This is a genomic window from Halopseudomonas pelagia CL-AP6 (assembly GCF_000410875.1).
Lineage (GTDB): Bacteria > Pseudomonadota > Gammaproteobacteria > Pseudomonadales > Pseudomonadaceae > Halopseudomonas > Halopseudomonas pelagia.
This window is the reverse complement of the sequence record NZ_AROI01000027.1, coordinates 1-57,671: the sequence shown is the minus strand read 5'-3', so window position 1 is coordinate 57,671 and position 57,671 is coordinate 1. Positions and strand designations below refer to the sequence as shown.

The following is a 57,671-nucleotide window of genomic DNA, read 5'->3' as shown; positions in this document are numbered from 1 at the left end:
GCATTGAAGAAGACCCAAAGCTCAACGCGGTAATTCATTACCTCGAAAAAGAGAAGTGGTTGAAATTTGGCGTCATTATTTTTAGCCAGTACTACGACACAGCGAAGTGGGTGGCAGATTCTCTCGCGGAACGCTATCCGGACCAGGCGGTAGGCCTCTATGCCGGTGCAGGCCGCAGTCGACTGTATCAAAAAGGTGACAGCGTCAATATTGAACGGGAAACGCTGAAACGCATGGTAGCTGAGCATCAGCTTGAAATCATGGTGGCTACCGATGCAGCCTGCGAAGGATTAAATCTTCAGACGCTGGGCACCCTGATCAATATCGACCTGCCATGGAACCCTACTCGTTTAGAACAACGAATCGGACGTATCAAACGCTTTGGCCAGGTACGCGAAAAAGTCGACATGCTGAACCTCGTCAACGAACAAACCGTCGACGAAAAGGTTTATGAAAAGCTATCCGAGCGGATGCAGGATCGCTACAACCTGTTTGGCTCACTGCCCGATACCATTCGCGATGAATGGATTGAGGACATCGAAACCATGGGCGAAAAAATGGATGAGTACATCAACGCTCAGAAACAAGCCAATGGATTTGACCTGCGCTACACCGAGACCATGTCTCCATCCGAGAAAGATTGGCGAGATTGCTCCAACGTACTCTCGCGCCGTGATTTTACTGAACTGATGACAGCAGGCTGGAGTGATAACTAACGCACAGCTAAAACCTGTTTATAGAACACTGGCTACTCAAAATCTGCGGCGACCTTAATTACAGGCCACGATCATAAAAAATTTATAAATCAATAACTTGTGTCCGACACTTTTCGATTGGACACAAAGTTCCCGGTTTCCAAGCGAGCCCTGATAATCACTGAATCCCGGTAAATCTGATCACGCAGCTGGCGAGTATCACTACCTCTGCACTCGACGACCTGGGCAGTGTACCCATTGCCGTATCGCTTGTTCAGCTTGGGCGTGCACCCCGCCAGAAAGGCCTCAGCCATTTCTTCGCTTTCGATATGTGCCACTTTGTTTAAACCTGCAAGGCGAACGTTCGCGCTCAGGAAGAGCTCATCCCTTTCCTGCTGAACGAAAAGACTGTCTTTGCCCTCATTTAGCTGAACACTGATGATCCAGTAATTGATCACGGCAAACTCCCCCCTTTGAACCCGTCAATGCTTCCGGCTTTTGCCAAGCTCGAAAGCACCACCATACACAATGCGCCCGCGCTCAAAAGCGTCATGGCTTTCCTCCTCGAGCTGCGGTCCCAACCTGGCTCTGAAGAATGCTTCTCTTTCACGAGCGCTCCGAAATCTGCTGGTCGGTTCAGGCTCACCTTTTGCCTGTGCGGACGTCAGCATGAGGCCATGCTTGATACGAGCATGTTTTGCCAGGTTCTTTTTTTTCACACTGGTCTTACAGATAAGGCAAGACAGTAGCAACTCAGCCTCTCGCTTGGCACGAAGCTCAGCTGCTTCGGCAACAGCTAGATCAGCCTTTTTCTTGACGCGCTCACGTTCCGCTTCTGGACTATGAACACGTCTCAGATGCCTTTTGAGGTTATGTTCGGCCACATTTTCAGAGCACTTTGGGCACTGGATCAATTCCGGCTTGTCTTCCATGAGCTCAAGCTCCTTCTAGAGCAGTTGCACCCGACTCGACCAGCCGCAGACCGAAAGCATCAGCTAATACTGTCAGCATCTGTTCCTGATACTGAGTTTTTGGCCCCAGCCTGACAAGCAGCTCATCAAGCTGTAGCAACAGCTCTGCAGGCGGGATCTGATGGTGCGATCTCCTGAACAATGTTCCTAACTCAGCCACAATAGCCAGTTGGGCCAAAGGCTGCTTTTTGTCATCAACACAGGCATTGACACTATCGAGCGCCTTCTCAACCTGGGCGAGCTGATTCCTTGTAGCCAGTATGAGTAGCTCAGCGTCTTGACTTGTTAACTGCGCCTGCAGCTCATCCCGTGCCTTACTCAGCAGTTGGCCACGACCCCAGCCATGCGTTGCAAGTGCTAATGCAGCGACCAGGCGCGTGGCATCCCAAGAGCCCAAGGTATCAAGCAAATCACCAGGCAGCTGGTTACGCATACGCTGGATACGCCAGCTGGTGATAATGCGCTTGAGCTGCTCCCAGCCATAAGGGATCAGCATGAGCAACTGCCAGCCCATAACCAATAAGCGCCAAGCCCAGACCAACAAAAACACCACTAAACGGAAAGCCACGCTGGCTGCGACGGCTACCAGGCTCAGGAACATAAATGCCATCTGTGCATTCGCTGCCTTGCGGCCACGCATCTGCACACCAAATACCTTGGCTGAAGATCGATTGGGCTTTACCCAGTTGAACGTACCCAGCTCATTGCGACTGGAGACGGTGAATCCGCTTTTGGACATATTCAGCTTGGTAGGGCCGCTGCCATAGCGACCACGCAAAACAAACCGACCGTTCTGCATGGCCATCTGTGTACCCTTGGCCACTCTGCCTGACACACGTAGGCCATGCTTGCTGTTGGCTGTGACATTCATGCCTGCAGCCTTGGCTTGCGCTCGCAACGATACCCCACCGGTACGACCGACCCGCAGATGCTTGCCGCGATGCTCGATACGGGCTTGATTACCGTATTGATCTTTTTTGCCGAGATTAAAGAAACCCACCCTGGCCTACCTCTTCCTGTCGATCCTGCCGTGCCTGCTTTGATCTTATCAGGCCAGACGTCAACCTGCGTCGCTAGAAACATTTCAGCCATTGCGTGATCGACCCAAGCCAATTACTGTATATATACACAGCTTTTGAGGTTCCCATGTCAAACGCAGTCTTTATCGGCACGGTGATGCCTTCCGGTCAGCTCATCAGCTGCTTCGATGCCCTTGTTTCAGCCGGCTTTCCCAGCCCAGCCCTTTTCCCATGTCTTATGTCTTATCAATACGCAATGTTTAGTCAAAAATTTATTTTAGAACATGAGGTTACCCTTCTATATTTTGATGCCCTCTTTTGGAATGGCATTGACAACTGTCAATAGGCATTCAGCATCGGCGAGAATCAATCAGTTCGGCCAAGCTACTGACCATTTGAAGCAATGCAGAGCCATTACAAGTCCGCTTTCTAGCCAGGTTGCCAGCTGCATGGGATAAACGGGTACCCGGATTTTTTGGTTGATTGGTTCGTAACACAAGGCCGCAACCAACCCCTCACTACAGCGGATTATCTGGTTGATGTCAGGTCTATATGGAGGAGCAACCTCACTGGCCTAATGATTACTCCTTGGGTAGGGAAATAGCATAGAGCTAACTAACTAATAGGACGGCGAGCCCCTGACACTGGCTGATTTTCAGGGCAGGGCGATTTTGCTCAATATCTGAGCGACCTGGTGCCTGCCCTGGCGTGAGGAAATGCCGACGCTGGACTCACTTCAGGCTCAACTGGGCGGCGAGCAATTTGAAGTGGTCGCGCTGTCTGTTGACCACGCAGGCATCAGCGTTGTCGAAAAATTCTACCTGGAAACAGGCATCCAGCACCTTCGCAAGTATATTGATCCGTCCACACTGGCGACCTCAACACTGGGCATAGAAGGTGTTCCTACAACGCTGCTGATTGACCATGACGGTCGTGAAATTGGCCGCCTGGTTGGTACTGCGGAATGGGACAGTCCAGCCATGGTGGACTTGATGACCCGGGCCATTGCCGGGGTTCCGGACTGACTGGGTTCACGCAAGGGAAAAAGCGGGTGGTTAATGCTTCAGGCTACTACTGCACGCTCCCTTCGCTGAGTCCTTCGAGAACCCCACAGGCCTCAATTTCCCGATCATCGTTACAACTCGCTCGCAGCGACACGAGTTGTTTCTCCAATACCTGCAGATCGGTTATCTGAGACCGTACATGAGCGATGTGATCATCAAGTAAGGCGTTGATGGCCCTGCAAGGCTGATGGGGCGCGCCCTGATAGTGCTGTAATTCTTGAATTTCAGCCAGTGACAAGTTGAGGATCCTGCAGCGACGGATGAAAGCCAGTCGCTCACCATGCTTCTCGGTATAGACACGGTAACCGTTTTCCTGCCGATCTGGCGGTGGCAACAAGCCCTCCCGTTCGTAGAATCGGACAGTCTGAGTATCGACCCCTACTGACCGTGCCAACTGTCCAATGCGCATCATGCTTCTCCTCAACGTATTCTCTACCCTGTTGACCTTATAGCTACTATATGGTTTTGAATGGTAACACCATATTGTTCAAGTGGAGCCGTGTCATGAGTAAATCTTGTGATGGCCCCTGTGGCTGCGGACTGAATTGAGCGGAGCAAAAAAGCATGAGCCACAGGGTTGATACTGGCTTCGGAGGCGAGAGCATTGGGTGATAAGTACGCGCTACCCTCCACGGGCATGCGCCACAAGGCGCTTCTAACAAGGGGGATATCTCTACTTGCCGGAGGCGCCATGCCGCTTGCCTTTGCCCCTGTGGGCTGGGCATGGCTTGCGGTGATCGCTCTGGCAACATTTTTTGTCCTGACCGCGCAGTCTTCAAGGCGTCAGGCGCTGTGGTCGGCCTACCTCTTTGGCCTTGGCTACTTCGGCGTGGGTGTCTCCTGGGTCTTTATCAGCATTAGCCAGTACGGCAATGGCCCCGTGGTGGCGGTGTTAGTCACGGCGGCCTTTGTCTCGCTGCTCGCCCTCTTTCCATGGGGCGTCGCGTACCTCGTGCGCTGCCTGCGCCCTGAGATGGATGCAATGGCACTCTGGCTAGGGCTACCTGCGGCATGGGTGCTGAGTGAATGGATGCGCACCTGGTTCTTGACCGGCTTTCCCTGGCTCTTTATCGGCTACAGCCAGACCGACACCACACTCGCCACTATCGCTCCTGTCTTTGGTGTGCTTGGCGTGAGTTTTCTGGTGGCACTGTTCGCCGGCGGTCTTGCGTGGGTTATCTTAGGCCCAAGCCTGCGCCGTGCTGCGGTAGTCGGTGCCGTGTTAGTCGCTACCCTCGCCGGCTTGCAACTGCTGGATCGTGAATGGACGCAGCCAGCCGCTGACCCGATCGATGTCGTCCTCTTGCAAGGAAACATCGCGCAAGACAAGAAATGGGACCCGAGATACCGGGACATCACACTTGAGCGCTATCAGGCGCTTACCGCGCAGCATCTCGGAGCCGATATCGTGATCTGGCCAGAAGCGGCAATCCCGATGTGGCATGACCAGGCCAAAGCATATCTTGCTGAGCTTGAGGCGTTAGCCGATCAGGCAGGCACATCGTTAATGATTGGCGTCCCGGTACGCGAGGCGGATGGCCGCGTCTATAATGCAGTGGTAAGCCTCTCCGATCCCTCAGGCTTCTACTACAAACGCCACCTGGTGCCCTTCGGTGAATATGTTCCGTTTCGGGAGTTTTTGGGTTCGGCCCTCGACGTGCTCGGGGCGCCCATGTCCGATTTTACACCGGGACGGGACGCGCACGTCCTGAATGCAGCCGGGGTGCCCGTAGGGGCACTCATCTGCTACGAGGCGGTCTTTGGTGCTGAAGTCACGGAACTTCTGCCCGAAGCGCAGGTGCTGGTGAATGTCAGTAATGATGCCTGGTTCGGCAGCTCGCTCGGCCCTCTCCAGCATTTCCAGATGGCCCGCATGCGTGCCATCGAAACCGGACGTGACCTACTGCGAGCCACGAACACGGGTATCACAGCAGCTGTCAGCTACGAGGGAAAGATCCTCAAGCGCGCTCCTCAGTTCCGCGTAGCCAGCCTCAGCGTCGAGGTGACACCGCGAACTGGTGCGACCCCTTATGTGCGCTGGAGGGATTGGCCTGTCCTTGGTGTGATCGCACTCGGACTCGGCTTGCTCCTGCTTCTTCGAATTCGCCAGTATCATCGGCTGGGTACATGACGCCCGCCACTCTATAGCGAGCAGATTTTCAATTGGGTGAGGAGGAAGGAATTTGTCTACTTATGGCAATTGGCTCGCAGAGAAAGCCCACGAGCCGAGAAAAACGATGCGCTGGCTGTGGCTCTCGCTCCTGTTACTGCTGGCGGATCAGGCGAGCAAGTACCTTGCCAGTACCATGCTTATGTATGGAGAAAGTGTATCGGTCACGCCCTTCTTCAATTGGGTCCACCGCCACAATACGGGGGCGGCGTTCAGCTTTCTAGCGGATGCCGGCGGTTGGCAGCAGCCGCTTTTCATCGGGCTGGCCTTGGTTATCTCGACGTTACTGGTGTACTGGCTTTGGCGTTCACCGAGCGTACTGAGTTATCGGCTCGCACTCAGCGCTATCCTCGGCGGTGCGTTGGGCAATGTCGCAGATCGCTTACGCTTGGGCTACGTCGAGGATCTTCTCGATTTTCATTATGCCCAGTGGCACTGGCCATCGTTCAACCTGGCGGACGTATGGATCGTCCTCGGTGCTGCCCTCTTTATCTGGGCCGAAATACGACATCAGCCAGGCAGCCGTCGCCGCGGAATCGGCTAGAGTCTTCGCTGTCGCACGCTTGATCCTATCCCAGATATACGTAGCTTCTTTCTCATAAAGCACACAGCAAGCCGGTTGCCCATGCAGGTTGATGGTAGCATTTGCGGATGGAAGCGCCGACGCAGACAGGGGACATCACATGATCTTTCGACAACTGTATGAACCCGTATCCAGCACTTACACCTATCTTCTGGGCTGCGAGGAAACCGGACGAGCGGTCCTGATTGATCCGGTTATCAACTCGGTCGAGCGCGACCTGGCAGAGGTATCAAAGCTGGGGCTCAAGCTGGAATACACTCTGGATACCCATATCCACGCCGATCACATCACTTCCGCCCGCGAGCTAAAGCAGAAAGCGGGCAGTAAAATCGCGGCGCCTGCCATGGATTGCCTGCCCTGCACGGACGTAGGAGTTGAGGAGGGGAGGCCCTTTCAGGTCGGTCGGCTCAGCTTCCAGCCGATTCACACGCCGGGCCATACCGATGGCCATTTCGCATACCGTCTGGACGACCGTATTTTCACCGGCGACGCTCTTCTGATCGAAGGTTGTGGCAGAACGGATTTTCAAAACGGGAATACCGATACCCTTTACCGGTCCGTGACTGAAAAACTTTTCACCCTGCCAGAGGACTATCTGGTCTATCCCGCCCATGATTACAAGCAGCGGCGGATTTCGACAATTGGACAGGAAAAAGATCGCAACGTCCGGCTGGGTCAGGGTAAAAGCCTGGAGGAGTTTCGGGAGATCATGGACAAGCTCAATCTCGCTTATCCCAAGTTCATCGACTATGCCGTCCCGGGAAACAAGGAGTGTGGCGTATGCCCGACGGATCTACCTGAACGATTACAGCAGTATTGCGAGCAGATGGCGCATACCCCTCAGGGGTAACCATCCTCCGAGGTCGATTCGGCGCCCGACTCAAGGGCCAGCTTAACTGCAAAGGGTTCCGTTTCAAGGCGTAGGCCTGAGGGCGAAGTCTACTACAGCCATGCCCTCAGATTCCTACCTGCCCACTCAGGTGTAGAGTTTCCTTCAGCATGGCCGCATCAATGCGATTATCATCCTGGTCAGCCATCCAATGTCGAGCCTCCTAACATTGGCCTCTTCATTTTTTGAACAGATACTTCACCAGTGCCGCGATTCCGAAGCCAAGAAGTACAATGACTAGAAGCCCTATCAGCCCCATGCCCCACATCATTGCCCCGCCGTTCATCATTCCGTCCATCATAGTCTTCGCTCCTGTTGAGATAGACTTGGCCATCAGCCTCGGTGAAAGGCACCCGGCCGGCATTCATGTTGACCTGGACCGAGGGCAGGAGCAGCCGAGGCATTGCCAGTGTGGCGTCACGCTCGGTGCGCATCTTCACGAATTCATCTTCACTGATCCCTTCGTGTATGTGGATGTTGTGAGCGGCCTGCTCGGGAACTTATGTGCGCCGGCATCATCTGACCTTGGTAGCAGCATTGGCGGATACGGTGATGGAGCGTGTCTGTTTGCACTTCCGCCAATGTAGGTTAAAGTGGGCGACTATCTTCCCACGCGGAAGATGTTTTAGCTGTTCTGTAATCAGGATATCAATGCGATGACCACACGGCTTATGGGACTGGCAGTACTACTGCTCGTGGCTCTTCTCCCCGTTGCACAGGGAGTTGCCGCGACCTCTTTTGAGGCGGAACCCATGGCCGAAGCTTGTGTCATGTTGCCAGACACCCAGGTGATGCATGACTGCGCCGGGCTCAATGCCGAGGGCAGCTGCAGTAGCCCGTGTTCAACGTCCCATGTCGGGAAATCTGCAATTAGAGACTCGGTAGTGCTGTTATCTTCCCCCTGCCCGAAAGGCTATTCTTCTCATTCCGGCCGTGTACTTTCTGGCCCAGACCCTTTTCCTCCCAAGTATTCAACAGTCTCCTGAACCTTTGATTACCAGAGGCTTTCGCTTCGAGTGCCTGTCGTTTGGCCTTGCGCGGTAGACCACCACGTAGGCAGCTTTGCTGGTGATTTTATCGACTGATGAATACATGAAAACGGGAACGTATCTGTGATGTCATTCTATCTGGAATACCCGGTGCGCGGCATGACCGTGCTCTGCCATAAGCTTTCGATGGCACTTTTTTTGAGTTTATTCGCTGCCTTGGCCTCGGCGTCACCACCAATGGACCCGGGAATCAAGGCACTGCAGGAGAGAATCGGTTTTACGGTGACTGAACGCTTCTCCACGCCAGCCGAGGGCGTGACCGGCTATGTTGTAAAGACCGGCGACGGGAAAACCGGAATCCTCTATGGTCTCGGTGACCTCACTTTTTCCGGCGCACTTCTGGAGAGTGATGGCAACGATCTGACCAGCGAATATTCCGCTCGTTATATACCGAAGCCGACGTATGCGTCGGTTGCCGAGCAGCTCTCCCGGGACCCCCATCTGGTGAGCGAGGGCGGTAAAGATGCCCCTGAGGTCTATATCTTCGCGGATCCCAACTGCATTTTTTGCCACAAATTCTGGCAGCAAACCAGGGATTGGGTTGCGGAGGGGAAAGTCAGGTTGCACTGGGTCATGGTCGGGTTTCTCAAACCGTCCAGCCTGGGGCTTTCTGCAGCAATCATGAACGCAGAGGATCGAGCCGCGGCGCTCCAGGTGTTTGAGGAAAACTTCGGAAAAAGCGGTGACGGCCGCGGCATTTCTGAACTCACTCCGATCCCGGCCGACCTTCAACAGGCCCTCGAACAACACGGTCAGTGGATGGCCGAGGCGGGTTTCAGCGGGACGCCAGGGCTGCTGTTCAAGGACACGAGCGGACAATGGCGGGGCCAGACTGGTGTGCCCAGCCAGGAAGCGCTCGGCAGGATGCTGGGAGTCACTGAGTAATGGATCAGCTGCCCTCATTACTCATTGCCGGCCAGATCATGATGGCGGTTATGGCAGGTCTACTGCTGAACCTGACGCCCTGCGTGCTGCCCGCGATCCCCATCAAGGTCCGGACCATCCTGCGGGAGGCGGGCGGCCAGAGGTCCCATCGCGTGCTGGCCGCATTGGCGTTCACCGCAGGAACACTCGCGTTTTTCTTGACGCTGGGCGGATTGACCGCATTTCTTCAGTGGAGCTGGGGCACTTTGTTTCAGTCCGCGGTGTTCGTTGGTATCCTTGTTGCCTTGCTGGTCGGGTTTGCGGTGGTCACGTGGCTGGATTTGCCCATTCCGATCCCGTCGTTCGCCGCCTCGGCCCATGGCCGGCGTTACTCTGAAGCATTCTTATCGGGGTTATTGAGTGCGGTTTTGGCTGCACCTTGTGCTGGTCCTTTCCTGGGTGGAGTCCTAGCCTTTGCCGTTACCCAGCCGGCGCCGGTAACTATGGGGATATTCGGCAGTATCGGGCTGGGGTTGTCGCTGCCCTACGCGGCACTGATCCTCAAACCCAAGTGGCTGAGCCGGTTGCCCAAGGCGGGGCCCTGGACTCTGGCCATTCGAGAAGTGCTCGCGCTGATATTGCTGGCCGCCGCCGTCTTTTTCAGCGCGAGCCTGGTGCCCAAAGCGGTATACCCCTGGCTGTGGTGGGCCTGGCTGGCGCTGGTGCTGGTCTGGGGTCTCCGTCGTTTCGTTCAGGGGAGCGGTGCCGTTCGCGTGATCACTGCAACGGCGACAGGCCTTGCCCTTGCGGTGACAGTGGTATTCGCATCTCCGTTGGGCAGCGGCGAAGACGAACTTGTCTGGCAGCCCTACTCCGCAGAACTCCTGGCGGACACAAAAGCCCGGGACACACCGTATTTGCTGGAGTTCACTGCCGATTGGTGCATCAACTGCAAGGTCCTGGAGCGCACCGTGTATAAAGAGCCCGCTGTGGCTGAAGCCGTAGCGCGGGCCGGCATGGTGCCGATTCAGGTTGATGTGACAGCAAGCGATCCCGAAAAAGACGCATTGTTAACCGCAACGGGAGGGCAGGCTTTACCTTTTGCGGCGATTTTTGACGCTGACGGCACCGTTGTCGCCCGTTTCACTGGGCTATTTGGTACCGACAGCCTGGTCGAGGCGATCAACCGCACCGAGAACTCACAACGCTAGCTACTGGAGATGAACCATGACAACCCGAACCAAAGTATTGCTGACCGGCGTAGCGGTTTTTCTGATCGCGATCGCGGCGTTCACGTTGATCGGTACCAATTCCGGAAACGCTCCTGGCTCGGCCCAGACCGAACGAGCCAATTCCGACCCCCAGGCACCAGTTGCCCGCACGGGGTTGGCAGATTCTTCCGATAAGGTCCGCCTCAATCTTGCGGAAGGCGGCAAAGCCCTGATAGGGGAGACCGGTGAAATTATTCTGACACTGGACATTGAATCGGGCTGGCACGTGAACGCCAACCCGGCCTCCATGGAGTTACTGATTCCCACCGTCGCCAGTTCTTCGGTCAACGGTCAGTCGCTTGACATCCCGACCCAGTACCCCCGCAGCAGGGTCAGTGACATCACACTGGGTGACACCGCCCTGGAGGTGTACGACGACGGTGCGAGTATCCGGCTGCTGCCAGACGAAAAACAGACCGCCGCGCTGAAAGAGGCAGGCAAGCTAGACATGACGGTACGGGTACAGGCCTGCAGTGACGAGGGCGTTTGCCTGGCACCAGCTGACCTGCCCGTTGCGCTGAATCTGGACGATATCAAGCCACAATAAACCGGGACTCCCTTCGGAAAACAACTCAAATGGAGAATGACTGTGAACAGTGTATTCAGAATTGCTGATTGCCATGGTTGCCCAGGTCAGCACCAATGCCATGGCCCATTCCATGGAAGATGTGGAGGCCTCGTTGAACGAGAAAGAGCGGTATGCCCAGTTTGTGGATCAGCCGGCCCCTGAATTTGATCTTACAGGCGTTGATGGCAATACCCTTGCCCTTGCCGACTTAAACGGCAAAACCGTTGTGCTTAACTTTCTCTACACGCGCTGTACCGAGGCCTGCCCTTTGCATATGAACCTGATCCGGCAGTTGCAAACCGGGGTTGAAGAAGAAGGGCTGAGTGAAGAGGTGGTGTTCATCACCATTGCCACGGACCGGGAAGATGTTGCAGGCACCCGGAGAAACATGCGTGCCTACGGCGAGAATTTCGATCTGAATCCCCGCAACTGGCAATTCCTCTACCGAGCCAGGATGGAACCACCTGAACTGACACCAGAACTTGCTAAAGCCTACGGCGTTCAGTTCAGGGATACGGGTGAGGGTGTACAGGTCCATGGTGTGGTAACCCACGTGATTGACCCGGAAGGGCAGATGCGGGCCCGGTTCCATGGATTGAAATTCAAGCCTGAACACCTGGTGACCTACCTGACGGCCATTGCCAAAGGCCCCAACGCGGCAGCCGATGATGGGTTCTGGGGCCGACTGCACGGGCGAATTGAAGAGCTGTTACAGAGTGAGTAACGCGTGGGGCACCATGCCGGCAACAAACCGACCACTGTAATCAGGAGTAATGTCCAATGAGTCACCAGCGCATATCTGCCGCCCGGGGAATCGCCGTAGTCCTTTTCGCGCTTGCTATTTCCATAGCCGCTCCAGTTATGGCTGCAGGGAAGGTTCCGAAGTCCGTGGGGCCCCAGGGGTTCCTGATCTGGGAGTCTCCTCGCACTCTGCCCGAGCTGGCTTTTCAAGACGAAGTCGGCAGGCCGCTGACACTGGCTGACTTTAAGGGTAAGGCGATATTGCTCAATATCTGGGCGACCTGGTGCCTGCCTTGCCGTGAGGAAATGCCGACGCTGGACTCACTTCAGGCTCAACTGGGCGGCGAGCAATTTGAAGTGGTCGCGCTGTCCGTTGACCACGCAGGCATCAGTGTTGTTGAGAAATTCTACCTGGAAACAGGCATCCAACATCTTCGCCATTATATTGATCCGTCGACACTGGCGACCTAAACACTGGGTATAGCAGGTGTTCCTACAACGCTGCTGATTGATCACGACGGTCGCGAAATTGGCCGTCTGGGCGGTGCCGCGGAATGGGACAGCCCGGCCATGGTGGATTTGATGATCCGTGCGATCTCCGAGGTTCCGGACTGACCGCGGGCCACGCCGACTGGACCAGGGGACACCTAATATTTCAATATAGCAATAGGTATTGAGATATTGAAATGAAGCAGAAGCTGTAAGGGCGTTTGGGGCGATTTCTCAAGAAACACGACTTCGCATCGTTAGACTACTGGTGGTGAAAGGAGCCAATGGATTACCGGCTGGTGAGATAGGAGACGCGCTAGGTGGTGTCTCATCATCGCGACTCTCTTTTCATCTCAACCATCTAGAACACGCAGGCCTTTTAGAAAAACGACGCCAGGGGCGTTCAATAATTTACAGTGCTATTTTTCCTGTACTTGCTGATCTCATAGCGTTTCTGATGCACGACTGCTGCGATGGGCACTGTGCTTATTGCGACAAAGCCATCGAGTTGTTCGCGCAGTGTGAAGGTCGCCCAACCTCACCGGGCACGGTGGACTCCAAGATATGATCAGATTCATCTATTTTGTGGAGTCTAATCTTGTTTGGTTCGTTATCACTTTAGCTGGTTTGGTCTTAGTATTCCCAGGGTTAGGAACGCACCTAGAGCCCTTTATCGGTCCACTGCTCGCGCTGCAGCCAGCAAGGCAGGTGAATTTGGCGCAATTCATGGACATTTCAGGGTTTCGAGGGGTCTTTGGCGGAGAAATAGGCTCCGTAACGAGCAAGCATTTCAGGCTCGACGACAATGGAATACCTGTTTATATTCCCTATCCTTGGCGATTTTGTTATGTTGTTATTACCGGCAGTTGATTATGATGCTACGGGAATTGTAGCAGAAAGAAATAGGGCAGTTTGTCGCACCTTTGATATAAAGCAATGACGGTGAACCTATGAGCTTCTATGAAGACCGGATTCTTCCCCACATCATCGACAAGGCCTGCTCCATGGGGCAGGTGATGAAACTGCGCAGCCAACTTGTGCCAAGGGCTCGCGGCCGTGTGCTGGAAGTGGGAATGGGCTCGGGTATTAACCTGGAATTCTATAATCAGGACCTCGTAGAGATGGTGTACGGGCTGGAGCCATCGGAAGGCATGCGGCGCAAAGCCTTGCCGAACCTGGGCCGGTCACCGGTGCGGGTTGAATGGCTGGACCTGCCGGGTGAGAAGATTCCGCTGCAGGACAATTCGGTTGATACCGTTCTGCTTACCTTTACCCTGTGCACCATTCCGGACTGGCACACGGCCTTGCTGCAGATGAAGCGGGTACTCAAGCCCGGTGGCGACCTGCTGTTCCTGGAACACGGAGAAGCCCCACACGACACCACGCGCAAATGGCAGCACCGGATAACACCGGGATGGCGAAAGCTGGCCGGCGGCTGCCACCTGAACCGGCACATCGCGGAATTGATTGAACATGCCGGCTTTGAGATTCAGGAGCTGGAGAATCTGTATATGCCCAATGCACCGAAAATTGCCGGTTATATCTACAAAGGCAGGGCAACCAAGCCCGAATAATCAGGGTCCCCTATGTTTTGCTGCTGCCTTTTCAGGCGTTTGGTATTGCCCTCGACACAGTCAAAACCCTGGCCTTTGAAACCGGCAGCGATGTCACCACTCAGCTCGATTTTGCCCCCTGGCAAATGAATGCCATTGCCCTGGGCTATCAGTTCGGGTATCTGATGTTGCCGTTTATTGCCGCTGCCGGCATATGGATATTGATGAACAGGGAGCTGCTGGACACTTTGCGCTCGCAATAAAACGGCATTACCCAAACAGTGCATCAATATCAAAATCGACGCTGGCGTTGCCTTCCATATTGTCTCGCCTAGCTATCTGCCCGGTTTCCACCAGACTTTCGTAGTGGCAGGTCCGGTTGCGACCATTGCCCTTGGCGTAATACAGGGCCTGGTCGGCGTTGTCGAGGATATTGGCCGGTGGCTGGGCAGGGTCCACAGCCGCAAAACCGATACTACAGGTGACCTGACCCACCTGGGGAAACTCCTTCTGTTCCAGCTCTGCCAGTGCCTTTTTGCTGTCACCCACAGCATCAATCTCCGCACATTTCCCCAAGCTGCACTACCCTGAAGGCATCCACACACCAGTACCGATGGAACGGATGCCGTCATGTCTCTTACCGCCCAAGCGCCTCGGCCGGCCACCCATGTCCGCCACCGGCCCGAGCAGACCCTGCTGTACCAACTGGTTGAGCGTCATTACCCCGAGTTTGCCCGGCTCATGGCCGCCCAAGGCTCACCCCTGCCAGGCTATGTCGCCCGCGAGTTCGAGGACTACCTCAAGTGCGGCCGCCTGGAACACGGCTTTCTGCGCGTACGCTGCCAATCCTGCCACCACGAGAAGCTGGTGGCCTTCTCCTGTAAACGCCGAGGGTTCTGTCCCAGCTGTGGCGTCCGGCGCATGGTCGACAGCGCCGCGCTGCTGGTCGATGAGGTCTTGCCCAAGGTACCACTCAGACAGTGGGTGCTCAGTGTCCCCTTCCAGCTACGCTTCCTGTTTGCCAGCTACCCGTTCCCACTGTTGTTGGAGTGAGCTTACGCACAGGATTTCCAGATTTTTTTGCACGCCATGATTCAACGTACGCGGGAATTGGATCAATCATATATCTTCTGATACTACTGGCTGTAGTAGGCCCAAACGCAGAAACTATCATTGGTTATGGCTGGTACGCTTTTTTGATTGCTGGAGCAGCCCTGAGTCTTAATCTGATTGGCTACCTGATAGGAATGTCCTCACGGTTGCTAACCTCTGACCGGAAAGAAGTGATTACCTATCTCTTCACCGTGAGCAAAAAAGAATTTAGCATTGCTGCTGCTTTTGTCGCCGCATCTGGCTTACCTTCAGAAATTGCGATTCCTGCCGCATTCTTTGCAGTGATACAAATGATCACTTCACCCATTGCCGCTAAGATCCTTGCACGGCACGGCTTACTACGATTCCGAGCGAGCGATCAGCACTAAGGATCTTGGTATTGTTTCAGCGCCGAATTACCAATGAACTACTGGCAACAGTTGATGCAGCCTTTTCAACGAAACAAGACATGATGAAGTGCTTGCTCTATCTGCCGACTACTCAGGCTCCGTGTTGTCGAAAAACTCCGCCAGGGAGCGGATGTTCAGCACCTACGCAAGTATATTGGTCTTTCCACGCTGGCTACCCTAATACTGAGCATACCTGCTTCAGGCTACTACTGCATGCTTCCTTCGCTGAGCCCTTCGAGAACCCCACAGGCCTCAATTTCCCGATCATCGTTACAACTTGCTCGCAGCGACACAAGTTGTTTCTCCAGTACCTGCAGATCGGTTATCTGAGACCGTACCTGAGCGATGTGATCATCAAGCAAGGTGTTGATGGCCCTGCAAGGCTGATGGGGCGCGCCCTGATAACGCTGTAACTCGTGAATTTCAGCGAGTGACAGCTCAAGTATTCTGCAGCGCCGGATGAAGGCCAGTCGCTCAACATGCCGTTCAGTGTAAATACGGTAGCCGTTGTCCTGACGATCCGGCGGTGGTAACAAGCCCTCTCGCTCATAGAAACGGATGGTCTGGGTGTCAACCCCTACGGACCGCGCCAACTGACCAATGCGCATCGGGTGTCTCCTCAACAAATGGTATCTGCTCTATTGACCTTATAGTGGCTATATGGTTTTAAATCATAATCCGACAATACGCAAGTGGAGCCGTATCATGAGTAAATCCTGTGAAGACGCCTGTGGCTGCGACACAACACCCGCAGAGGGTAACACCGGGTCGAAGGCCTCTGAAGCGTCCGGCAACTGGATCAGTGTGTATACCGTACCGAAGATGGATTGTCCTTCGGAGGAACGGATGATTCGCCTGGCCCTGAACGGTTTTGAAGACATTCGCGGGCTGTCCTTTGAGCTGTCTGATCGGCAGTTGAAGGTTGTGCACGATGGCGAGGCTGAGCCTATCACCGCGAAGCTGGCGACCCTCGGGCTGGGAGCTTCGCTTCAGGAAACGGCCGCTGCCGACCCTGAGTCAATTAAGGCGCTCGGGGGTACGGCTATCTCTGCCGAGCAGGAGTCCGGCACCCTGCGTTGGTTGCTCGGTATCAATGCCGTCCTGTTTGTGGTGGAAATGACGGCCGGCCTGATCGCGCACTCCACCGGCCTGATTGCAGAATCCCTGGACAATTTTGCCGACGCGGCCGTGTATGGGCTCGCGCTGTATGCGGTTGGGCATAGCGTGAAAATGCAGGTGCGTGCCGCACACATTGCAGGCGTACTCCAACTGATACTGGCTGTAGGCGTACTTGCAGAGGTGGTGAGGCGCTTTGTCTTCGGCAGTGAGCCGGAGTCGCTGGTAATGATGGGGATTGCGTTCATTGCATTGATCGCCAATACCACCTGTCTGCTGCTGATATCCAAACATCGGGAGGGCGGTGCCCACATGAAGGCGAGCTGGATATTCTCAGCCAACGATGTGGTGATCAATCTGGGGGTCATTACCGCTGGCGCCCTGGTCGCGTGGACTGGCTCCAACTACCCGGACCTGATCATCGGCAGCATTGCGGGGGTTATCGTACTCAACGGGGCCAGGCGCATCCTCGCGCTTAAGGGTTAAACAATGTCCATCGTTGCCAAAAAACACTTGCCGTATGGCCTGCTGGCTATTTCGGGCCTGATTGCGGCGTCTGACCAGGTTGTAAAATGGCTGGTCCAGCAGTCAATGGCGTATGGCGAGTCGATTCCGGTGACCCCGTTCTTTAACTGGGTTCATGTCTGGAACACCGGCGCCGCATTCAGTCTGTTTGCCGATGGTGGAGGCTGGCAGCGCTACTTTCTTATCGCAATCGCGGTAGTGGTCTCGATCGTACTGATCAGGTTGATTCTTCAGTGCCGCCGCAGGGGAGAAGCCATCGCGTACAGCCTTATTCTTGGCGGTGCCGTGGGCAACCTGATTGACCGGATATTTCGTGGTTATGTTGTGGATTCCTTTGATGTCTATTGGCAATCCTGGCACTGGCCAGCCTTTAACCTTGCCGATATCGCCATTGTGCTGGGCACCGTGCTTTTCCTCTATGTCAGTTTCATACCCGAAAAATCGGGCACGAACGTAGAGCTCGATGGATCAGGCTAAAAAACATCTGACAAACGTCTTGACCTTAAAGTTGACTTTAAGGATATCGTCTGTGCTGACAAACCAAGAACGACAGCCAAAGCAAAGGAGAATGAAACGATGACATTGCAACTTGGAGAAACCGCTCCCGATTTCACCGTGGAATCCACTGAGGGGAACATTCAGTTCCATGAGTGGCTTGGAGATGACTGGGCCGTGCTGTTTTCACACCCCGCAGACTACACTCCCGTCTGTACCACAGAGCTCGGCGCCTTCGCCAAGCGCAAGGACGAGTTCGCCAGTCGCGGCGTGAAGCTGATCGGGGTGTCTGTCGACCCGCTCGATTCCCATAACGACTGGGCGAAGGATATCGAGAAAACCCAGGGCACAGGGCTTAACTTTCCTCTCCTGGCAGACAAGGATCAGGTGGTTGCAGACCTTTACGGAATGATCCATCCAAAAGCCGATCCCAAGGTGACTGTTCGAACGGTATTCATTATTGATTCCGCGAAAAAAATCCGTCTGATGCTAACGTATCCGCCCAGCACCGGGCGCAATCTGGACGAGATCCTGCGCGTCATTGATTCGCTCCAACTGACCGACAACCACAAAGTGGCCACGCCGGTGGACTGGAAGAATGGCGAGGATGTGATCATCGTTCCGTCGCTCTCCAACGAAGAGGCCAAAGAGCGCTTCCCCGACGGATGGGATGAGCAGACACCGTATCTGCGCGTTACCCGCCAACCTGGTCGGAAGTAATAGAGAATTCGTCAGCTGGCCTTGTGGCTGGCTGACGAAGCAATACCTGAGAAACCTTCACCGATAGGTTCGGTCATCGCCGAACCCGCAACCGAACACGGCCCCGAAATGCTTACCCTGACAATCCCTGAAGTTGGTCTCTTCGCGTTATTGATTGCACTTTGCCTGTCGCTGCTTCAGGCGACCGTGCCCTTGCTGGGAGCCGCCACCCGGCGCCCGTTGTGGATGGCATTTGCAGAGCCCATGGCATGGGGGCAATTTGTTTTTCTACTGGTTTCTTATGCCAGCCTGACCGCCAGTTTTCTTCTGGATGATTTCAGCGTGGATTATGTGGCCCGTAATTCCAACTCGATGCTGCCCTGGTACTACAAGTTCACCGCCGTCTGGGGCTCTCATGAAGGCTCGGTGCTGTTATGGAGTCTGATTCTCAGTGGCTGGGGCTTTGCCGTCAGTCTGTTTTCCCGCCAGTTGCCACGGGATATGCTGGCACGGGTTCTGGGAGTTCTGGGTGTCGTCAGCGCAGGGTTCCTGCTTTTCATCGTCGTTACGTCCAGTCCCTTTGATCGCCTGTTGCCGGGCATGCCAGCCGACGGTGCCGATCTGAATCCGTTGTTGCAGGATGTTGGCCTGATCATCCATCCGCCGATGCTTTACATGGGCTATGTGGGTTTTTCAGTGGTCTTTGCTTTTGCCATCGCTGCGCTGATCGAAGGGCGTCTCGATGCGGCCTGGACGCGCTGGGTTCGGCCGTGGACCAACATTGCCTAGGCCTTTCTGACCCTCGGCATCGCTCTGGGTAGCTGGTGGGCCTACTATGAGCTGGGTTGGGGCGGCTGGTGGTTCTGGGATCCGGTGGAAAATGCATCGCTCCTGCCCTGGCTGAGCGGGACAGCGCTGATACATTCACTGGCGGTCACGGAAAAACGCGGCACGTTCAAGAGCTGGACGGCACTGCTGGCGATTTTCACGTTCTCACTCTCGTTACTGGGCACCTTCCTGGTGCGCTCAGGGGTACTGACCTCGGTTCATGCCTTTGCCAATGATCCATCTCGGGGGCTCTTCATTCTGGCGTTGCTGGGAATAACGGTCGGCGTCTCGCTTTTGATCTTTGCGCTACGGGCGCCGCGAATGAGCGCCAATGCGGGCTTTAGCTGGCTTTCCCGGGATGCTCTGTTGCTGATCAACAATATTTTGCTGGTCATCATGACGATCACGGTCCTGATGGGCACCCTGTACCCCTTGATCCTGGATGCACTCGGGCTGGGCAAGGTCAGTATCGGCGCGCCTTACTTTAATAGCCTGTTCGTGCCACTGACCGTCATGCTGTGTGCCTTTATGGGGCTGGGGCCGGTCTCACGCTGGAAGCAGATGCCCGGTCGGGAGCTGTTCCGGCGACTACTGGGGGCGGGCTTGGCCGCACTGGCGATTGCGATATCGATACCGTTTCTTTACAACGGCCAGTGGAATGTCGCCGTGGCGCTGGGGATGGTGGCGGCCCTGTGGGTAGTACTGGCGTTGGTGCGCGACCTGTTTGATAAAGTCCGCAATGCGTCCTCTGCGCTGTCCGGATTGCGTAAGTTGACCCCTTCATACTGGGGCATGGTGGTCGGCCACGTGGGCCTGGCCGTCACCATCGTGGGCGTGGTGATGGTGTCGAACTACGCCATGGAGCGTAATGTGCGGCTTGATATCGGTGAGCAGGTGAATCTGGGCGGGTACGATTTTACGCTGACCGAACTGGGCGAGCGTCGGGGGCCCAACTTCCTCGCCGATACGGCGACCATCGAGGTTGCCCGTGAAGGCCGGATTGTCACCACCCTGTACCCGGAGAAGCGCCTGTACATTGCCCGAGGGCAGCCGATGACCGAAGTCGCACTCGACCCCGGCCTGTTGCGGGACCTTTACGTGGCCATGGGGGAGGAACTGGACGACGGCAGCTGGGCAATGCGCCTACAGGTCAAGCCATTTGTACGCTGGCTTTGGCTGGGTGCGCTGCTGATGGCCTCCGGGGGCGTGCTGGCCGTGGCAGACCGTCGCTACCGTCGTCGCCGTGCAGTCGCCGCTAATGGGGAATCGATGAGGCCGACGCGCGAGGTCCGCGCATGATACGCCGACTGTTGCTGCTGCTTCCTTTTCTGGTATTCGTTGGCCTGGCCTTCTTTTTGTACCGGGGGCTTTCGCTGGATCCCAGTGCTCGCGAGTCAGCCCTGATAGGCCAGGCGTTTCCCGCGTTCACGCTCCCGACGCTGGAGGACCCTGATACCGAGGTGGATGAATCCCTGCTTCGCGGGCAGATATCTCTGGTCAATGTCTGGGCATCCTGGTGCCCGACCTGCAAGGAGGAAATGCCCCAGCTACTGGCGCTCTCCGAGCGCGGCATTCAGATGGTGGGCATCAACTATAAAGACGCCCGTGACCTGGGGCGACAGTTTCTCGAAGAGTTCGGAAAACCTTTCGAGGTCAACATCTTCGATCCTGCCGGTGACCTGGGTTTTGAAATTGGCGTGTATGGCGTGCCCGAAACCTTCCTGGTCGACGCAGACGGTATCGTTCGATACAAGCACGTTGGGTACATAACGCCCGCCCAGGTGGATGAAGTCATGATGGAGGTAGAGAAATGGCGCTAACCCTGAAGATCCGTTGCTGTGTGGTCATCGTGCTTTTGATGGCCTCGTTCCAGTCGATGGCGGATACGGCAATTGATGCGCGTCATTTCGAGGATCCGGTGATGGCGGAGCGTTATCGCGACCTTACGGCGTCATTGCGGTGCCCTAAATGTGATGCTCAAGCCATCGACAGCTCCGATTCGCCGGTGGCGGCGGACATGCGGGAGCGGGTAGCGCTGATGCTTCATGAGGGGCGTGCGGATAAGGAAATTCTTGATTTCATGGCTAATCGTTTTGGCGAGTTCGTTCTTTACAATCCGCGCCTTGACGGGCGCACGTGGCTGCTTTGGGCATTGCCGGCAGCGCTGGTAGCAGGAGGCGCCCTGGTTGTGATTGCCTTTGTCCGGGCACGCAGGCACCGGCGAGTGCGGCCGCTCTCCGAGGAGGAGCGTGCCCGCCTGTCCTCTTTGATTCATCGTCATCGTGAGAGGTCGGAATGACTATGCTCTGGTTAAGTATCGGCACACTGTTGCTTATAGCGCTGTGGTTCCTGAGTCTACCGTTACGGCGAGCAAGGGCGATCCATGACTGGCAGCAAGGGTTTGAAACGGATGACCGCGCGGAGGAGCAGAATCTGGCCGTGTATGAGCGTCGGCTTGCGGCACTGGAAAGCGCCTGCGAGCGCGGCGAGGTTGACGTCGCACGCTTTGAAGAAAGCCGTCACGAGCTTGAACGCAATCTTCTGGAGGACACCGAGGCCCGTCGTCGCGTGCCTCTCAGGAACCCGCTGGCAGGACGTTTTGTAATCCCTCTGGTGATAACGGCATTGATTGCCGCCACCGTAACCGGCTATCGATGGGTGGGCGCCAATGGCGATCTGGCTCTGTATGCCGTGGTGCAGGAGGTTCTTAACTCTCCCGGTGCCTCACCGGAGAACCTGATTGTCCGGCTCGAAGAGCAGGCCGAGAGTCAGCCGGATAATCCCAAGGTCTGGGCTTTGTTGTTTCCGCTGTACCAGAAGGTCAGTCAGCCAGATCGGTCGATTCGCGCCCTGGAGCGATTGATCGAACTGGAAGGCCGCCGAGCCGATCTTCTGGCCCAACTGGCTCAGTTGAAATTCTATGTGGCCGGAGGCAGCCTGACCTATGAAGTTCAGGCGCTGGTAGATGAAACACTCGATAAGGATCCGCGTCAGCCGACAGTGTTGGGCATGCTGGGGGTTGAGGCTTTCGACGATGGCCGCTATGAACAGGCGATCGGTTACTGGCGCCGAGCGTTGGCTGGCTTCGAGGATTCCGCCTCCGCAGAGGCCATTCGTAAAGGTATCGCTGTTGCTGAGCAGCGGCTGGAACAGTCTGCCAATGAAGCTGGCCTTGTTGTTGATTAAAACCCGGACACACTTTCATAAACAGAGTCAGGACGGCCAATGTTTATGCCGACCTCGGCATTCCTAATGCTGATGAAATGCAGGTAAAGGCCCAACTGGCCTCCCAGATCGGCGAAATAATCAAGACCCACAAATGGAAACAGGGCCAAGCGGCAGAAGTGCTTGGCATGCCTCAGTCCAAGGTATCCAAGATGCTTCGGGGCCAATTTCGAGGCATCAGTGAAGCCATGATGCTCGAATGCCTGACGCGGCTCGGGCTCGATGTACAGATTGTGATCGGCGCTGACAGCCACTCTACAACGCCAGGCCGGGTTTCCGTCGCCGCCGCCTAGCGTCACCCAGGGCCACAGGACCTGCCGGACGCGGTGCCGGCGATGTGACTCTTGGAGGTGATGCGGCTGGGCCTCGAGGTACTGCAGGACGTGACCTTTTGGAGGTAACAGGATCCGTACCAGGTCTGAGAACTCGTGTGAACTGTTTTGTCCGGAAGGGAGTTAAGGAATTGGTGCGGCCTGCAGCTTGCGAGGAAGTGGCGAGGTTTGGAAGCACCTTGGACCTGATTAAAGCAAAGCTTGCCGTCGAATCCCTACAGTCCAATCTTAAGGATGTTGCTCTCGAACTCAGCCACGGCAGAAGTCCTACTGAACTGAGCGTCCTCCTCAGCGACTACATCAACTTGGCGCTGGAGGAACTCGGCAGCGCCTCTATTTCTATCGAGCGCTGACAAGATATGGGCGGAATGAGTTCATATGGGAATGCAGCACTGGATCACATGGAACAGAAGATCTCGCTCGATCAGCTGCTCGATGTGCACGCTCCCCATACCTACCTGGTACGCGTTCGTGGGGACAGCATGACCGGCGCGGGCATTCACGATGGCGATATTTTAGTAGTCAGCCGAGCTCTTACAGCCGGACATGGGGATATTGTCGTTGCCGCTGTCAACGGCGAGGTATTCGTCAAACGCTTGATTCGGCGCGGTCAGCAATTGATCTTGCAACCTGAAAATCCACAATTTGCGCCCTTGCATGTGCTGGAAGGCGATGAACTTCAGATCTGGGGTGTTGTGCGTAACAGTATTCGCTGGCACCTGCCCTGCGAGAAATGAGCATGGCACCCAAAAGCTTTGCCTTGATCGACTGCAACAGCTTCTATGCCAGCTGCGAGCGCGTATTTCGCCCTGACCTGGCAAAGACGCCCATTGTCGTACTGAGCAACAACGATGGCTGCGTGATCGCTCGCAGTGCAGAGGCTAAGCCGTTCATCAAAATGGGCGAGCCTTACTTCAAGATCAAGGATCAGCTAGGTCAGCACGGCATCTTGGCTTTCAGCAGCAACTATGCACTGTATGGCGACATGAGTGAGCGGGTGATGACTACCCTGGAAAGCCGCCTCCCGCTGGTTGAGGTGTATTCGATTGATGAGGCCTTTGCCGACATGACCGGGCTTCCCGAGCCGTTGGATCAACTGGGTTACTCATTGCGGGCTGACGTGCTGCAAATAACTGGTATTCCCGTGGGTGTTGGCATTGCCAGCACCAAAACCCTGGCAAAGCTGGCCAATGCAGCCGCCAAGCGCTGGCAGCGCCAGACCGGGGGTGTGGTGGATATCCGCGATCCAGAACGCAGAGACAAACTGCTGAAGGTCATGCCCGTTGGTGAGGTCTGGGGCGTTGGTCGACGCATGAATGAGCATCTACAGGCCATGAGCATCAAAACAGCCTGGGAGCTTTCGAATGCCGACCCTGCATTGCTGCGCAAACGCTTCAGTGTAGTGATGGAGAAAACAGCCCGTGAGTTAAGGGGCATCAGTTGCCTGGATATGGAGCCTGAGGCACCGGCGAAACAGGAAATCTGCAGTAGTCGTGCCTTTGGCCAGCGCGTCTATGACCTAAAGGGGCTGCAACAAGCGGTAGCCTCATACACCACGCGAGCTGCCGAAAAACTCCGTGGTCAGCAGTCACTGTGCAAAGTAATCCAGGTTGGCATTCGAACAGGGCTTTTCAACCCCAACGAGGAGCGTTTCTCGCGCAGTCTACAGGTCCATTTACCCTACCCCACCGACGACTCTCGGCTATTGATCCAGGGGGCTATGCAAGGCCTGGAACACATTTACCGGGAAGGCCCTGCGTATGCCAAGGCCTCTGTCATGTTGCTAGGGCTATGCCAGCGCGATCAATACACCCCAGACCTGTTTGCCCCTACTCAGGCAGCGACATCAGACCGCTTGATGCAGACAATGGATCAGATCAACCAGCGCTGGGGAAAGAACACGCTGAAACCTGCCCGCCTCCCTGCAACGCCTGAGTGGGGTATGCAACGGCAATTACTCAGCCCTAGCTACACCACTCGGCTGGATCAATTGTGGACCGTACGGGCTTGAATCTAGCGAATACAGCCAGTGCGTAGTAGTGCCCTTGCACCAGCTAGCTTGACACTCAGAGGCTGCTGTTTGTCCTTGACCATCTAAGCCATAAGCTTAGCAACCTACCCTGTTGTGTGAGCTGCTCCGTATCTGAGGCTCCATTACCCCCGACGAAAACGCCCCAGCGCGCCCTTACGCAGGCAACGTGCTCCCACAGGCCTCAAGCGCAGGTGCTGGCCGTCCTTTACCAGGTACTTCATCGCTTCGTGGACATTAGGCCTTACCGACTGATTGTCCCTCTGGAACCGGCCAATACCGCACTTGTTGCCATACCCCTCCTTGTTATGGTTACAGCTGTGAGCATAACCTTGACCACGCGTGATCGCCTCCCACAACTCGCTAATCTCAATCGCCTTCAAGACATCCCGGCCCACGTGATTGCCATTGAAGAAGTAGGCTGCATGGATGTGGTAACCCCTCCCGTCATTGCGGTCTCCCTGCTCCACTGCATAAATGTATCCGACAAGGCGCTCAAAGATCGGATGGCGGCTGTGCTTGGAGATCAAGACATCTAGATGGTTAAAGACGTGCTCGACTCGCTGCCTGACCTGAGCTTCAGGGCGGTAGTAGAGGTTCAGTCTGATGACCATAGTGCGGGAATAAATACTCATCACAGCATCCGTGTATGCGGTGATTTCCCTCTCCTGCTTGCGAGCCTCATAGGCTCGATCCCCAGCCCTGCGCTTATACCAACGCTGACGAGTCAACTCACGGATCCGCTCAGTGAGGACGTTCATGCTTTCTGGATGACTGAGCCAGTATGAACCCCTGTCATTCAGGCAGATAGGACCAGCAGGTGATGGTTCAAGACCGATTTCTTCCCAGGCAACCCGGAACGCTTGTAACTGCTCGCTGTAGTCATAGTGCACACGATCATCGAACAGGTTGTACATCTGCTGCACGTGGGTGCAGTAGCGGGAGATTCTGGTGTTATGGAGACGCTCATAGCCAGATCGGTTATGCGTGATCCTGAATGCAGGTGTATCGCTGCGCTCTATAGCCTTGACGAGTGATTCGATCTTCAGGGCTATCTCAGATTGGGAGAGATGAATGTTTAGCTTGCGGTTGTTCATGGTTCAGTACCTGGTAGGTTGTCGGTGCATATCAGGTACGTGATGTATTTTTTTTTACTTGTCTTCTTTCCCTCTGGTGGTAGTTAGTAGTGATGAATAGTGACTGCGACTATTGGATAGCTAGAGTAGATAGTTAATTGCTATATCAATAGATGCAGCCCTACCTGCCTCAGGACCTCCCGATCAGGCCGGGCAATGGGGAGCAACATTGCCAAGCCTGTCGAGTGATTTTTCGCACCGAGCACTGGGAGAGTTAGCTGAGATCAGAGCCGCCCTCCTGAGCAGCGGTAAAGTTTATTTGGCGACGCTGAAATGGTTGCTTGGCCGTGTAGCTGCCATAGCTAGATCACGTTCCTCGATCCTGGCCAGGATCCAATCGTGGACCTCACTATCGACCCAGCCGACGCAGCGATCCCCTAGGGATACAGGCTTGGGAAAGGTCTCTTCCGAGATATATTTGTAGATGGTCGACCGTGCCAGGCCGGTCGAATCGATTACTTCTTTCAAACGGATTATTCTCATGAGCGGGCTCCTCTGTAAGGCTCAGAGGATCTCTGGCGGTAGTAAAAAAAAACGAGGAAGACTATACCTTGGCCGCAAGCCCTGCCTTCTCAAGAGCAGTTAGTGAAATATTTTGCTCATTCAGAACAACCCCTTCCCAAGCTCCATAGCCTTCAACCGCGAAACCTCGAGGCTCTAAAGCTGGAAATACGAGAACTCCAATATACTCATAACCTTGGGCCATATTGCCCGGTAGCATTAGGACCTTATCTCGCGCCCCTAGCTCAGCAAGCAGAGGCCTAATCCGACCATCCAGCTCCTGTACCAGCAGGTAAACGAGAAAAGCCAGACCCTCTATCAACTCCGAGACCAAGTCAGAACGTAGTGATCCATCGTCATAACCCCGCATAACGCGCGCGATATCCGCTTTCGCATCAACCTCGAGTGAAGCACGATCAATCTTCCCCTCGGCTAACGCACACTCGAACCCTTTGCTCGCAAGCTCGATCAACATGAATTCCAACTGCTCGAATGCATGAAAAGGAAGGGTTCGCAATAGCATCACCTCCCGACCGTAATAGAGGGGATTATTACTTCTAGAATCTATCAAAAGGCTAGCAACAAAACCCCATTCGGCCTCACTGCCGATAAGGCGGTTGATGACCGCTGATACCCTACGCCCAGTGGATGAGAATAACGGGTGATTCGTATTGAGCAGAATGACGCTCTCAAGTTTACGTTGAAAAATTGGGGCTGCCACACCGGGAATCACACGACGAAGAACCCGATGTCTCACCAGCTTTTTCAGCCGGCCCTTGACTGCTAGCTGCGTCACCCCAATGGCAGCAGCGATCTGCCTAAAGCTCCATCCCTTTACCACTCCCATCTGGTCAGACACAGCGAGCAGCAACGCGAGCAGCAATACATCAGAAGCATCTAAATATCCTTTCCGACCCTCAATCATTCGCCGAACCTTAGGTGAAATCGAGGACCCGACTTCACCGCTTTCAGATGAGTACTCATCAGCATCTAACGATTGCAGCTGATGGGACCAATTCAATCTTGAAGCCTTGATCGTGGGGGACTGAAGGAATAAACCGGAAGAAATAATGCTTTCCCGACGAAGCTTTCTGGCTTCGGGTAACGCACGAAGCTTTACTTCGTTGACAGCGAATTCACGCAACGGCCTACCAAATGACCCATAACACGTTCTCGCTTTTATGAACCCTGCGTCCAGTAGCAAAGGCATCGCTGAAGCCACTAACCTCGCCCTCAGACCCAATTGCTCGGCGAGGGAAGCAAGCGTCATTGCACCGGTCCAGCGCTTCTCAAAATTTGCAAAAAAAACAAGTAATACGAGCTTTTCGTTTGCGCTTAAAATTTCAGCATTAATTCCTATCAATTTTTCAAGCATGGATAGATCGCCACTTATCCCCTTTCCAGATAGGGTATTTTATAAAAACAGTTATGTATAGCATTATGGATAACGTTATGTATAACGCTATACTGGAAAAGCAACCAATGGAAACTAAATCCCTAGAAAAGCAGTGGTATCCGGCATGTCGAGGAGCAGTAAGTGACTGAGCAGATTGAGTGGCTTAGGGATGAGAATGAGTGCTATTACGCTACAGAATACCTGAAAAGGCGAGCGAACGATCTGGAGTGGAGCTGCATCAAAAATACAGGCATCCAGTTGACCGAAAAAGCTAATGTACGCAGAACCGTAGAGGCGTGGGTTAACGCCCTACAAAAAAATAAATGCAGCAAAATAATTACACGTCTACAGAATAATTTAAGGCAACGCCGCTCACAGAAAAAAAACAAAGAGAAGAGATTCAACCTCTCCCTAGAAGCCTGTAGGGCCCTGGATGAGCTCACAAGAAAAATTGGAAAAAGCCCATCCGAGACCGTCTCAATATTGCTGATCAATACCCCTGAAGCCCTGGCAGAAGCTCGAGAAAAATGGATGTTCGAGCACAAAAAACAAATAGAACAGTGGACCTACGAGCACCTGGGCTTGCAGCACCAGCTCAAAATAAAGAACCTAGAGGTAGACGAACTGCATAAGCAGCTACGCTCACACATTCTCGCGCTAGAGATGTGGAAGACATCAATGGATAGTGACGCACCGCCATTCGACGGCGAAATCGAGGAGCTTGATGAACAGGTCAATGAGAAACTTCGTATCATTCAACGAGATGTGAAGAAGCAAACGAAGGTTCTCAGTTCAATTCCCGGTTAGAATTGCTGCATCACAAGGCACCACCCCCTTGCCAATCACAGATTCAGATTCCAAAAGGTATTCCAAGCGAAAACTGAACCCGCCAAATTCTATTAAAATCAGTACATTAATGACCCTGTTCAGATTACCCCGGCCCACCAATTAAGACACCAATCCCTTGCAAAACAAGGGGTTGGTGGTAATACCGGTGGTAGGTGTGTGCTCAGAGTCCCACTCTGATCTCACAAAGGTATGCCACCATGTCCTACAGCAGGAAATCCTCAGCACGACAGCTTCACCTGATCTTCTCCGAAGACGCAGGCTTCCAGTTTTATTACACCCTCCCCAAACGCTTTGCCAAGCACCCGGCACTTCCGCGCCAACTACGTTGGTCTCTGGGCCGCGATGAACCATTGGCACGCCAGCTGTGTGCCTACCTGGACCAGTCACTCAAATCTTTGGATAAAGTGCCTCACACGCCGGAACCTGCGGAAATCGACAAGCTCGTCAATATGCTTGAGCTTCTGCACAAGACCGTCGGCTCGCACCTGAAGCTCGGCAAAAAAATCTGGGACACTTTACCCCATCCTGCACAACTCGCACGGATGAGCATGAAAAAGGGAAATGAGCGCCTTGCGCAGCTTTCTGAAAACGAGGCCGTCCTATTCAGGACCTATCAGACTGGTGAGCTCGTCTTCATGCTTGAACCTAGCTCGAAACTCAAATCGCTCAGCCGGTTTGACTGGCATCGCCTCGACTGGCCGCTGGGCACCTCCGACGAAGACGCCGCCCACAACGCCGCAGCTTACATTCTCACGGCAATTAGCCTTCTGGAACAACTCGACCCGCAGCTGTCCATCAATGGAAGTTGGGATGGCGCTTTTGTTCTGATGGCACTGTATGAGTACCTGAGCTATGCCCGACCTGACAAAGGGCTAGGCCTAGGCTATCTTCCCTCGTGGCTGCCGCAGTCACTGACTGCGCTCAATATGCATATCAGCATGAACACATCGCGCAACCCGATGCGCGTTCTGGACAAAGTCAGCCTCAGACAAAAGGCATCTGGTGAATTTATCCTGGCTCAGGAACAGATGCGCGCGGGCCGCTCGAAAAAGATTGATTTTGAGTTATCGCTCCAGACCACCAGTCCCATTCTCGCTTATCTTTTATACATGCGCCTCGGCCACCGCTTCGATTCCATTCTGCTTCGCCACTGTCATAGCGAATGCGGGAGCGACGCGTATAAAAAGGCCATGGAAGAGATGAGCGAAGTTGTCAGGCTAACGACAAGCGCGCTTCCTCCAGTAAAAGCATTGCCTCAGGTTTCGACCTCGAGGCAACGGGATCTCCAACCTAAGCAGGATGCGCTCGATCCAGCAGCAATTGCTCTGTTGACCGCGCTGGGCAGTATTCTTCCGGAAGAAAAGCGACAGAAGCTGGAAGAGTTGCTGGCTGATGTCAGTGGCTCCTTTTCTGTAGTTAGTCCGGCAACGCCGGACCCGGACAGCATGACAGTATCTCAACTGGTCGATCACTTTGAGTCGACACAGCTTCGAGAGGGTGCATGGAGAAACCCCAGGACCCGTATCTCGGTCCACGCTAGGCTTGAGGCCATGTGCGAGCTGCTTGGCGGGCATCGCACTATCAATACTCTGACAAGAGCTGACATCGTCGCACTACGCGAACGCATCCGTAGCTATCCAAAAAACCGGAACAAGCTAAAGACGCTGCGACATGCTCCCCTCGCCCAGCTAATGGACGATCCAACTGTCGAATCGCTCAACCCGCGAACAACCAAAAAGTTTTTCGAGCTCATCAGAGCTGTATTCCGCCACGCGCACGACCACGATCTTCTAAAAACTGACCTCGCCCACAATCTCGTATTCAAGATCAAAGGAGCGGAAGCGCCTCGCAAGCGCACTTACAGTCCAGGACAGGTCGAGGCGCTTTTGAAAGGCCCCTCTCTGACGCTTGATACCGCGCCCAAGTGGCGGCTGGATGACTTTAAATTCTGGCTCCCATTACTCGGTCTTTACACGGGGTGCCGACTCGCCGAGCTGTGCCAATTACAGCTAGCGGATGTGCGTATGGAGGAACAGGTTTGGGTCATCCACATCAGCCGCACAGGCGACAGGCAGCTCAAAACACAGGAGTCGGATCGACTGGTCCCCTTGCATCATGCTCTGCTGAGCATGGGCTTTCTTGAGTTCGTTGAAAGCAGACGAGCGGCCGTTAAAGGCCCAACTGCGCAACTGTTCGACAACCTGACGACATCCTCCACGCTTGCCACGAGCCATGTAGCGTCCAAATGGTTTGTGGGCGCAAGTAGCACAGGATACCTTGGGTTATGCGGTCTCGGTGATGACCACCTCACATTCCATGGCTTAAGACACACGTTTATCCAGCAGTTCCGGAGACAAAAACTAGACATGCTGATCGTTAAAACTCTAGTCGGCCACGCCGACAAGACAACCACCGGCGGTTATGGTGATGTTTATCCAGCTGCGGTACTAAAGGAAGAAATCGATAAAGTCGACTATGGCGTCTCGCTCAAACATATACATTACAAAAACTATCTTGCGCTACAAAAACTACAGGGCGTGTTTCGGACAGGGAGACCGCGTAGAAGTATCGACTGATTAATTTAGCCAGACATTTACAATACAGGCGAAAGCAACTCGCCTGTATTGTAAATATTGGCAACTTGTCAATAAACCACCGATTTAAAACATAACCGAAAACAGCTCGCTGTCTAGTTTACAAACAAACATAAGCTTGTATTCTGATGACTCACCCACTAGGAGTTGTCGTGAATACTATAATAACAATACCGGTCTCAACCGGATTACGCCTGGTTTGCGAACCAGGACATGAAGAAAGTCTTAACATTGCTTTGACGCATTTATCGGCCGTTATAGAGTCCGTCAATAGAAATAAAAACTCTCCACTTCTCTCAGCCTATATCGAGACTGTACTAAACCGATTTTTGCTGGAAACACCTTATTCTGCAAAATCAAAGTCGATGATCACCTCGCGCTTTAGAAAGCTCACCACTGCGCTGACCGGTGACAGACCTGAGATGAAGGTGAGTGAACTGGACGAGCAGGCTGCACGTACTTTAAAAGCTGAACTGCCTGCGATGCTGCGAAAAAACCAGCATTCTGCGAGCCAAGGGACCAACGTTGAAACTTATTATCGCCTGTTCAACCGCTTAGCAAATGAGGCGTTCAGCGACAACCTGATTTCCAAGCCCATCAGGATCACCGCAACGCGGACCAAGAAATCGCAGGTTTCCAAACCCTTTTCTGACGCCGACCTCACTTCCTTATTTGCTGGCTGGCCTTACCAGACTGCTAGAAAGGTAGATCACGACGCCCATTCTTATCGCTTCTGGCTGATGCCACTGGCCTTGCTCACTGGCGGTCGTTTGAACGAGCTATGCCAACTGCGCATCCGCGACATTGTTCAGGACAAACACGGCATTGACCTGATCAGCATCAACGATAATGGTTTTCACAAATCAATAAAGAACGAGCAGTCACGCAGAGAAATACCCATTTGCTCTGCCTTGAAAGGAATTGGCTTTATGGACTTCGTACTAGAGCGACGCCAAGCGGAAGGTGAAGACGCTCTGCTATTTCCTGAACTGTCGTACGATCCAACCCACCTCTATTCTCGCAACCCGAGCCGGTTTTTCTGCGGCCCCAGTACCGGTGCTGGGTATATTGGTGAGCACTGTCCACATACTCGTGATGGTGGCTGGAGTTTCAAAAGTTTCAGGCGCACGTTTGCGCTGCGCTTGGAAGCCTCTGGCATTCCTGCTAGCACTATCGGTTACTTATTAGGTCACCGCAATGGTTCATCAGATATCACAGAAAAACATTATCTTTCAAAACCCCTCAGTATATGCATGCTAGAGCAACTTGAACTTGGCCTTGCTTACAAGATCGATATGAGTCACATAAGCTGGCTCAATTACAGACTCATTCTCATGAGCCAAGCTGGGCGCCGTAAGCGCGGCAGACCAAAAGTTATTTCATGAAACGGCTTTCTCATTTGTTGGCGGCAGATCCAGATAGCCACGCCAAAATTTGAGACTTAACATCTTTCAAAGCGCCATTCAATAACAAAATATAAAACTCACTTTAAACCATAAAACAATAACAACAGGTGACAACATGCAAGAATCAACAAAAACAGCTTATAGAAAGCTATGCTCGCACTTTTTTACTCACTATATGAAAGGTAAGGAACTGACCAGCCAAAGAATAATGGGGAGGCTTGAGGAGCTTTCTCCCACTTTCAGCATTGCTTATTTCCGGAGACTAAAGAATGCGCTGGCTTTTGATTTAACTGAGCGTGGATATTCAGAAGCGGCGCAGTCGATCCTTAAATTAGTCAATCCCGTCACCGCGCCAGGTAGTCCATTGAGGCAAAAGGCGAAGCGGCCAAAGGCAAAATATTTTTCGGATGAGGATTATGCTGTGATCTCTGCACATCTCCTCGACAAGCAGCACCACGAAGAGTGGGCCGCGCTAACATTAATTAAATTCACAGGAGCACGACCTGTAGAGCTCCGAAATCTGACAGTTAAAGATGGCATTATTGTAATTCTCGGTGCCAAGAAAAGTCACGCTGGTACCAGAGGTGCTGATCGGCTCTTGGCAGTGGAAGACCCAGGTTCGCTATCGATAATCGAAACCTGTTTAATGATCCTGAATGAGTCAGGCAAGACTATGGACGCAATTCGTCATCGGCTTCGCGACGAAGGTGTCAAGCTGTGGCCTCGTCGTAGTGCGACACCAACGCTTTACTCGATGAGGCACCAGGTGGGATCCAATTTGAAAGCTTCAGGCCAAGACGCTAGGGCAGTGGCTTATATCATGGGCCATCAATCTACCACCTCGGTGTCTGTCTACGGAGACAGGAGACGTGGAAACCCATCCGCTATCAAAGTGTTGCCCGCGCAGGATGCCCAGCTTGATAAAGTTAGAGATAAGGTCAAACCAGCTGGAAAGCGTCGGTTTGAAGCCATGGTCTATCGCCCTAATGGTGGCGCGCCCAACCATTAGGGCTGAAGCAGCTATATTCGCCTGCCTATCAGGATGGCGCCTCGGCTGGCAGCAGCTAGATGCGCACCACAGCCAGGTCGTTACTTCGGAGCGGCAACGCCGTCTCCGGCTAAGATTTGATGTCAAAACAACGGAGGCGTACTCGATTCATCGGGTACGCCTTGCTCTGCCCCATACTCGATAATCGAGTATGGGGGCGTTGTGGACATTCGCACCATCACGAGCAAGGTGGCGAACGTAGGTGAGCCGACTTCAGTGATGTGCGAAATGGCCAAAAAAGCGCGAGTAATACGAGCGATTTTGCCAACGCCCATTCGCGAAGCGGCTACTTTTGACATCAAACAAAGCTTTTATTCCATGCATGCATGGCTACCTCTAATCAGTAATCTGAATCGATACGAGTGCTCTACTATCACCGCAGGATTAATACTGACCCATCAAAGCCGACTCCAGGTTGACTAAACTGAAGTCGCTTAATGAGACTCAGAGATCACCAACAACCTGAAACCGAAGCGCTACATGCGAATCTGCTTCAGCTGGACTGATTGGTATCCTCCCATGAATGCACCTTCGTCTCGCTGCTTCTTGTCGCATAATGCGACTCACGAAACGCGAGCAACGAACACTCCGGCAACTACGTGGCAATCCAGCAACCCGGCTGTTACTAACTGGTCTCGATAATTATTCCCGCCTGAATTCAACACATAAGTGCAACGCTCACTCATGAAGACTCTTCTTGCAACGTCTTCCGTCCCAGGCGTTTTCATCGGTTAAAATTGATCCTCGCTGGGACCTTACTTACCGACTCAACGGTCACCTCGGGTTTGAAACCATCTCAGTATCACAAGAAGTATGCAGCGCGTGTACTGGCTAATTGCGGATTTTACGCAATTAGACCCTCGAATCAGGCTGTTAGGCGGTAAACAGTGCGATGGGATGCTAAAGACGACTGTCCAAACGCTCAGCGCTGGTTACAATGCCTGTGAACATAAAACCTCCAACACCTTGCAATGCATACAGCTTAGGGAACAAGACTTACATGACCAGCACCCAACAACGCGCCGCCCTCCAACGCCAGATTTGGGCCATTGCCAACGATGTCCGCGGCGCCGTGGACGGCTGGGACTTCAAGCAGTACGTGCTGGGCACCCTGTTCTACCGTTTTATCAGCGAGAACTTTGCCAGTTATATCGAAGCCGGTGACGAAAGCGTTGACTATGCCGAGCTACCTGACAGCGTCATCAGCCCTGAAATCAAGGACGACGCCATCAAGACCAAGGGCTACTTCATCTACCCCAGCCAGCTGTTTGCCACAGTGGCAAAAAATGCCCACAGCAATGAACTCCTGAACACGGACCTGGCCTCCATCTTCGCCGCTATCGAACGTTCAGCCAACGGCTACCCGTCCGAGGGCGACATCAAGGGCCTGTTTGCCGATTTTGATACCACCAGCAACCGTCTCGGCAATACCGTCAAGGACAAAAATACCCGTCTGGCCGCCGTACTCAAAGGTGTGGCCGGACTGGAGATTGGCCAGTTTGAAGACAATGAAAACGAACTGTTTGGTGATGCCTACGAATTTCTGATTTCCAACTACGCCGCCAACGCTGGCAAATCTGGCGGCGAGTTCTTTACCCCGCAGCATGTGTCAAAGCTGATTGCTATGCTCGCCATGCACAAGCAAACCACTGTCAACAAGATCTACGATCCGGCCGCCGGCTCGGGTTCACTGTTGCTGCAAGCGAAAAAACATTTCGACGCCCACATTATCGAAGACGGCTTCTACGGGCAGGAACTCAACCACACCACCTACAACCTGGCGCGGATGAACATGTTTTTGCACAACATCAACTACGACAAGTTCAATATCCAGCTGGGCGATACGTTAAAAGAGCCACACTTTGGCGATGACAAGCCCTTCGATGCCATCGTCTCCAATCCGCCCTATTCGGTGAAATGGATCGGCTCGGATGACCCGACCCTGATTAACGACGACCGCTTTGCTCCGGCCGGCGTGCTGGCGCCCAAGTCCAAGGCCGACTTTGCCTTTGTGTTGCATGCACTCAGTTACCTTTCAAGCAAGGGTCGTGCGGCCATTGTATGCTTTCCCGGCATTTTCTACCGCGGCGGCGCCGAACAGAAAATCCGCCAATACCTGGTGGACAACAATTACGTTGAAAGCGTGATCTCACTGGCACCCAACCTGTTTTTTGGCACCACCATCGCCGTGAACATTCTGGTACTGAGCAAACACAAAACCGACACCACCACCCAGTTCATCGACGCCAGCGCCCTGTTCAAAAAGGAAACCAACAACAACCTCCTCACAGATGCGCATATCGAACAGATCATGCAGGCCTTCGACAGCAAGGCCAACCTTGAGCATTTCGCCCGCTCGGTGCCGGTCGAAGAAGTCGCCGCCAACGACTACAACCTGTCGGTCAGCAGCTATGTACAAGCCAAGGACATGCGCGAGCAGGTGGATATCATCCAGCTTAATACCGAGCTTAAAACCACAGTGGCCCGAATCGACCAGTTGCGCGCTGAAATTGATGCAATTGTCGCGGAGATTGAAGGTGAGGAGCTGGAGGCATGAGCAGCGTGATTTTTATGGAGAGGTTGCTGGATGGGGTTGAGGTGGAGTGGAAGCTACTGGGTTCAGTCTTTGATATTTTCGCAGGCGGAGATGTGCCCAAAGAGTCATTTTCTGAAGTCGAGACTGATCGCTTTAAGGTTCCGATTTTATCCAACGGAATTGGCAATAAAGCTCTGTATGGCTGGACTGAGAAACCAAAAATTCAAAACCCAAGTCTGACGATTTCCGCCAGAGGTACAATTGGCTGGACAAACTTTGTGGTCAAGCCGTTTTTTCCCATAGTTCGATTGCTAGCATTAACACCGAAGGCTGGATTGAACTTAAAGTACGGCTACTACTTTATGAAAACCATTGAAAATGGTTACAAAGTCCCACCGGCCGGCATTCCTCAGCTTACAAAGCCTATGCTGAAGGATGTGAGAATCCCAATCCCCTGCCCCGAAAACCCCAACAAATCCCTTGAGATCCAGGCCGAAATCGTCCGCATTCTGGACGTATTTTCCGCCTATACCGCCGAGCTTACCGCCGAGCTTACCGCCCGCAAAAAACAATACCACTACTATCGCGACAAGTTGTTGAGCTTTGAAGAAGGGAAAGTGGAGTGGAAGACGTTGGGGGACGTTACTAAAAAATGGTACTCAGGTGGGACGCCAACTGCCGGCAACCCAGAGTATTACGATGGCGGCGAGATTCCTTGGCTGAGAACCCAAGAAGTCAAGTTTGCCGATATTGAGACCACAGATGTAAAAATAACTCAGTCAGCATTGAAAAACTCATCTGCAAAATGGATACCGAAAAATTGTGTGATTGTTGCAATATCCGGTGCGACGGCAGGTCGGTCCGCAATTAACAAGATACCTTTAACGACTAACCAGCACTGCGGTTGCTTGGAAATTGACAGTACGAAGGCGTTGTATCGCTATGTTTTTCACTGGGTAAGTTATAACTATGAAAACATCAAGGCGCTTGGGCAGGGAGCTAGAGGTGATCTTAATTCAAGCATCATTAAGGGCTTTAAGTTTCCCGTTCCCTACGCTGACGATCCTAAAAGATCGCTTGAGGAACAAGCCCGCATCGTTGCCATCCTCGATAAATTCGACGCCCTGACCCACTCCATCAGCGAAGGCCTGCCCCGCGAAATCGCTCTGCGCCAGCAGCAATACGAATACTACCGCGACCGGCTGCTGAGCTTCCCCAAGCCGGATGACGAGGCGGCAGCCTGATATGAGCCAGACATTGAAAGAGATTGCTGAGCAACTCAATGCCCCGCGGGTTGCAAAAAAAACGATTACCGAAGAAAAAACGAAAATACCTCCAAAGGAAGTAGAGGAATCTAAGCCTGTTCCCAAAGTACAGCTGATTTATGCGTTCAATGGCACAGGCAAAACTCGTCTTTCTCGCGAATTCAAGCAACTGGTTGCACCTAAAGGCAATGGCGAAGATGGCGAAGCCATATCGCCACGGGAAAAAATGCTGTACTACAACGCCTTCACCGAAGATCTCTTTTATTGGGATAACGACTTAGACGCCGATACCACCCCTAGGCTGAAAATTCAGCCAAACACTTATACTGACTGGTTGCTCACCTTGCTGAAGGATCTGGGGCAAGATACGAATATCGTCAAGTACTTCCAACACTTCGCCAATGACAAGTTAACTCCGCATTTCAGTGAAGACTTTGCAGAGGTGACCTTTACGCTAGAGCGAGGTGATGACAAAGGCACAGAACCCCTAAAAGTATCCAAAGGGGAAGAAAGTAATTTTATCTGGAGTGTTTTCTACACGCTGCTGGATCAGGTGATCACCATCCTCAATGTCGCAGAGCCAGAGAATCGTGAGACCAGGCAGTTTGACCAGCTGGAATACGTGTTTATTGATGACCCCGTCAGTTCATTGGATGATAATCACCTGATCGAGTTGGCCGTCAACTTGGCGGGGCTGATCAAGTCCAGCAACTCTAAATTGAAATTTATTATCACCACCCACAGCCCGCTTTTTTATAACGTGCTATACAACGAGCTAAACAGCAAGGCCTGTTTTCTGTTGGAGCGATTCGAGGATGGCACTTTTGCACTCTTGGATAAGCACGGCGATTCCAATAAGAGTTTCTCTTACCACTTGTATTTGAAACAGACACTGGAAAAAGCTATCGCTGAAAACACTGTGCAGAGGTACCATTTCACGCTTTTGCGTAACCTGTATGAAAAAACGGCGAGTTTCTTGGGCTATCCGAAATGGTCAGAACTCTTGCCCGGTGACAAGCAGGCTTATTTAAATCGCGTTATTCAATTTACCAGTCATTCAACATTGTCGAATGAAGTTGTCGCCGAGCCCAGTGGGCCTGAAAAGAATACGGTAGACTTTCTACTGAAGCACCTAGTAAGTAATTACGGCTATTGGCAGCAAGAAGGACCTGCCACGAATAACGTCGCAGAGACATAAGGAAGCCCTATGCCCAACTTGAGCCTGCAAGATCAAACCACCGAGTTCCTGCTCTACACCGCGCCCAATGGAGATATAAAGGTAGAGGTATTGCTCAGTAATGAGACCATCTGGCTGACTCAGAAGCGTATGGCCGAGTTGTTTGGGGTAGGCGTACCGGCTATTTCCAAGCATCTGGAAAACATATTTGATTCCAATGAGTTGCAGCGTGAGGCAACTGTTTCCGTTTTGGAAACACTTCGGCAGGAAGGGGAGCGCAGCGTCAGGCGAAAGCTCGAGTACTACAACCTCGATGCGGTGATCTCTGTCGGCTACCGGGTCAACTCCAGCCAGGCCACACAGTTTCGCATCTGGGCCACTCAGCTGATCAAGGAATACATCATCAAGGGCTTTGCCATGGATGATGAGCGCCTGAAAAATGGCCGTTTCTTTGGCAAGGATTATTTCCGTGAGCTGCTGGAACGGGTGCGCTCCATCCGCGCCAGCGAGCGGCGTGTCTACCAGCAGATCACCGACATCTTTTCCGAGTGCAGCATCGACTATGACCCCAAATCGAAAACCACCCAGCTTTTCTATGCCCACGTGCAGGACAAATTTCATTACGCGATTACCGGCCATACAGCCGCAGAAATCATTGCGCTGAAAGCCGATTCCAGCAAACCGCTGATGGGCATGAGCACCTACAAGAACGCGCCAGCGGGCCGGGTGCTGAAGTCGGATTCCACGGTGGCGAAGAATTACCTCAGCGAAACCGAAATCAAGCAGTTGGAGCGAGCAGTGTCGGCCTTCTTTGACTATATCGAAGGTATTATCGAGCGGCGCAACACCTTCACCATGGAAAGCTTCGCCGAGAGCGTGAACAAGTTTTTAGCCTTCAATGAGTACCGCATTCTGGAGGGTTACGGCAGTATTAGCCGAAAACAGGCCGACCAGAAGGCCCTGGCTGAATATGAGAAATTCAACCGGCAGCAACCCATCGAGTCCGACTTCGACCGAGAGGTGAAACGACTGCTGCAAGCAAAGGATGCGCACCATGATTGAGTACAAGGCCATTGCCGAGTCCAACAACTTTATTGTGTTGGATAAATACACCAAGCAATGGCAAGTCGCCGAGGGCTACCAGAGCGAAGGCGACCTGGAGCGCGAATTCGTTCAGGATCTGCAAAACCAGGGCTATGAGTACCTGCCTGCCCTGAACACTCCTGACGCCCTGCTGGCCAATGTGCGCATCCAACTGCAAAGCCTGAACCGGGTGGACTTTACCGAGGGCGAGTGGCGGCGCTTTGTCGAAACCTACCTCGACCGGCCCAGCGAGAGCATCATCGACAAGACCCGCAAGGTGCACGACGACTATATCAATGACTTTACCTTTGATGATGGCCGCATCCAGAACATCTACCTGCTGGACAAGACCAACCTGGCGCGCAACAAGGTACAGGTAATCAAACAGTTCGAGCAGACCGGCAGCCATGCCAACCGTTACGATGTGACCATTCTGGTAAATGGCCTGCCGCTGGTGCAGGTCGAGCTGAAACGCCGTGGCGTGGCGATTCGCGAGGCCTTCAACCAAGTGCACCGCTACAGCAAGGAGAGCTTCAACAGTGACTATTCCCTGTTCAAGTACCTGCAATTATTTGTGATTTCTAACGGCACCGACACCCGCTACTTTGCCAATACCACCCAGCGCAACAAGAACAGCTTTGACTTCAGCATGCATTGGGCGAAATCGGATAACAGCCTGATCAAGGACCTGAAGGATTTCACCGCGACCTTCTTTCAGAAAAGTACGCTGTTGGAAGTGCTGCTGAAGTACTCGGTGTTCGATGTCACTAATACCCTGCTGGTGATGCGGCCCTACCAAATCGCCGCCACCGAGCGCATTCTGTGGAAGGTCAACAGCGCCCATGCCGCCAAAACCTGGAGCAAGCCTGAGAGTGGCGGTTTTATCTGGCATACCACAGGCTCCGGCAAGACTCTGACCAGCTTCAAGGCAGCCCGGCTGGCCACTGAGCTTGATTTTATCGACAAGGTATTCTTTGTGGTGGACCGGAAGGACCTGGACTACCAGACCATGAAGGAGTACCAGCGCTTTTCGCCGGACAGCGTCAACGGCTCGGACAGCACTGCGGGTTTGAAGCGCAACCTGGACAAGGACGATAACAAGATCGTCGTCACCACCATCCAGAAACTCAACAACCTGATGAAGAGCGAAGCCGACCTGCCGATCTACCGCAAGCAGGTGGTGTTTATCTTCGATGAGTGCCACCGCAGCCAGTTTGGCGAGGCACAGAAGAACCTGAAGAAAAAGTTTAAGCGCTTCTACCAGTTCGGCTTCACCGGCACGCCAATCTTCCCGCAGAACGCGCTGGGCGCAGAAACTACCGCTAGCGTGTTTGGCCGCGAACTCCATTCCTACGTGATTACCGATGCCATCCGCGACGAAAAGGTGCTGAAATTCAAGGTCGACTACAACGACGTGCGCCCGCAGTTCAAAGCTCTGGAAACCGAGCAGGATGAAAAGAAGCTCAGCGCAGCGGAAAACCGTCAGGCTCTGTTGCACCCGGAACGTATTCGCGAGATATCCCAATATATCCTTAATCACTACCGGCAAAAGACACATCGCCTGCAACCTGGTGGGGCCGGTTTCAACGCCATGTTTGCGGTCAGCAGCGTGGACGCTGCCAAGTTCTATTACGAGTCACTGAACCAGCTGCAGGCAGGCCATGACAAGCCGCTGAAGATTGCCACAATCTTTTCCTTCGCAGCTAACGAAGAACAGGATGCGGTGGGCGATATTCTGGATGAGAGCTTCGATGTATCGGCCATGCACAGCAGCGCCAAGGAGTTTCTCAGCGCGGCTATCGCCGACTACAACAGCTTTTTCAAGACCAGTTTCAGCGTCGACAGCAATGGGTTTCAGAACTATTACCGTGACCTGGCCAAGCGCGTGCAGTCCGGAGACATTGACCTACTCATTGTGGTGGGTATGTTCCTGACCGGTTTTGATGCGCCCCGGCTCAATACCCTGTTCGTCGATAAGAACCTGCGCTTTCACGGCCTGATTCAGGCCTACTCGCGCACCAACCGCATTTATGATGCGACCAAGACCTTTGGCAATATCATTACCTTTCGTGATCTGGAGAAAGCCACGGTTGATGCCATCACCCTGTTTGGCGACAAGAACACCAAGAATGTGGTGCTGGAGAAAAGCTACAAGGAGTACATGGAAGGCTTCACCGATATCGTCACCGGTGAGGCGCAACGCGGCTTTATGGCGGTGGTCTCGGAGCTGGAGCAGCGCTACCCCCAGCCAGATGACATCGTCAAAGAGAAGGACAAGAAGGACTTTGCCAAGCTCTTTGGCGAGTACCTGCGAGTAGAAAATATTCTGCAGAACTACGATGAGTTTGTCCACCTGAAAGCCCTGCAAAAGGTCGACAAGGAAGACCCACAAGCGCTGGAAGCATTCAAGGCACAGCGTCATCTGAGTGATGAAGACCTCGCCACCCTGCAAACTATCCGCCTACCAGCAGAGCGCCGGATTCAGGATTACAAGTCCACCTATAACGACATTCGCGACTGGCTGCGTCGGGAAAAGGCCGCCAACGACAAAGACCAGTCCAGCATCGACTGGGATGACGTGGTGTTTGAGGTAGACCTGCTCAAGTCCCAGGAAATCAACCTGGATTACATCCTTGAACTGATTTTTGAGCACAACACAAAGACCAAGAACAAGGCCGACCTGATTGATGAAGTACGCCGCCTGCTGCGCGCCAGCCTGGGCAATCGCGCCAAGGAAAGCCTGGTGGTGGACTTTATCAACCAGGCAGAACTCGACGAGATCCCCGATAAGGCCAGCGTGATTGAGGCTTTTTTCACCTATGCACGGAGCGAGCAACAGCGCGAGGCACAGGCATTGATCGATACCGAGGGCCTGAACGCCGAAGACGCCAGGCGCTATATCAGCAACGCGCTGCGGCGTGAGTTCGCCAGCGATAGCGGCACCGAATTGAACAGCATTCTGCCGAAGATGAGCCCACTAAACCCGCAGTATCTGTCGCGAAAGCAGCGAGTTTTCCAACAAATTGCTGCCTTTGTTGAGAAGTTCAAGGGAGTGGGTGGGACCGTTTGAGCCATCCACAGCTTTGCCATACCATCCAGGTCACAATCTCCTACTAATGATACGGGTTCTACCACGTCGGCACGGATACTATGAACTCCGCGCCCAGAAGCTATAGACTTCGGCGTCTAAAGATTACCAAGGACGCTTCGTGAGCTTCTTGATTTACAAAATCACCTATCGCAAGCCGCTAGGAAATAACAAAAGTTATGTCGGCTTGACCCAGCGCAGGCTGCAGGATCGACTGAAAGCTCACATCAACGAGAGCAGCCGTGGAAAGCCCAGAGGGATTTCGCCCTTTACTTTGGGCTATGCCATCCGTGACCACCTGCAAAATTTTCCCGCTGAGCCCCCCGAAGATTGGTTCGTGATCGAGCTGCTGAAGGAATATGCCACCTTAGAGGAGATGCGTGATGGCGAGGGTTACTGGATCGATACTTTAAAGACAATGGCGCCAAGGGGATTCAATATTATGCGAGGTGGCAGTAGCGTCGGCGGACCTTCGAACTCAGCGCCTTGCGAGATTTTCCTTGGTGGTCGGTTGCGAAAATTCATTAGTTTTACTGCCGCCGCCAAGACTGTCGCCATAGCCAACGGAGTTGAAGACCCGGAAGAAATTACTCGTTTCACCAACAGAGCCAAGATGAGGGTGCGGGGGCAGGAGGACAAGCCGGAATCCAAATACAGCCTAGTTGAAGCACTGGGTATCAAGCCCCGCGACGATGGGCGCACGACGAATTTAAGTCGAGAGGCCAAAGCCTCGGGCCGGCTGATTGATACGGCGCGGTCAAGCCGTCAGCGGCGAAAACGACGATGTCAGCTGGACGCGGACGGGGTGGCGACCAACATTAAACTGCCCAGCCTGTCCAACCCTAACAAACGAGTCTCCCAGATTGAGCACTTCAAGGAACTGAATGTTAAGCCTTCGACCGGGCGCTCCCGTTTAGCGCAAATCGCGCCGCAAATACACTTAATGACACCACGGGAAATCGATAAACATTTACTTACTCCACAGGACCGAAGCAAACCAATAAGGGTGATTCTGCCCGATGGTCAAGAGATCACAGGCGGCATAAATTTTGTGGCGAGGACCTATAGCCGAACGGGTCACAGTTTTTCAGGCATTAAGGCTAGGTTGAGAAAACTCGGCGACAACCCCAGCAACGATGAGTTGCTGATCGCCATAGGCTTAGCCACCAGGCCAGACAGCTATAAGGTCATCCCCGTGCACCCGATTTCACGCAAAAAACATTGTAGCGAATGGACGATAAGCAAGGGTACACGCACGAAAACTTATGCTAACCAAAAGACTTTTGTTGAGGCTTGCCACAAAGCCTTGCTCAAGTATCCGGACCGCGCTTACTGGTTGGGCAGCAATCCAACAGACATGCACAAGGCTTTTCGCAGCTTGCAAGGCAGGATTTCCTTAGGAACTCGTGACGGCAAGACTCCCCAAAAATTGGCCGAATCCTTCGCCATAGTCGATGATCTGCTGGAAAAATGACGCAGGTTGTTCGACGGAAAAGGGGAGTGAATATCTCCCTGCTCTTGACGCCTTCTTCCAGCCAAAAGCGGCTCCCGCGATGCTTCAAGACTACGTATTGACGATTTCCTTTGGCTCACCTCAGGGGCTTGCGAAAACAGGAATCTGATTCTACTACCCGCCGATGTCAATTCCAGCTTGCTGGCGGCCAGCATCATCCCGAAGGATCTGCCTAAACTCGTGAAGGGATGCATTCAGGCCCGCACCATTTAATCTGGGCAACTTACTCCAGGCATTGACCGAAACATCGGTATGATTCAGCCTTGAGGTGGCACCATAGTGGCTTGCGCCGCTTCGGCTGCCAAGAGCCAATTAGACATCTTGCGAGTCTATACACTGTTTGCGGCGGTTCCTGTCGCATGCCCACCCAAGCTGTCGCAATTAATTGGGCAGCAGGCCCCGCCAAACCGCTTCATTGGTGACCACATCCACAAAAGCCGGGGCGCTAAAGCCCTCGGGATAGAGTGTTTGGACTTCTGAGTCTTTCTCGGTGTCCAGATGCTGCAGGTAGTGTTTCTGGTCCTTCAGGGCGACTTCCATCACCTCGCGCGATACCACTCTAAAACCATCTAGCAGCTCGCCGTCGCATTCTATCGAGGTGTCCACTACCCAGGCATGGATTGGCAGCCCTGCGTTGGCGTCAGGCAGACCCAAGTCTCGGCGCAAGGTCTGATCGCTATTCAATAGCGGCTGCAAAGCATGCTGTTTCCGCCTCAACTGTCTGGCTGCTTTACGCAGAGTATTGGTTCGGTGCAACCATACTTCGTATCGCGAGGAGCGGATGAACCCTGACTTCACTTCGAGCAGTAACACCACGCCATTGAGGTGGCAGATAAGGTCCATTTCGCCTGCATTGTTCCCGTCTAGAATCGGGGGCTGGTAACCCACAATCACCTTGAAGCCTCGTTGCCGCAATGCTTGCGCCAGGCAAAACTCAACCTGCTCAGTCTCGCTGCGCAGTTCAGGCCTGCGCACGCCTATGCGGCGTAATGAGTTAACGGCGGCGACAAGATTGTTTTGCTGACCGGCAATCCAGGGAAACTGAAAGCTGTACCGTCCTATTTTATAGAACGGCTGCTCGGAGAGCCTGGGGACGGGAGCTAACGGGTTTGCCTTGATCTGAGCTGAGAGCTGGCGTAGATCGACGGTCCAGAACTCCAGGATGTTTTTTGCCGCCGCTGCATCCCCTTTTTGGCGTGACTGGCTAACGGTCCAGCCCCGAATTCGCTTTATTTTTGCGGGCAGTTCCGACCACGTCATGGGGAAGCGGTTCTCGCCCTCCAGCAAGCCTTCCCATGCCATCTGTCCCAGCGCTGCAATGGGAGATTCGGTTTGGCTCCTGTGGCGCTTGTAAGCGTGCAGATACGACTTAACAAAGAAGGCGGAAGATAGTTCAGTGGCCAGCAATGCCTGGTGCAAGTCCACCTCTTCGCCATCAGCTAGCAGGATCTTGTCGCTGCAGCCAAAAAGGGTCTGCAATACAAGGCGACTGCGCACAGCCTTGATCCAGGCCCACTGGTTTGCTTCATGATTTTCAGGCGTGCCTATGGTGACATCAGCCATCCCGGTAATGACAAAATCGTCCATCGCGCGACGCAACCAATAGCTCCAGAGTAACAATGACTTTTCTTCAGTCTGCTTCCAGCGGCTAGTGCTCTCGGTGCTGGAACTGAAAATGACAGGCTGCCCTGGCTCCATTTGATAGTGCATGTCGCTATCAAAACAAAAGGAATTGATGGTCGCCTCATAGTCGAGGCGCTCGCTCATCGCGGCAATAAGCACAGCGACGAATTCAAGGTGGGCTATGCATTTCTCTGGTGAGCCGGCCCCGGAGAAAAGTAGCGGCGAGAGATGGCGTTTAAGCGACTTGCCCAGTATTTTTTCTGTCAGCTGAAAATCCCGCTCGCTACAGCGTTGCAGCTTGCGCTGAATAATACGTTCGTAAACCGTCCAGCTTTGCTGGGTATTTTGCTCAGCACTCTCAAGGGAGGGGTAAGCGAGAATGCTCAGATAAGACATCAGCTCGAGCAGCGATAGCGTTTTCAAATGCTGCTCGGCTTTTTCTATCCAATGATCAAAGGGCTCAAGCTGTTCCACAAGGCGATTACAGGCATTCAGGAAAGCGTCCCACTCGTGCCCTTCTACCGACTTGCCGAGATGTGTCATTACCGGCGAATCGGCTTTGGTAAAAAGCTTTGAGTAGCGAATAGCCCAGCGCAGTATGTCTGGGTTATTTCGAGACAGGTGGTCAAGCAAAGAGCGGTCAATATCATCCATAACCCATAACACTTGAGCCAAGGCTTGGCTTGCGACCTTAGACTGCTGCAATAAGGCAGGCTCCCACCAAATACCTAAGCTCATAAGCCCGGCAGCGCGCTCACCCTTGGTGTGCTTACCAGCAGGCTTACCATCAAGAAAATCATGCAGGCATTCGTCGGCTGCGGCCAGATCATCCAACGTAACGCTGTAACGAGCCCACTGGGCCTGGTAATAAGACTGGCAAAGAGATTGGTTCATTGCGCTTCCATTCGGTTCTGCACTTCATTTCCATTGAGATAAAACACTCTGCCCACGTGTGTAGCCGTTCATTCACTGACAGCCATAGCCCCTCCAAGCTTTGGGTCCATTGGTTATTTGCGGGTCTACCGCCCCGCGCGCTACTGCCTACCTACTTGGTTAGAACTGTGATGTAGGTCGGCCACTCACCAGCCGCCGCCATGTTGGTGATGCTGAAGCTATTCAGCATCGCTTTTGCTTGGCCTTCATAGCCTTGGTAGAAGTCAAAACCTAACTGGTCCTTATAGTGCGTGCGGGCCAGCCAGTAGCCCATACCTTGATCAAGAAATATCTTACTCTGCAGCCCTGAAGCCCAATCCACCGTAATCACCCTTCCGTGCTGTAAATCGCGCGATCTTTGTTTGATCTCTAGGTCGAGTGACGTGTTCATGATGCTACCAAGCCAGAGCTTCATTACTGCGACGAGATCATCAGCCTCCTTCCAGTCATGGTTGAGCGAGCTCGGAATTTGAGTGTTAGCGGGTTCTAACGTCTGAATTTTTAGAGTCGCTAGCCGGTCGCTTTTGAACAATGAGAGGAAACTGCCTAGTAGCATCACCGACCAAGGAGATTTCAGATAACGATCTGAATAACTAATAGACACCGCTTCGTCGCTTTTGATGCGCTGCATTAGCTCAGGGACTTCACTTGAGAACAGTTTTTCCACACGCATTTTCAAACTGCTAACAGGACCATTCAATTGGTTAGTGATTTCAAGAATCTTTGCACCTGTCTCGACAGCACTCCATGCTGCAGTGTCGATTTCTTTGGTGAGGATTGTTGGTAAAGCATTGGATGTTACCCACGTGCTGGTGTCATCCGCGGCTAACCATTGCTCGCCTGGCAGGCAAGCTTCTTCGGTAGAGCTGAATAGACTTTGAGTACGAGTTGAACAGCAAATTTGGGCTACCAACGGCACACCATATCGGTTCCACTGTTCATCCATTTCATACACTTTGATTCCGAGTTTGGCCAAAACAGCCAAGCTCTGTTTGGCCTCCTGGGTTAGCGTTTCCAGTGCTTGTACGCCTATACGCACCTGAAGTTTGTCGACCAATTGCCAAGTCAGAATTTTGTCCCGGAACGACGGTAGATTGAGATCCCAGTCCTTAACGTCTCCACGCAAGCCGAGCTGGATAATAGTTTTGCCATTGCTGTTATCGGCTTTATTGATCGCTGACCGAATGGAGCGATGCGGCCCTACTGAGCAATAGGCAGCTCCGGCAATACCCGCGAATATTTCTGGCAAACTGAGGTAACTTAAAAATTCATTGACCTCAAGCCATTGTTTGGCAGCTCTGCGATCCAGCTCCTCCAGTTCGACACGACTGTCTTTGCTCGCTAGGCAGCATGAGCAGATGTTCTCGCAATCAGCACGACACTCCAGTTTTCTATCAGCCCTATTTAATAGGCTCACTACATCGTTAAGCCCAGCCAAGGCAAAGCCTGCGCCGCCACTGACTTGGTCAAAGATCTGAATCACCGAGCGCCCTTGGCCTGTGTGTAAATCTTTATCCAGTCGAAAGCTAAAGCCCATTTCGGTGCTACTAATACCCAATTGATCCGCGATCACCTCACGCAAAGCCACGGCCATAGTAGTTGCAATTACCTGGTCTTGGTCAGTATCTGATAACCACATACCAGTTTTTGGGCTTTTAAGGCACAACTCGAACACGTCAGTTTGGATTTGATAGCCCAAGTAAACATTAGCTTTTACCGTTGCCCCCGAGCAGTCCTTTTCCTTACGGCTACCGGAAATTCCGCCAACAGGACGATGGTATTTATCCGCTTGAAGCCCGATAGGAATATCGCCTGAAATAGTCATCGACTCCGCCCGACCGCAGGTCATGCAGATCGCATAACCTTTTTCATGTTCACCAGACGAATGATAGAAAACCTTGCCTTCATGACCGAACCGTATGTGACCGCAACGGCTATCGGGTAGTGCTTGTGACTCGCCCAGCAGTTGTATGCGCGGCCGTTCAATCCGAATAAATTTTTGTGAGTTAATGTCGTTGCTGGTGGGCTCGAAGAAGTCGGTTACAAAGCCAGCGGGTCTGAGCACCATTTTCCGCTCATTGATTTTGATCTCAGCCTGACAGTGCGAGCATTTAAGCTCATTGCTATTGCTGTAAGCATTTTCCACCACGCCACCAGCGCCGCATTCACCGCAGCGCCAAGCCATATCGAATTTTTGGTTTTGATTAAACTGCATGCTGACGCCGGCAGAGCGGTACACACGACCGTCAATAACGACTTGGGAGCCTGGCGCATATTCGCGAATAGCAATGTTGAGACCACGAGATGGCTGTTCTTTGGCATTGAAGATATTGTCTTCGCGACTGTTATCAGCCTTCTGCTTATTTTGATTTATGAAGTCCTCAATGTTGTAGGTATTAAGGCTGACAACATCTGTGGGGAAACCATAGCCAGGGAGGAAAGCACGGGAGGCAAGGTCACGAAGTAGGTACTCATTTTCATGGCGCTTCAGCTCAAGGCTCAGTGCCTTCTTGTAGGCCTGGTCAGTGGCAGTTAGTAATTTTTCATTGAGCTTGCGATATTCATTGATCCAGCGTGCTTGAATATCTTCAAGAATTACTAATGCATCAGCGCAAATTGAAACCATTGAGCGGCCGCTCAGCCCGGTACCCTTAACCAGCATTTGTATCGGATCAACGATCTCGGCTGGCTGGCTTTGCAGCCAATCTACGAAATCGCTGCACGGCGACTCATCGTCACTAAAGAACCACTTAACCGTCAGTTTTGTCCGATCACCGTCAGAGTTGGTCTGCGAGCGGAGGAATATGGACAGCAGTAGCGAGTTCACATGGCGCTGAACGATACGGTCGGAACTCAACGTAATACTCGGCGCGGGTATAGCCGTAATGAAGGGCCATTTCGGCTGGCTGAACGTACGTTGATTATGTGGGTCTGCCTTGCATAAGGTGTAGGCAAACGCGCGGGCTTCGCTGCGGCGTCCTGCACGGCCGGCCCGCTGCAAGTAGTTAGCCGGGTGTGGAGGAACGTTATTCATTACGACGGCTGAAATACCGCCAATATCCACACCCATTTCCATGGTAGTTGAGCAGTTCAGTACGTTAATCTTTCCGCGTTTGAAAAGTTCGACATAGTTGTCCAGCTTGACTGAAGATTGCTGCGCGGAGTGTTCAGCGGTGCGGTAGTAGAAGCCGCCTTCAACCGTGCGATCAGACACATCCGTCCAGAGGTTTTCATCGCGAAGATTTTTTATCTCTAAGTCTTGAGCAACCAGCCTACGAATTTGAGTCAATTTAGGCGTAGCGCTGCCATCGGTACGGAGCTTGGACAACGCAGGTAGTTTTACCGGCGTGCAACGGTAATCGCGCGCCAAGAGTTTGACCGGTAAATACGGAGTCAGAGCGCGGAACGTGGTATCGAATAGGCGTTGAGTCAGTGGGCAAACCCAAGCCTCCCTTGGCAAGGCGAAGGTCAGTGTATTGACATTAAGGGCATACCCCTCTCCGGACGACTCAAGGATATTGGCTTGAATCAAATCTTTCCATGCGGACTCTAACCAAAGATTGATCTTGTCGCGGTCCACAGAAATGGTCCGGTTTAGGCCCGTACCTAGCGCAAGCAGCTTAACCAGTCGACTGCCCGCACCGGGTTTTATCTGCGGCCATTTTCGGCTGGTCGTGCTCTCGACGATGTCACGGGTCGGGGGAAATAGTGTTTTTGCGGTAAAACGGCTCCCCATCCAAGACTGCATAGTGCGATCTAGATTAATGAAAGTGTTTTCACGCACATAAAAATCCAGAGCTACCTTGAGGAAATCCTTCCAGTCGGCCAACGTCAAATTAGTCTTGGCACCAGCGGAATTACCTACAACAGGACACGCCTTCACTTCGAGCCAATAATTAGGAGCTGTTTGAATTTTTTCTAGACCCGCGTAACCGATTTTAACCAGTCCCAAGGTTTCAGTGCTGTTCTGATTTTTTGGTCTACGCGCATATTCGCGTGCAAGCAGTAAACGCGCCATGGTGCCAGCCGCTTTGTTTCCCTCAAACAGCATGGGGTTGGCGTACTTGTTGTATTCAAGAATTGATCCGTCGATATCCTTCGAACTAGCCAACTCATGGACCATTTCATCCCAGCTCAATACCGCAGCTTTGCTCCAATTACCGACGCCAGATTTGACTTGCTCAGCTTTGGCTCGAATATCGGCGGCAACTGCGGCCATTCCCATTTTTTCAAGCTTTTCAGCCTGCTCTATGAGTTCTATGTAGTTACCGGTAGGAATATCTTGTGGTACCGACTCTATCTTTGCCTGTGCATTACGCAAAGTTTCGAACACCAAACCGCGCAACCGTGAACGTTCGGCCTCTTGCTGCATGCGTACGGCCATCCGAGCGGTGCCCTGACGGCTGTCGGTGAAGGTGATTAGCTTGCGGCCACGGCCAGGCAGCTCTTCGGGTGACTTACCATCACAGTCTTCTTTGTCAGGATCTGGACAGAACTCCAAGACGGTTGGCACTGCGTTAGCTACATAGAAAGGGGCGCCGAGATACGCCTTGCGTAGGTAGTCCCGGCCATCCGAAATAGCTAACTCGCAGTGACTGCAACACGAGTCTTTTTCAAACGCAGTTATGACGTGAATACAGTTGTTCCCGGTCAGACCGCCTAGCTTTTGCGTTTCCAAATTCAAATTAATTGAAAAATATGGATCGTGGGCCGCAGGCAGGCCGGCCAGAACCATTTTTTGCGCGCGGCTGTGTTTGGCTGATGACGTAATCTCCTGATTGAGTGGAGTGTCTTCCTCGGTATTTTCGTAATGCAGAGCAAACTCGTCCCCTGCATGGGGGCTGAGCTGCTGCAGCTCCCCTGCACGGTCTTCCGCCAGCAGGTGCGGAGTCTTGCAGTCGTTACAAAACCCTAACTCATACACCGGGGCACGGCACTCGCAGCGAGCCTGCCGGGTAACGTACACATTGCCAAATGGCCAGTCGGTCAAATGCTTCGACTTGGCACTGCACTTCGGATCTACACAGGCCCATAAGCCATGCAGCATGCGCTGGAATAAATGGATACGTAGCTTAAGAAATGGTGCTTCCTGCGCACTCCGACGTGTGCCCGTTAGTAGGTCTAGCCAATTGAGGAGCTCACGTTGTCGTCCCTCTTGACTAGGGCTTTTCAGCTCATCGGCAACGTAGCTAATGAGATCGTTTAGATCTAACGGTTTATCACTACTGACTATGGCGTGTCGTAATTGGCGAGCGATATGACTAGTTGTAAGTGCACCGAAGCGATCAGCTGAAACGTCTGCGGTTGCGTCAATCTCACGCAGAGCCTGGAGCTCTAATTTCTGCGGGGTATAGCTCTGTTGGATGTCAGGCCAAATACGGGAGCCACTAATAACTTCAACTTGATCCAAACGGACGCCAGCTAAACTGGCCAAGTAAGCCTGAAGATTCTCTTTTGCATCCTCACCGGCGATGGTTGCCGAGGTGGCAATAAAGCGAACCTGTTCCGGATTTCTACCGAAAGCTTGCACAACACGGCGCAATAACAGCGACATTTCTGCCGCCTGTGAGCCTATGTAGGTGTGGGCTTCATCCAATACAATCCAGCGCAGGGATTGCTCGCGGCGAGATATATCGAGTATGGGGCTATCGACTTGACGCACCAGCATGTACTCAAGCATGGTGGCATTGGTCATTAGGATTGGTGCAGGTTCTTTGCGCAGCAATTCGCGCGAAAGAATTTGGTTAGGTTTACTCTGCTGTTCTTTGCGAACAATGGTCGCACTTTCTTCCGTTTTACCGTTATACAAACAAAAACGAATGTCTTGGTCATAGTCCCGCGTCCAGGCATCCAGACGCTCTTGTTGTGAGTTGATTAGCGCATTTAATGGATAGAGAAAGAGCGCGCGTACTCCGATGAGCGGTTTTTGATACTTCTCACGCTCACGTACCAGATCCTCAAGAATCGGCACCATAAAACATTCGGTTTTTCCCGAGCCTGTACCGCTGGTGATCACCGCCGACATTGGCTTGTTACTGAGTAGCGTTTGCCAAGCATGTAGCTGATGGACGTAAGGCCTTGCCGTTCCTGGAAACTGATAGGCATGAGCATTTTGCAGGGTATTCAATAGGCTCGGCGAAAGCAGTGATCCGCGCAAATCCGCCAAGGTCTTCCCAGACTCTCGCCAGCCGAAAGTGTGCTCAAATACTGGCGGCGCTAGAAAGCAACCCTCGGCGCCAAGCTCATCGCTCATCTGCTCGGCTAAATGATGGCGCAGGCCGGCATCGTTAATACCCAGTACGCTGAGTGTGGCTTCACGGGTACGGCTTAAGCTTTGTTCGATTAAATCCTTGAAAGACTGCATACAACTCCTCAGGCGTCCTCAGACGAGGCCAGCAAATACGAAACCATCATGGCATGGACACAGGTGTACCAGCCCTGCCGATCAAAATCAGAAAGCATGCGAATGGAAAATTTAAGGTAAGCCATGTCCCCTGGCAGGACTGAAAGTGTGGCTTTGCCCGCAGTGACATAAGCCATGAAGATCGGTAAATAGGTCACAGCATCAGAAAACTCAACTAGCGAGAGGGCTGTAACAAGACGCGGCAGATCTTGCTTATCTGCCCACTGTGAAAGCTCTTGACCTAATTCGGTAGGCCACTTCTGGTTGGACTCATGGTTACGCCGCAGGTCTTGATACCAGTCGGGCAGTACATATTCCACTGGGGCTTTGATGAGACTACGTTTATCCCCCGTAGACAAATAGTCACCTAGGTAGTCAAAGCCCGAGACCACGCTACGCAACACTGTCTTACGGTTGTTTTCGAGGTTTTCGATCATGGCGCGGGGTAAGCCTAATTGGGTGAGCCAGCCACGAAAATAGGCATAGGTCGAAACCCAAAGCGGTAGTGGTAGACACTCCCAGATAACAGCCAGTTCGTCACGAATGCGACCACAGAACGTCTCGTCCATTTCTAAACGAAATACGGCCGCAGCTAAAGCGGATGGGTTGCGTGAGAGTGAAAGCCAGCTTTCGAAGGAGGAAAGCGGTAGATGGCTGAAGTTTTGTTTAATATCTGCCAGGTACTGCCAGCCACTGTGGTTGAGGTCGCCGGCCATGGCCGCAATCTGGTCGTCGATCAATCGGGGCGCACTTAGAGGATGAAAAAGCTGCGTGGCCCGATGCAGGGAGTGTACATCGCAAGAGTTGTCAGCGATGGTTGTCGATGGGATGTAGAGTTGCGGTCGGAACTGGACACCAGAGTCGTTGGCTGGGTACAGCAGCCATGGACCGTCGCTCTGCATTGCATTGGACGGCACAAACCAGCCGGTGCCTACCCCTTCGCTGGTGCGCTCAGAGACCCGTACAGGCGCACGCTTAGGGTCTGGCAATAGCATCGCTTCAACCTTCGCATCAGACAAAATCCTAGTGCTGGATATGGCTGTGATAGAAAACATCGTACGGCCTTCCCACTGGATGCGGCCATTGTAACGACGCACATTAAGTCGCAGTAGGCGCTGCTCTGTTTCTAGCGTCAGCTGGATGTAGGCATCTTGTTCGTTAACTGCGCCGAGCATTTGCAGCATATCGCTCTGGTAGCTGAACAAATTAAGCAACAGCGGTGTCGGACCGACATGGATCACATAGTGACGCTTGGGATTTGGCTTGGCCTGGCTGATTAGCTCCAGTTGCAGATGGAAGTCTTGGCCTTGAGTAAGTCCAGATGACAGCGCAATTCGCATTCCCAGTAGCTCATCAAGAGTCAGCTCGCGATTGCTCGATGGGTTTTCATCGTGACCAATTAAACGCGCACCTTGATAGGGGTAAGGTAAGCGTAATCTCACGGGCTCAATGCTTGAGTCGCTACTGACCTCTAGTGTGAAGTTTGCCGGCGGCTCTTCACCTTTAGCTTGTAAATAGATTAAGCGGCCCTGATCCGACTCGCCATCACGCGTTTTCAGGTCGCTGTTGCGGATCTCCAGCTGTAGCCCTTGTCCGTTGCGCACTAGCATCCGTGCGGGTTGATTGTTTATGGCGGGAAACAGCGACAGGGTGAAGCCGTCAGGTAGCACGCCGAAACGGCGGTGCAACAGCGTTTTCCCCTGAGCAGAGCGAATGCAATAACGCATAACCCCGGCAAGATTAGCGCTACGCATATCACCCACGCTTTGTCCGTTGGCAAGCTGCAGCAGCTGATCCTGGCGATAGGAGTATTCTGCGGGTAACTCAAGGCGTGGCCAGCCGATGAATATGTTACTGGGGTTGGGTTCTACCCCGTTACTGCGGACACTTTTGAAAAGAGGCACAATGTGCCAAAGGAGTGTTCATGTCCAAACGCAGAAGATACAGCCCCGAATTCAAGCGCGAAGCCATCGCGCTATCTCGCCAGCCAGGTGCCAATTGCCGCCAGGTAGCCTTAGAGATTGGCATTAATCCCAACCTGCTGTCCCGGTGGGCGCGTGAAGCCGAAGAGGTGCCAAGCAAGGCCTTCAAGGGCTCGGGAACGCCGCGTGACGAAGAGCTTGCCCACTTGAAGCGCGAACTGGCACGAGTAAAAAAGGAACGCGATTTTTTGCGCGAAGCGGCAGTGTTCTTTGCAAAGGAGTCGTCCTGAGGTATCAGGCGATTCAACACTGTCGCAGTCTTTTCCCGATACGTCTTATGTGCCGTTGCCTGAAGGTATCGGCCAGCGGCTATTACGCTTGGGCATCTCGTCCGCAGTCCAGCAGGGCAAGAGCGAACGACCGTCTGTTGACGCGTATCAAAGAGATTCACGATGACAGTGGCGGAATGCTTGGGTCGCCTCGAGTGCACGAAGACTTGGCTGCCGAAGGCGTTGTAGCAAGTCTGAATCGTGTCGCAAGGCTAATGGCCAAGCACGGCATTCAGGGGTGGCCCCGCAGGAAGCGCGGACGCCTCGGACGCGCATCAAATCGGCCACAAGGTATTCAGAATCATCTTGAGCGGGATTTCTCCGCACTGGAACCTGATACCAAGTGGGTCACTGACATAACGGAGATCTCCACGCAGGAAGGAAAACTATTTCTCTGCGTGGTCCTGGATTTGTTCAGCAAGCTGATCGTCGGCTGGTCTATGCACCACAGGCAGGATCGGCAGATGGTAATCAGAGCCGTTCAAATGGCTGTCTGGCAACGTCAGGGCAAAACCCCGGTGATATTGCATTCAGACCGAGGCAGCCAGTTCACCAGCGGTGATTACCAGCGATACCTAGGCAGTAACGATTTGGTCAGCAGTATGAGCGCGGTTGGCCATTGCGGAGACAACGCCGCCTGTGAGGGGTTCTTCGGAATGCTGAAACGAGAGCGAGTACACCATCGGCGTTACCGTACGCAGGACGAGGCAAGAGCTGATCTGTTTGAATACATCGAGCGGTTCCATAATCCCAGGATGCGACGTAGAGTTGCTGCTCAGGATCGGAAGCTCACAGCCGTTTTATAACCGTCCGTGGAAACGGGGTAGAACCCGACGTAGTTATATAAAGATAATTGTTTATTCCGCTTTAGCCTTGCCGGCCGTCGTTTAGGTGGCTATTTCGCATCTAAGGGCGCTAGAATCTCCCGCCAAGAAATAGTAGTGTCTGGCTCAATGGTATCAGCAGCCGAAAAAGGAAGATCGTCTTCGCTTTATCGAGGAACTGACCGCCCGCTACAAATGAGCCAAGAGGGCTTATGAGCATTCAAATGGAATTGCCAGAGATTGCCTGGTATTTGTTGCAGTGCAAACCTCGTCAAGACGCTCGAGCGCAGGAACACCTCACTCGGCAGGGCTTCGAATGCTTCAACCCCAGCACTTTGATACAAATTATCAAGCACGGGTCGATGAAGCAGAAGATCCAGCCCCTGTTCCCAGGCTATATTTTTGTCCGCGTAAAAGCCGAAGATAACTGGACCGCGCTGCAGTCTACCCGGGGCGTGACCCGCATTGTGGCATTCTGCGGCAAGCCCTGCAGAGTGAGTGATGACATCATTACCCACCTGCGAGAGCGCTGCGCAAAAGCAGTAGAAACCCAAGCACTGACTCCAGGTGATCACATTCACGTAAAAGTCGGTCCGTATGCGGAACTAGATGCGATCTTCCTCTCGATGGATGGCGAACAGCGGGTGATGCTGCTGCTGAACGTGTTAAACAGGCAGCAGGTGGTGAAAGTGCCTCTCGCCCATATCATTTCCTAGAGCATGATCATGCTTAATGTCGCGCTGGCATGTCGCGCTGGCGCAAAAACACCTCCCCCCCTGAACTCTGTGATTTAAAGCGGGCACCCGTGTTCTGGGCTTTAGCAAAGCATCTGAATAAGATGCCCGCTAAAACCGGCATGCTAATTGCTTTGGTCACAGTAGATTCACACAGATGAATTACCTTACTCAAACTGTCACCGGATTTTTCCTTATAAATGGTACTGCCTACCACAACCAATGCCCGTAGTTGCCCAGCAAGAGCACATCTTGTGCGGTAGCGCGCCCCATTTTCCAGTCAGGCACTCTGCACCAAATTGATCCTTAAATATCGTAAGCGCGTCTTATGTGTGCACATTTATTAAGGCCCAAACCTGAAGTAGATTAAAAGCCAATAACTCATCTGGATGCCTTGGTGGTTCTTACGAAGAGCCCGCTCGCAAAGGGTATCACCGGGGCTGCAACCAGCTTCGTGTGCATGTCGTCCCGCGACAGGACCTTCTTTCCCGTTCCAGAGAACCCTGCGCCCTTGCGCACGGGAACACTGAATAATTCATGCGTTATGACTTGCGGCCTCCCCGGCATCAACAAGCATTCCGTTGGCGACATTGGCCCCACACAAGACCGACTTTCGTAAGCATCCGGTAAGTAC

At 53.1% G+C, this 57,671-nt stretch carries 49 protein-coding genes and 4 pseudogenes (1 of these 53 running past the window's edge); 39 read left to right on the top strand and 14 right to left on the bottom strand.

Features of this window, described 5'->3' with window-relative positions:
- On the top strand, positions 1–716 hold the final stretch of the coding sequence (locus K787_RS0118475) for a phospholipase D-like domain-containing anti-phage protein (protein WP_022964295.1). It extends 2,032 nt beyond the left edge of the window; only the last 716 of its 2,748 coding nucleotides appear in the window; its start codon lies off the left edge, out of view; the stop codon is at positions 714–716.
- Positions 717–805: 89 nt separating this feature from the next.
- Here K787_RS0118475 and K787_RS0118470 read toward each other — a convergent pair whose 3' ends face one another.
- The 3 genes from K787_RS0118470 to K787_RS23695 are packed head-to-tail and all read right to left on the bottom strand — an operon-like array spanning position 806 to position 2,666.
- On the bottom strand, positions 806–1,153 hold the full coding sequence (locus tag K787_RS0118470) for a hypothetical protein (protein WP_022964294.1): 348 nt from the start codon (positions 1,151–1,153) through the stop codon (positions 806–808).
- A 24-nt stretch (positions 1,154–1,177) separates the two neighbouring features.
- Positions 1,178–1,627, bottom strand: a complete 450-nt coding sequence (locus tag K787_RS0118465; RefSeq protein ID WP_022964293.1) for a hypothetical protein — start codon at positions 1,625–1,627, stop codon at positions 1,178–1,180.
- Positions 1,628–1,631: 4 nt separating this feature from the next.
- On the bottom strand, positions 1,632–2,666 hold the full coding sequence (locus K787_RS23695) for a hypothetical protein (RefSeq protein ID WP_022964292.1): 1,035 nt from the start codon (positions 2,664–2,666) through the stop codon (positions 1,632–1,634).
- Between the two features lie 735 nt (positions 2,667–3,401).
- Here K787_RS23695 and K787_RS25400 point away from each other — a divergent pair.
- Positions 3,402–3,710 (top strand): TlpA family protein disulfide reductase, encoded by a 309-nt coding sequence (locus tag K787_RS25400; RefSeq protein ID WP_235801958.1) that lies wholly within the window; start codon positions 3,402–3,404, stop codon positions 3,708–3,710.
- Positions 3,711–3,756: 46 nt separating this feature from the next.
- Here K787_RS25400 and cadR (K787_RS0118450) read toward each other — a convergent pair whose 3' ends face one another.
- Positions 3,757–4,158, bottom strand: a complete 402-nt coding sequence (gene cadR / locus K787_RS0118450; protein WP_022964291.1) for a Cd(II)/Pb(II)-responsive transcriptional regulator — start codon at positions 4,156–4,158, stop codon at positions 3,757–3,759.
- Between the two features lie 282 nt (positions 4,159–4,440).
- On the opposite strand from cadR (K787_RS0118450), the gene lnt reads away from it, so the two are divergent.
- The 3 genes from lnt (at position 4,441) to K787_RS0118435 (ending at position 7,352) form a co-directional block, all read left to right on the top strand.
- Complete coding sequence (gene lnt / locus K787_RS0118445) at positions 4,441–5,880, top strand: apolipoprotein N-acyltransferase (protein WP_022964290.1); 1,440 nt, start codon at positions 4,441–4,443, stop codon at positions 5,878–5,880.
- 106 nt (positions 5,881–5,986) lie between these two features.
- Positions 5,987–6,463, top strand: a complete 477-nt coding sequence (lspA, locus tag K787_RS0118440; protein ID WP_028615086.1) for a signal peptidase II — start codon at positions 5,987–5,989, stop codon at positions 6,461–6,463.
- Between the two features lie 139 nt (positions 6,464–6,602).
- On the top strand, positions 6,603–7,352 hold the full coding sequence (locus K787_RS0118435) for an MBL fold metallo-hydrolase (RefSeq protein ID WP_022964289.1): 750 nt from the start codon (positions 6,603–6,605) through the stop codon (positions 7,350–7,352).
- Between the two features lie 217 nt (positions 7,353–7,569).
- On the opposite strand, the gene K787_RS25730 is transcribed toward K787_RS0118435, so the two are convergent.
- Both K787_RS25730 and K787_RS25615 read right to left on the bottom strand, forming a co-directional pair.
- The gene (locus K787_RS25730) at positions 7,570–7,692 is read right to left on the bottom strand and encodes a hypothetical protein (protein ID WP_022964288.1); all 123 of its coding nucleotides are present in this window, start codon (positions 7,690–7,692) and stop codon (positions 7,570–7,572) included.
- A 16-nt stretch (positions 7,693–7,708) separates the two neighbouring features.
- Positions 7,709–7,891: pseudogene (locus tag K787_RS25615) on the bottom strand (MBL fold metallo-hydrolase); the annotation flags it as partial.
- Positions 7,892–8,506: 615 nt separating this feature from the next.
- Here K787_RS25615 and dsbG point away from each other — a divergent pair.
- The 9 genes and pseudogenes from dsbG (at position 8,507) to K787_RS0118385 (ending at position 14,189) form a co-directional block, all read left to right on the top strand.
- On the top strand, positions 8,507–9,325 hold the full coding sequence (gene dsbG / locus K787_RS0118420; RefSeq protein ID WP_011784888.1) for a thiol:disulfide interchange protein DsbG: 819 nt from the start codon (positions 8,507–8,509) through the stop codon (positions 9,323–9,325).
- Positions 9,325–10,515, top strand: a complete 1,191-nt coding sequence (locus K787_RS0118415) for a protein-disulfide reductase DsbD family protein (RefSeq protein WP_022964287.1) — start codon at positions 9,325–9,327, stop codon at positions 10,513–10,515. The genes dsbG and K787_RS0118415 overlap by 1 nt, the downstream gene beginning before the upstream one ends.
- Positions 10,516–10,531: 16 nt before the next feature.
- Positions 10,532–11,122, top strand: a complete 591-nt coding sequence (locus K787_RS0118410) for a protein-disulfide reductase DsbD domain-containing protein (protein WP_022964286.1) — start codon at positions 10,532–10,534, stop codon at positions 11,120–11,122.
- Between the two features lie 49 nt (positions 11,123–11,171).
- On the top strand, positions 11,172–11,867 hold the full coding sequence (locus tag K787_RS0118405; protein ID WP_011784891.1) for an SCO family protein: 696 nt from the start codon (positions 11,172–11,174) through the stop codon (positions 11,865–11,867).
- A 56-nt stretch (positions 11,868–11,923) separates the two neighbouring features.
- The gene (locus tag K787_RS23685; protein WP_235801957.1) at positions 11,924–12,355 is read left to right on the top strand and encodes a TlpA family protein disulfide reductase; all 432 of its coding nucleotides are present in this window, start codon (positions 11,924–11,926) and stop codon (positions 12,353–12,355) included.
- A 241-nt stretch (positions 12,356–12,596) separates the two neighbouring features.
- Positions 12,597–12,941 (top strand): annotated as a pseudogene (locus K787_RS25725) (ArsR/SmtB family transcription factor); the annotation flags it as partial.
- On the top strand, positions 12,938–13,243 hold the full coding sequence (locus K787_RS25395; protein WP_022964285.1) for a hypothetical protein: 306 nt from the start codon (positions 12,938–12,940) through the stop codon (positions 13,241–13,243). The pseudogene K787_RS25725 and the gene K787_RS25395, both read left to right, overlap by 4 nt.
- 80 nt (positions 13,244–13,323) lie before the next feature.
- Positions 13,324–13,947, top strand: a complete 624-nt coding sequence (locus tag K787_RS0118390; RefSeq protein ID WP_022964284.1) for a class I SAM-dependent methyltransferase — start codon at positions 13,324–13,326, stop codon at positions 13,945–13,947.
- On the top strand, positions 13,944–14,189 hold the full coding sequence (locus tag K787_RS0118385) for an exosortase H-associated membrane protein (RefSeq protein ID WP_028615085.1): 246 nt from the start codon (positions 13,944–13,946) through the stop codon (positions 14,187–14,189). The genes K787_RS0118390 and K787_RS0118385 overlap by 4 nt, the downstream gene beginning before the upstream one ends.
- Before the next feature lie 7 nt (positions 14,190–14,196).
- Here the strand turns inward: K787_RS0118385 and K787_RS0118380 are convergent, their stop codons facing one another.
- Positions 14,197–14,475, bottom strand: coding sequence for a GGDEF domain-containing protein (locus tag K787_RS0118380; protein WP_001611016.1), 279 nt, complete (start codon positions 14,473–14,475; stop codon positions 14,197–14,199).
- 81 nt (positions 14,476–14,556) lie between these two features.
- Between K787_RS0118380 and K787_RS23680 the strand changes: the two are divergent.
- A pseudogene (locus K787_RS23680) lies at positions 14,557–14,958 on the top strand (transposase zinc-binding domain-containing protein); the annotation flags it as partial.
- Between the two features lie 17 nt (positions 14,959–14,975).
- The gene (locus K787_RS24860) at positions 14,976–15,407 is read left to right on the top strand and encodes a hypothetical protein (RefSeq protein WP_201765125.1); all 432 of its coding nucleotides are present in this window, start codon (positions 14,976–14,978) and stop codon (positions 15,405–15,407) included.
- Between the two features lie 227 nt (positions 15,408–15,634).
- On the opposite strand, the gene cadR (K787_RS0118370) is transcribed toward K787_RS24860, so the two are convergent.
- Entirely contained in the window at positions 15,635–16,036 is a 402-nt protein-coding gene (cadR, locus tag K787_RS0118370) for a Cd(II)/Pb(II)-responsive transcriptional regulator (RefSeq protein ID WP_008173755.1), read from the bottom strand.
- A 97-nt stretch (positions 16,037–16,133) separates the two neighbouring features.
- Between cadR (K787_RS0118370) and K787_RS0118365 the strand changes: the two genes are divergently transcribed.
- The 11 genes and pseudogenes from K787_RS0118365 (at position 16,134) to umuC (ending at position 24,659) form a co-directional block, all read left to right on the top strand.
- A complete protein-coding gene (locus K787_RS0118365) occupies positions 16,134–17,030 on the top strand; it encodes a cation efflux transmembrane domain-containing protein (protein ID WP_022964280.1) in 897 nt (298 codons plus the stop codon).
- Between the two features lie 3 nt (positions 17,031–17,033).
- Positions 17,034–17,546: a signal peptidase II gene (gene lspA / locus K787_RS0118360; protein WP_022964279.1), complete on the top strand. Its 513-nt coding sequence runs from the start codon at positions 17,034–17,036 to the stop codon at positions 17,544–17,546.
- A gap of 99 nt (positions 17,547–17,645) precedes the next feature.
- Positions 17,646–18,284 carry a peroxiredoxin gene (locus tag K787_RS0118355; protein WP_022964278.1) on the top strand — a complete coding sequence of 213 codons (639 nt, stop codon included), beginning with the start codon at positions 17,646–17,648 and terminating at the stop codon, positions 18,282–18,284.
- A 108-nt stretch (positions 18,285–18,392) separates the two neighbouring features.
- Positions 18,393–20,390: pseudogene (locus K787_RS23675) on the top strand (heme lyase CcmF/NrfE family subunit).
- Positions 20,387–20,911 carry a DsbE family thiol:disulfide interchange protein gene (locus K787_RS0118330; RefSeq protein ID WP_022964277.1) on the top strand — a complete coding sequence of 175 codons (525 nt, stop codon included), beginning with the start codon at positions 20,387–20,389 and terminating at the stop codon, positions 20,909–20,911. Before K787_RS23675 ends, K787_RS0118330 begins: the two are co-directional and overlap by 4 nt.
- Complete coding sequence (locus tag K787_RS0118325; RefSeq protein ID WP_022964276.1) at positions 20,902–21,390, top strand: cytochrome c-type biogenesis protein; 489 nt, start codon at positions 20,902–20,904, stop codon at positions 21,388–21,390. Before K787_RS0118330 ends, K787_RS0118325 begins: the two co-directional genes overlap by 10 nt.
- Positions 21,391–21,392: 2 nt before the next feature.
- A complete protein-coding gene (gene ccmI / locus K787_RS0118320; protein WP_201765124.1) occupies positions 21,393–22,277 on the top strand; it encodes a c-type cytochrome biogenesis protein CcmI in 885 nt (294 codons plus the stop codon).
- Positions 22,278–22,294: 17 nt separating this feature from the next.
- Positions 22,295–22,609: a helix-turn-helix domain-containing protein gene (locus K787_RS24855; RefSeq protein WP_084672174.1), complete on the top strand. Its 315-nt coding sequence runs from the start codon at positions 22,295–22,297 to the stop codon at positions 22,607–22,609.
- 218 nt (positions 22,610–22,827) lie between these two features.
- The gene (locus K787_RS25240) at positions 22,828–23,001 is read left to right on the top strand and encodes a hypothetical protein (protein WP_158611315.1); all 174 of its coding nucleotides are present in this window, start codon (positions 22,828–22,830) and stop codon (positions 22,999–23,001) included.
- Positions 23,002–23,007: 6 nt separating this feature from the next.
- The gene (locus tag K787_RS23670) at positions 23,008–23,385 is read left to right on the top strand and encodes a LexA family protein (RefSeq protein ID WP_084672172.1); all 378 of its coding nucleotides are present in this window, start codon (positions 23,008–23,010) and stop codon (positions 23,383–23,385) included.
- Positions 23,382–24,659 (top strand): translesion error-prone DNA polymerase V subunit UmuC, encoded by a 1,278-nt coding sequence (gene umuC / locus K787_RS0118300; protein WP_022964271.1) that lies wholly within the window; start codon positions 23,382–23,384, stop codon positions 24,657–24,659. The genes K787_RS23670 and umuC overlap by 4 nt, the downstream gene beginning before the upstream one ends.
- A gap of 143 nt (positions 24,660–24,802) precedes the next feature.
- On the opposite strand, the gene K787_RS0118295 is transcribed toward umuC, so the two are convergent.
- The 3 genes from K787_RS0118295 to K787_RS0118285 form a co-directional block, all read right to left on the bottom strand.
- On the bottom strand, positions 24,803–25,774 hold the full coding sequence (locus K787_RS0118295; protein ID WP_022964270.1) for a YagK/YfjJ domain-containing protein: 972 nt from the start codon (positions 25,772–25,774) through the stop codon (positions 24,803–24,805).
- 294 nt (positions 25,775–26,068) lie between these two features.
- Positions 26,069–26,296 carry a helix-turn-helix transcriptional regulator gene (locus tag K787_RS0118290; protein ID WP_022964269.1) on the bottom strand — a complete coding sequence of 76 codons (228 nt, stop codon included), beginning with the start codon at positions 26,294–26,296 and terminating at the stop codon, positions 26,069–26,071.
- A gap of 61 nt (positions 26,297–26,357) precedes the next feature.
- Positions 26,358–27,689 (bottom strand): hypothetical protein, encoded by a 1,332-nt coding sequence (locus K787_RS0118285; protein WP_022964268.1) that lies wholly within the window; start codon positions 27,687–27,689, stop codon positions 26,358–26,360.
- A 162-nt stretch (positions 27,690–27,851) separates the two neighbouring features.
- Between K787_RS0118285 and K787_RS0118280 the strand changes: the two genes are divergently transcribed.
- From K787_RS0118280 to K787_RS0118235, 10 genes are all read left to right on the top strand, one after another.
- A complete protein-coding gene (locus tag K787_RS0118280) occupies positions 27,852–28,517 on the top strand; it encodes a hypothetical protein (protein WP_022964267.1) in 666 nt (221 codons plus the stop codon).
- 239 nt (positions 28,518–28,756) lie between these two features.
- Positions 28,757–31,135: a site-specific integrase gene (locus tag K787_RS23665; protein ID WP_022964266.1), complete on the top strand. Its 2,379-nt coding sequence runs from the start codon at positions 28,757–28,759 to the stop codon at positions 31,133–31,135.
- Between the two features lie 170 nt (positions 31,136–31,305).
- The gene (locus K787_RS0118270) at positions 31,306–32,538 is read left to right on the top strand and encodes a tyrosine-type recombinase/integrase (RefSeq protein WP_028615081.1); all 1,233 of its coding nucleotides are present in this window, start codon (positions 31,306–31,308) and stop codon (positions 32,536–32,538) included.
- A gap of 136 nt (positions 32,539–32,674) precedes the next feature.
- On the top strand, positions 32,675–33,568 hold the full coding sequence (locus K787_RS23660; RefSeq protein WP_022964264.1) for a site-specific integrase: 894 nt from the start codon (positions 32,675–32,677) through the stop codon (positions 33,566–33,568).
- A gap of 1,039 nt (positions 33,569–34,607) precedes the next feature.
- Entirely contained in the window at positions 34,608–36,164 is a 1,557-nt protein-coding gene (locus K787_RS0118260; RefSeq protein WP_022964263.1) for a type I restriction-modification system subunit M, read from the top strand.
- Positions 36,161–37,387, top strand: coding sequence for a restriction endonuclease subunit S (locus K787_RS0118255; RefSeq protein ID WP_022964262.1), 1,227 nt, complete (start codon positions 36,161–36,163; stop codon positions 37,385–37,387). The genes K787_RS0118260 and K787_RS0118255 overlap by 4 nt, the downstream gene beginning before the upstream one ends.
- 1 nt (position 37,388) lies before the next feature.
- The gene (locus K787_RS0118250; protein ID WP_022964261.1) at positions 37,389–38,606 is read left to right on the top strand and encodes an AAA ATPase-like domain-containing protein; all 1,218 of its coding nucleotides are present in this window, start codon (positions 37,389–37,391) and stop codon (positions 38,604–38,606) included.
- A gap of 9 nt (positions 38,607–38,615) precedes the next feature.
- The gene (locus K787_RS0118245; protein WP_022964260.1) at positions 38,616–39,647 is read left to right on the top strand and encodes a virulence RhuM family protein; all 1,032 of its coding nucleotides are present in this window, start codon (positions 38,616–38,618) and stop codon (positions 39,645–39,647) included.
- The gene (locus K787_RS0118240; RefSeq protein WP_022964259.1) at positions 39,640–42,738 is read left to right on the top strand and encodes an HsdR family type I site-specific deoxyribonuclease; all 3,099 of its coding nucleotides are present in this window, start codon (positions 39,640–39,642) and stop codon (positions 42,736–42,738) included. Before K787_RS0118245 ends, K787_RS0118240 begins: the two co-directional genes overlap by 8 nt.
- 139 nt (positions 42,739–42,877) lie before the next feature.
- Positions 42,878–44,230 carry a GIY-YIG nuclease family protein gene (locus tag K787_RS0118235; protein WP_022964258.1) on the top strand — a complete coding sequence of 451 codons (1,353 nt, stop codon included), beginning with the start codon at positions 42,878–42,880 and terminating at the stop codon, positions 44,228–44,230.
- Between the two features lie 420 nt (positions 44,231–44,650).
- Here K787_RS0118235 and K787_RS0118230 read toward each other — a convergent pair whose 3' ends face one another.
- From K787_RS0118230 to K787_RS23655, 3 genes are all read right to left on the bottom strand, one after another.
- Positions 44,651–46,786 carry a nuclease-related domain-containing protein gene (locus K787_RS0118230; RefSeq protein WP_022964257.1) on the bottom strand — a complete coding sequence of 712 codons (2,136 nt, stop codon included), beginning with the start codon at positions 46,784–46,786 and terminating at the stop codon, positions 44,651–44,653.
- 151 nt (positions 46,787–46,937) lie between these two features.
- Complete coding sequence (locus K787_RS0118225; protein ID WP_022964256.1) at positions 46,938–53,189, bottom strand: DEAD/DEAH box helicase; 6,252 nt, start codon at positions 53,187–53,189, stop codon at positions 46,938–46,940.
- Positions 53,190–53,197: 8 nt separating this feature from the next.
- Positions 53,198–55,132 carry an STY4851/ECs_5259 family protein gene (locus K787_RS23655; RefSeq protein WP_022964255.1) on the bottom strand — a complete coding sequence of 645 codons (1,935 nt, stop codon included), beginning with the start codon at positions 55,130–55,132 and terminating at the stop codon, positions 53,198–53,200.
- Between the two features lie 20 nt (positions 55,133–55,152).
- Between K787_RS23655 and K787_RS0118210 the strand changes: the two genes are divergently transcribed.
- Both K787_RS0118210 and rfaH read left to right on the top strand, forming a co-directional pair.
- Positions 55,153–56,285, top strand: a protein-coding gene (locus K787_RS0118210) for an IS3 family transposase (RefSeq protein ID WP_152486865.1) whose coding sequence is annotated in 2 segments (ribosomal slippage) — positions 55,153–55,393 and positions 55,393–56,285 — 1,134 coding nt in all. Because the reading frame shifts where the segments join, the coding sequence is not laid out codon by codon here.
- A gap of 230 nt (positions 56,286–56,515) precedes the next feature.
- Positions 56,516–57,019: a transcription/translation regulatory transformer protein RfaH gene (gene rfaH / locus K787_RS0118205; RefSeq protein WP_022964253.1), complete on the top strand. Its 504-nt coding sequence runs from the start codon at positions 56,516–56,518 to the stop codon at positions 57,017–57,019.
- Positions 57,020–57,671: the final 652 nt, after the last annotated feature.

Coding starts and splice junctions, on each gene's coding strand:
- lspA (WP_028615086.1), top strand. CDS start 5,987: ATGCGCTGGCTGTGGCTCTCGCTCCTGTTACTGCTGGCGGATCAGGCG.
- K787_RS0118250 (WP_022964261.1), top strand. CDS start 37,389: ATGAGCCAGACATTGAAAGAGATTGCTGAGCAACTCAATGCCCCGCGG.
- K787_RS0118255 (WP_022964262.1), top strand. CDS start 36,161: ATGAGCAGCGTGATTTTTATGGAGAGGTTGCTGGATGGGGTTGAGGTG.
- K787_RS25730 (WP_022964288.1), bottom strand. CDS start 7,692: ATGATGGACGGAATGATGAACGGCGGGGCAATGATGTGGGGCATGGGG.
- K787_RS23660 (WP_022964264.1), top strand. CDS start 32,675: ATGCAAGAATCAACAAAAACAGCTTATAGAAAGCTATGCTCGCACTTT.
- K787_RS0118355 (WP_022964278.1), top strand. CDS start 17,646: ATGACATTGCAACTTGGAGAAACCGCTCCCGATTTCACCGTGGAATCC.
- ccmI (WP_201765124.1), top strand. CDS start 21,393: ATGCTCTGGTTAAGTATCGGCACACTGTTGCTTATAGCGCTGTGGTTC.
- K787_RS0118465 (WP_022964293.1), bottom strand. CDS start 1,627: ATGGAAGACAAGCCGGAATTGATCCAGTGCCCAAAGTGCTCTGAAAAT.
- K787_RS0118225 (WP_022964256.1), bottom strand. CDS start 53,189: ATGCAGTCTTTCAAGGATTTAATCGAACAAAGCTTAAGCCGTACCCGT.
- K787_RS0118365 (WP_022964280.1), top strand. CDS start 16,134: ATGAGTAAATCCTGTGAAGACGCCTGTGGCTGCGACACAACACCCGCA.
- K787_RS25395 (WP_022964285.1), top strand. CDS start 12,938: ATGATCAGATTCATCTATTTTGTGGAGTCTAATCTTGTTTGGTTCGTT.
- dsbG (WP_011784888.1), top strand. CDS start 8,507: ATGTCATTCTATCTGGAATACCCGGTGCGCGGCATGACCGTGCTCTGC.
- K787_RS25400 (WP_235801958.1), top strand. CDS start 3,402: ATGCCGACGCTGGACTCACTTCAGGCTCAACTGGGCGGCGAGCAATTT.
- K787_RS0118390 (WP_022964284.1), top strand. CDS start 13,324: ATGAGCTTCTATGAAGACCGGATTCTTCCCCACATCATCGACAAGGCC.
- rfaH (WP_022964253.1), top strand. CDS start 56,516: ATGAGCATTCAAATGGAATTGCCAGAGATTGCCTGGTATTTGTTGCAG.
- K787_RS0118240 (WP_022964259.1), top strand. CDS start 39,640: ATGATTGAGTACAAGGCCATTGCCGAGTCCAACAACTTTATTGTGTTG.
- K787_RS0118290 (WP_022964269.1), bottom strand. CDS start 26,296: ATGAGAATAATCCGTTTGAAAGAAGTAATCGATTCGACCGGCCTGGCA.
- K787_RS0118245 (WP_022964260.1), top strand. CDS start 38,616: ATGCCCAACTTGAGCCTGCAAGATCAAACCACCGAGTTCCTGCTCTAC.
- K787_RS0118295 (WP_022964270.1), bottom strand. CDS start 25,774: ATGAACAACCGCAAGCTAAACATTCATCTCTCCCAATCTGAGATAGCC.
- K787_RS0118285 (WP_022964268.1), bottom strand. CDS start 27,689: ATGCTTGAAAAATTGATAGGAATTAATGCTGAAATTTTAAGCGCAAAC.
- K787_RS0118415 (WP_022964287.1), top strand. CDS start 9,325: ATGGATCAGCTGCCCTCATTACTCATTGCCGGCCAGATCATGATGGCG.
- K787_RS0118435 (WP_022964289.1), top strand. CDS start 6,603: ATGATCTTTCGACAACTGTATGAACCCGTATCCAGCACTTACACCTAT.
- K787_RS0118260 (WP_022964263.1), top strand. CDS start 34,608: ATGACCAGCACCCAACAACGCGCCGCCCTCCAACGCCAGATTTGGGCC.
- K787_RS23685 (WP_235801957.1), top strand. CDS start 11,924: ATGAGTCACCAGCGCATATCTGCCGCCCGGGGAATCGCCGTAGTCCTT.
- lspA (WP_022964279.1), top strand. CDS start 17,034: ATGTCCATCGTTGCCAAAAAACACTTGCCGTATGGCCTGCTGGCTATT.
- umuC (WP_022964271.1), top strand. CDS start 23,382: ATGAGCATGGCACCCAAAAGCTTTGCCTTGATCGACTGCAACAGCTTC.
- K787_RS0118325 (WP_022964276.1), top strand. CDS start 20,902: ATGGCGCTAACCCTGAAGATCCGTTGCTGTGTGGTCATCGTGCTTTTG.
- cadR (WP_022964291.1), bottom strand. CDS start 4,158: ATGCGCATTGGACAGTTGGCACGGTCAGTAGGGGTCGATACTCAGACT.
- K787_RS0118330 (WP_022964277.1), top strand. CDS start 20,387: ATGATACGCCGACTGTTGCTGCTGCTTCCTTTTCTGGTATTCGTTGGC.
- K787_RS0118230 (WP_022964257.1), bottom strand. CDS start 46,786: ATGAACCAATCTCTTTGCCAGTCTTATTACCAGGCCCAGTGGGCTCGT.
- K787_RS23670 (WP_084672172.1), top strand. CDS start 23,008: ATGGGCGGAATGAGTTCATATGGGAATGCAGCACTGGATCACATGGAA.
- cadR (WP_008173755.1), bottom strand. CDS start 16,036: ATGCGCATTGGTCAGTTGGCGCGGTCCGTAGGGGTTGACACCCAGACC.
- K787_RS0118410 (WP_022964286.1), top strand. CDS start 10,532: ATGACAACCCGAACCAAAGTATTGCTGACCGGCGTAGCGGTTTTTCTG.
- K787_RS23665 (WP_022964266.1), top strand. CDS start 28,757: ATGTCCTACAGCAGGAAATCCTCAGCACGACAGCTTCACCTGATCTTC.
- lnt (WP_022964290.1), top strand. CDS start 4,441: ATGCCGCTTGCCTTTGCCCCTGTGGGCTGGGCATGGCTTGCGGTGATC.